Here is a 57,671-nt window from a genome sequence, read left to right on the forward strand (position 1 = left end):
GAGCCGGCGACCAGCTGCCGCCGCTCGCGCTCGCGGCCGGAGGACTCCTCACGGGAACGCTCGTCATGGCGGTCCTCGTCGGCACCGGTGTCCTGCCGTTCGCCGCCCCCGCGATCACGGTGCCGATGTTCGGGGCGGAGGTTCCCGGCATCCTGCCCCTGCTGTGGGTCGGTGGAGTCGCAACCACACTCGGGTACGCGCTGGGCGTGATCGCGGTGCCGCTCATCGGCTCGCGGGTGGCGTCGTTCGTCGGCCTGAGCGAAGTGCTGTTCGCGCTCGGCTTCGCATGGCTCCTCCTGGGCGAGACTCCCGCACCCGTGCAGTTCCTCGGGGGAGCGGTGCTCCTTGCCGGCGTCGTGCTCGTGCGGATGGATGCCACCGACCCGGTCGAACGGCGGACTGAGACCGCGACGATCCCGGTGGTGCCGGCGCCGTAGGCTCCGACCCGTCAGAGCCGTTCGCGCGCGAGGTCCATGAGCGGGCCGACGCGGTAGCCGATCACCTCGCCCATGACGAGCGAGGTCTCGGTGCGTTCGACGCCCTCGATCGCGAGGATGCGCCCGTCGGTGTCGAACAGGTGCTGCGTGTCACGACACGCCACGCGCACGAGGAGATCGACCTGACCGCTCAGGCCGTGCGCCTGCAGCACCTCGGGCACCTGCGCGAGCGCCTCCCTGATCGCGGGGAGCTCCGCCTGGCGGACGGTGACCTGCAGGAACGCTTCGATGGGGAAACCGAGGGCCTGGGCGGAGAGCGTGCGCTCGTACGACAGGAACGCCCCGCTCTTCTCGAGGCGGCTCATGCGCGCCTGCACGGTGTTGCGCGAGAGCCCCAGCTTCTCGGCGAGCGCGACGACGGTGGCGCGGGGATCGTGGGACAGGGCGCGGAGGAGGTCGAGGTCGACCGCGTCGAGCTTGGTCATGGTGCGAAACATTAGCAGGATGCCGCTCCTGCGCGTCGAGCACTTTGCTGACCTTGGGCCGCGGGTGTTGAGCGCCCTGCGTCACCGTGCATCGGCTGTCGCGGAGCCGGCACGAGTACCCCGGGTGCAGCTCGCGGTGATCTGGCGAGCCCCGCGCCTCACCGGGAGTACCGTGGCGGCATGATCGAGCAGCGCGGCCTGTATCTGGAGGAGTTCGTCGTCGGGGAACGGTACGGTCACCGCCCCGGACGCACCGTCACCGACGCCGACAACGTCCTGTTCACAACACTCACGATGAACGCGCAGGCTCTCCACCTGGATGCCGCGTACGCGGCCACCCAGCCCTTCAGCCGCCCCCTCGTGAACTCGATGTGGACGCTGTCCACGCTCGTCGGACTCTCTGTGGCGCAATTGACGCAGGGCACGCTCGTCGCGCAGCTCGGAATCACGGACGTGAGCTTCCCGGCCCCGCTGTTCGTCGGCGACACGCTCACCGCCGAGACCGAGGTCGTCTCGGTGCGGCCCTCGGCCTCGCGGCCCGGTCAGGGTGTCGTCGTGCTCGCCCACACGGGGCGATCGCAGAACGACGAGGTGGTGGCCACCGCGACCCGCACGGTGCTCGTGTGGTCGGCGGACGCGGGGGCGTGAGTGTTCGGTGCGCGTGGCCCGCTCAGGTCGCGACGCCGGCGTAGGCCAGCATCTCCCAGTCCTCGCCATGGAGTCGGAAGACCGTCGCCGAGCAATTCGGCAGACGCTCGCCGACGCGGGGGAACTCGCCGTCGGTGGCGTGCATGATGACCTCGCGGATGAGGGCGCCGTGCGCCACCGCGATGATGTCGACGCCCTCGGGCGTCTCGGCCACGACCTCGGCGAGCGCGGCCAGCGCACGCTCCCGCACGACCGGCCAGGCCTCCGCACCGGGCACCTCGGCCGCGTGCCAGGGCCCGTACGCGGCCGCGAAACCCGCGGCATCCATCCCCTCCGCTTCCCCGTAGGAGCGTTCGCGCAGACCCGGAAGGCGACGGGTGACCACGGTGCCGAGGGCGTCGGCGATCGTGTCGGCGGTCTCGGCGGCGCGTGACAGATCGCTCGAGACGACCACCACGTCGCGCCCCGTGAGATCGGCGGCGAGGGTTGCGGCGACCTCGCGCGCCTGCGCGCGGCCGGTGTCGTTGAGGGGGATGTCGGTCGAGCCCTGGACGCGTCCGCCGGCGTTCCAGTCGGTCTCGCCGTGGCGTACGAGGGTGAGGATCGTCACCGTTCGAGCCTACCCGCGGGTGCTCGGGGCGGTCGCCGCCGGGACTACAGCAGCCCGGGCAGGCGTTCGGCGAAAGCGCTCAGCACATCGGTCACGCCGCCGTCGATCTTCACCGCGGCGCGCTGGTCGGCGCGGGTCGCACCGCGGTTGATGATGACGACGGGCAGGCGACGCCGGCGCGCACGCTCGACCAGGCGGATGCCGCTGTTGACCACGAGCGACGAGCCGGCCACGACGAGCGCCTGGCTGGCGTGCACCAGCTGCTCGGCCTCGCGGAACTTCTCGACGGGGATGTACTCGCCGAAGAACACGACGTCGGGCTTCAGCGTGCCGCCGCACACCGAGCAGGTCGGCACGACGAAGCCCTCGGCCGATGCCGGGGTCACGTCACCGTCGGGACCCAGTTCGACGTTCTCGGGCAGCGAGATCCACGGGTTGTCGGCCTCGACACGGGCCGCGAGGTCACGGCGATCGAACACCTGACCGCAGTGGAGGCAGCCCACCCGCCGCATCGTGCCGTGCAGCTCGACGACGCGGTGGCTGCCGGCCCGCACGTGCAGACCGTCGACGTTCTGCGTGATCACGCCGTTGGAGACGCCGGCGTTCTCGAGCGCGGCGAGAGCGCGGTGGCCGTCGTTGGGCTCGGCGGCGGCGAAGACCTTCCACCCGAGGTGGCTGCCGACCCAGTACCGCCGGCGCGCTTCCGCGCTCGCGAGGAACTGCTGTGCCGTCATCGGCGTCCGCGTCGGCGCCCCCTTACCGCGGTAGTCGGGGATGCCCGAGTCGGTCGACACCCCCGCCCCCGTGAGGACGGCGAGGCGGCGCCCGGCGAGCACTTCGACGGCTCGATCGATGGATGCCATGGTCTCGGCATCCTTCGTCGTATCCGTCATGCCCACCTCCGTCGGAACGAGTCTAGGACGGTGCGCGGACACCGTCGTCCGAGGGTCCTGGCAGAGTGGGACGATGCCCGTCCTCCCGATCGATTCCGCCGACGATCCGCGCCTGGCCGATTACCGCGACCTCACCGACGTATCGCTGCGGCGGGTCTCGGAGCCCGCGGGCGGGCTGTACATCGCGGAATCCTCGAAAGTGCTGGAGCGGGCGCTTCGGGCCGGGCATCACCCGCGATCCGTGCTCGTGCAGGAGAAGTTCCTCGACGACGCGCTCGCGCTCGTGGGGCCGGAGGCCGAGGTGTACGTCGTCCCGGCGGAGGTCGCCGAGCGCGTCACCGGGTACACCGTGCATCGGGGGCTGCTGGCATCCATGCATCGGCCCGTTCTGGACTCCGTCGCCGACGTGGTCGCGGGTGCGCGTCTCGTCGTCGTGCTCGAGGACATCGTCGACCACACGAACATCGGGGCCGCGTTCCGCTCGGCGGCGGCTCTGGGGGCGGATGCCGTGCTCGTCACCCCGCGCTGCGCCGACCCGCTGTACCGGCGCAGCGTCCGGGTGAGCATGGGCACGGTGTTCCAGGTGCCGTGGACGCGGCTGCCGGAATGGTCCGAGGCGAAGCCTCTGCTGCAGGACGCCGGGCTGCACCTCGCCGCGCTCGCGCTCGCCGAGGACGCCGTGGCGCTCGACGCCTTCGCCGCGGCCGGGCATGAGCGAGTCGCTCTGCTCCTCGGTGCCGAGGGCGACGGGCTGAGCCGCGGGGCGCTCGCGGCGGCCGACACGGTCGTGACGATCCCGATGGCCGGGGGAGTGGACTCGCTCAACGTCGCCGCGGCGAGCGCCGTCGCCTTGTGGGAGCTGGGCCGGGCGCTGCGCTGACCTCACACCTGCGTGTGGCGGGTGGCCGCGGGATCCTGACCGGGAGCCAGCGTGACCACCGGCAGCGGCTCGGGGCGTTTCGCGATGACGTGGTCGCCGGACGACTGGTGACGCAGGCGCCGCAGCACCCACGGCACGAGGTACTCGCGAGCCCAGACCAGGTCCTTCTCGCGCGCGGCGCGCCAGGTCGTCCGTGCCAGGGTCTCGGGCTGCATCGGTTGCAGGTCGTTCGGGACGTTCAGCGCCCGCAGCACCATACGGGCGACCTCGTGGTGCCCGAGGGTGTTGTAGTGCAGGCGGTCGTCGTCGAAGAAGCGCATGTCCTGCACCTCTTTGAGCCCCCACTGGTTCGCGACGATGCAGTCGTAGCGGTCGGCGATCGAGCGGATGTTCTCGTTGTAGATCGCGACCTTCCCGCGGATGCCGCGGAACACCGGCGTGAACTCGGTGTCGATGCCGGTGAAGACGACGAGCGTCGCACCGCCGCTGCGCAGCCGCACGACGGCGTCCTCGAACTGCTGCGACACGGCGTCGGGGTCGGAGCCGGGACGGATCACGTCGTTACCACCGGCCGAGAACGTGATGAGGTCGGGCTTCAGCGCGAGAGCCGGCTCGATCTGGTCGGCGACGATCTGGCCGATCAGGCGTCCGCGGATGGCGAGGTTGGCGTAGGCGAAGTCGTCGACCTGGGATGCCAGGACCTCGGCGACGCGATCGGCCCAGCCGCGGTGTCCACCGTCGGGCAGCGGGTCGCCGATCCCCTCGGTGAACGAGTCGCCGAGGGCGACGAAACGGCGCCAGGGGTGCGGGCCGGGGTTGTCGGACGGAGACGGGGTGGCGGGCGAGTGCGGATCGAGTGTCATCGAAACCTCCGCTTCCAGGCTATCCCCGGACCCGGACACGGCAAGGGACTGGGCCGCGCCCTCGCCGTCACGCATGAACGCGATCCACGCGCGACGGAACCCTCCCCAGGCGGCCACCGCACCCCCGCGGGTTCGCCTATCGTTGATGTTCGCGCTCGCGAGGGATGGAGGTTCGATGCTGGAAGAAGAAGCCCGCACTTCGGCCCTCCCCGATACCTCCAACGGCGCCGCGCCCGAGCTCTCCTTCGGCGAGGCGCGCGAGAACCCCGAAGAGCATCACTTCGGAAGCTTCGCCGCCGAGCACCTCTCACCCGCGTTCCCGCAGCGCGCCCCCTGGGGAACCGCGCAGCGTCTGCGCGCCTGGCAGGCCGAGGCGCTCGACCAGTACTTCGGCTCCGACGGGCCGGACGGCATCGGCAAGGGCCCGCGCGACTTCCTCGCCGCTGCCACCCCGGGCGCCGGTAAGACGACGTTCGCGCTCCGCCTGGCATCCGAGCTCATGCGCCGCCGCGTCGTGGAGCGCATCGTCGTCGTGGCCCCCACCGAGCACCTGAAGACCCAGTGGGCCGAGGCCGGCGCGCGGGTCGGCATCCGCCTCGATCCGTATTTCTCCAACCGGCACGCCACGCCCTCGCGGCAGTACCACGGCGTCGCGGTCACGTACGCCCAGGTCGCCGTGAAGGCCGAGTTGCACCAGCGCCTGACGATGGATGCCAGGACCCTTGTGATCCTCGACGAGGTGCACCACGGCGGCGACGCGCTCAGCTGGGGCGACGCGCTGCGCGAGGCGTACGGGCGCGCCACCCGCCGCCTGCTGCTGTCGGGGACACCGTTCCGCAGCGACACCGCGCCCATCCCGTTCGTGGAGTACCACCCGAACGACAAAGGCATCCGCCTCTCGCGCACCGACTACGCCTACGGGTACCGGCGGGCGCTCGACGACGGGGTCGTCCGCCCCGTCTTCTTCCTCGTCTACGCCGGCCAGATGCGCTGGCGCACCAAGGCGGGCGAGGAGATGGAGGCCCAGCTCGGGCAGGACAACACCAAGGACATCACGTCGCAGGCGTGGCGCACCGCGCTCGACCCGAACGGCGACTGGATCCCCGCCGTCCTCCGCTCCGCCGATCGACGCCTCACCGAGGTGCGCGAGACGGTTCCGGATGCCGGTGGCCTCATCATCGCGACCGACCAGACCGCCGCGCGCGCGTACGCCACGATCCTCGAAGACATCAGCGGCGAGAAGGTCACGGTCGTCCTCTCGGACGAGGCCGAGGCGTCCGTCCGCATCGAGACGTTCTCGAAGGGCACGAGCCGCTGGATGGTCGCCGTCCGCATGGTGTCCGAGGGCGTCGACGTCCCGCGCCTCGCCGTGGGCGTCTACGCCACGAGCGCCTCGACGCCGCTGTTCTTCGCCCAGGCCATCGGCCGCTTCGTCCGCGCCCGCCGGCGCGGCGAGACGGCGAGCGTCTTCCTCCCCAACGTCCCGCAGCTCCTCGCGCTCGCCGGGGAGATGGAGGCGCAGCGCGACCACGCCCTCGACCGCGACAGCGACGCGGACGACCAGTGGAACGCCGAAGAAGACCTGATGGATGCCGCCGAGCGCGAGGACAAAGCATCCGACGCCCTCGAGCAGGAGTTCGAGTACCAGGCCCTCGGCTCCCTCGCGCACTTCGACCGTGTCCTGTTCGACGGGCAGGAGTTCGGCCAGCTCGCCGTGCCCGGAACGGTCGAGGAGGAGGAGTTCCTCGGCATCCCGGGGCTGCTCGAACCCGAGCAGGTGCACGAAGTGCTCATGACGCGGGCCTCGCGCCAGTCGCGCCACCGCTCCTTGCGCGAAGCGCGGGAGAAAGCGAGCGGCCAGGAGCCGCCGAGCGTCGACGACGGCGGGCTGCCGCAGCCGCTGCACCGCACCCTGAAGGAGCAGCGGCAGCTGCTCAACAGCCTCGTCGGCCTCTACGCCCGTCAGACCGGCGAGGCGCACGGCCTCGTGCACGCCGAGCTCCGGCGCATCTGCGGCGGCCCCGCCGTCTCGCACGCCACCGTCGCGCAGCTCCAGGCCCGCATCGAGGTGCTGCGCAAGCGCGTGCGCTCCTGACGCCGCCGGGCCGGTTTCGCGACCCCGAAATGCTGGCATCCGCCCCTCGGCATCCGCGTGATTCCGGGCTTCGGAGGCCCGAAATGCTGTCAGTACCGCGTAACGCGCCCGGGGGACCGTCGGCGCCTCATTACGGTGGTGGGCGACGTGAGGAGAACCGTGACGATCGCCGCCACACCCACCGCCCGCGACCGACGCCGTTGGGCGCGCTACCTCGTCGACGAGCGCGCCGAGGCCCGCGTCTACCGCGACCTCGCGAGCCGCCGCACCGGGGAAGAGCGCGACATCCTCCTCGCGCTCGCCGAGGCCGAGGGACGCCATGAGCAGCACTGGATCGACCTGCTCGGCGACACCCCCCACCGCCTGCCCCGCCCGGGCCTGGCCACCACGCTGCTCGCCTGGATGGCCCGCCGCTTCGGCTCGATCTTCGTCCTCGCCCTCGCCCAGAACGCCGAGGCGCGCTCGCCGTACGCCGACGAGCCCTACGCGACCGCGCAGATGGCCGCCGACGAGCAGGTGCACCACGAGGTCGTCCGGGGCCTCGCCGCGCGCGGACGCCGTCGCCTGTCCGGAACGTTCCGGGCCGCCGTGTTCGGCGCGAACGACGGACTCGTGTCGAACCTCGCCCTCGTGATGGGCGTCGGCGCCACGGGCGTCGCACCGAGCTTCGTGCTGTTCAGCGGCATCGCCGGCCTTCTGGCCGGTGCGCTGTCGATGGGCGCGGGCGAGTTCGTCTCCGTGCGATCTCAGCGCGAACTGCTCGAAGCCACGGAGGAGAGCGACTACGCCCACTCCGCCCTCCCGCACCTCGACCTGGATGCCAACGAGCTCGCCCTCGTCTATCGCACCCGGGGGATGGATGCCGACGCCGCCCTGGCCACGGCGCGCGACGTCGTCACCGCGGCCCAGGCCGGTACCGCCCCCGCGGCGGCTGCGCCGGGGGAGTCCGCGCACGACGTCGTCGGCAGCGCGTGGGGCGCCGCGCTGTCGAGCTTCCTGTTCTTCGCCTCCGGCGCGATCATCCCCGTCCTGCCGTGGATCTTCGGCATGAGCGGATTCGGAGCCGTCGCCGTGGCGCTCGGCCTGGTCGGTATCGCCCTGCTCGGCACGGGCGCGATGGTGGGGCTGCTGTCGGGCGCCTCGCCGCTCAAGCGCGGGCTGCGCCAGCTCGCGATCGGTTTCGGCGCCGCCGCCGTGACATACGTCCTGGGCCTGCTGTTCGGGGTGTCCGCGGCCTGACGCCCCGGCATCCCTCGTCTATCGCGGGATGCGCACGGGCCGCGCGCTCGCGGCGCCTGGGCTCAGCCGCGGCTCGCGGTGACGCGCGCCGCCTCCCGCACCGCCGACACGTTCTTGCGTCCCGCGCGCGAGCCGGCGAGCTTCGCGGCGATGTGCTGCGCGACCGTGACCGGCTCGTAGAGCGCGGGCGTCTCGTCGGAGGCGAAGTGGGGGAGGACACCGATCACCGCGTCGGCGTTGCCGTCGTGGAAGAACGCCGCCGACCGGCGCCGTTCGATGGTCCCGTCGATCACGGGCGGCTTGACGCGGTGCAGCGTCGAGAGCCACTTGTCGTTCGTGAGTCGCGCGGCCACGTCGCCGATGTTCACCAGCAACGCGCCCTCGGCGGGCATCACGTCGTTCCACGATCCGTCCAGGCCCAGCACCTGCAGCCCCGCGACGCGGTCGGCCCACAGCACCGTCACCAGCCCGAAGTCGGTGTGCTCGCCCATGCCGGTCAGCTCCGCGCCGAGCTCGATCGACCCGGGCGGCAGCGCGTAGTTGTTCATCCGCAGCACGTCGATCGAGTGATCGGTGAGGGCGTCGAAGTAGTCGTCCGGCACCCGCAGCGCCGCGGCGAAGATGCGCGTGAGCGTCTGCGCGACGCGTCGGGCTTCCTCGAAGTACGTCTCCACGGCGGCACGGAAACCCGGGACGGCGTCGGGCCAGGTGTTCTCGGCGTAGTCGGCGACGGATGCCGCTGTGCCGGGGTACTCGCGCCAGGACGTCCCCACGTTGAACGCCTCGAAGAAGTCGTTCATCCGTGTGATCGGATCGATGCCGAGGCTGTAGCTCAGCGACTCGCTCTTCGGGGGCGTGTACCCGCGGTTCTCCGCCGCGGGCCGCACGTACTGCTTCTTGGCATCCAGGCTCAGCCCGAAGAACGCGTCGAGCGCCTCCTCGAGGTCGGCGGTCACCCGGTCGGGCACCCCGTGTCCGACGATCTGCATGAAGCCCACCGTGCGGCAGGCATGATCGACCGCCGCGACCACGGCCGCGCGGGCCGCTTCGGGTCCGCGACCGACCCAGGCGGAGATGTCGATGGTGGGAACGTGGAACCGGTACATGTGGCATCCATCCTTCCGGGATGCCTCGACGCTAGGCGCGCGATGTCACGTGGGCGTTTCGTCGGTGTCACGGGTTCACAGCCCTCCCACTCCCGCAGAAACGAGAAAGACCCCCGGGATGAACCCGTGGGTCTTTCTCATCTGTGCGCGAGGGGGGACTTGAACCCCCACGCCCTATACGGGCACTAGCACCTCAAGCTAGCGCGTCTACCTATTCCGCCACCCGCGCATTGGGTGTCTGCCGCTTTCGCAACGAAGAACGACATTACCACGACCGGAGCGCACCCCACGAACCAGTGCCGCACCCGGGCGCGTCCCGGGCGTGAGGTGGACGGGGAAGGGGGCGCGGCCCCGGTACCGTAGTGCGCATGTCCGAGCACGACGCCGACCCGCCCGAGGTCGCCCGCGTGGCGGCCGATCTCATCCGCTTCGACACCACGAACTTCGGCGGCGGCCGGTCGCGCGGCGAGCGCGAAGCCGCCGAGTACGCCGGTGCCTACCTCGAGGGACTCGGTCTCGACGTCGACTACTACGAGCCGGTCGCGCGACGCACGAACCTCTCGACGCGTATCCCGGGTCGCAACGGCGACAAGCCCGCGCTGATCCTCCACGGCCACCTCGACGTGGTTCCTGCCGTGGCCGAGGACTGGAGCGTCGACCCGTTCGCCGGCGAGATCCGCGACGGCATCCTGTGGGGCCGCGGCGCGGTCGACATGAAGGACATGGATGCCATGATCCTCACGGCCGTGGCCGACGTGCTGCGGGCGGGGGAGCAGCCCGAGCGCGACATCATCGTGACGTTCTTCGCCGACGAGGAGAACGGCGGGGTCGAAGGATCCGCCCTCGTCGTCCGCGACCGCCCCGAGTGGTTCGCGGGCGCGACGGAGGCGATCAGCGAGGTCGGCGGCTACTCGATCTCGGTCGACGACCGCCGCGCGTACCTCCTGCAGGTGGGCGAGAAGGCGCTGCTGTGGATCAAGCTCGTGGCCCGTGGCCGCGCCGGGCACGGCAGCGCGCTGCACCCCGACAACGCGGTGACCGCTGTCGCTGAAGCGGTCGCCGCGCTCGGGCGCACGCAGTGGCCCATCCGTCTGACCGACACCACGACCCAGCTCCTCGCGGGACTCGCCGCGCTGACGGGCGACGACGCCGGCGACCCCGACCTCCTCGCGCAGCGCGCGGGCGCGGCATCCGGATTCCTGCGCTCGACGCTGCGGACCACGACGAACCCCACGGGCCTCACCGCCGGGTACAAGCACAACGTGATCCCCGACCGTGCCGAGGCGCTCATCGACGTGCGGGTGCTCCCCGGAACCGAGGAAGCTGCGCTCGCCGACATCCGACGCATCGTCGGACCGGGCGTCGAGGTCGAGATCGTGCACCAGGACATCGGCCTCGAGGTGCCGTTCTCGGGCGACCTCGTGGATGCCATGGTCGGTCAGCTCGATCGGCACGATCCGGGCGTCCCGGTCATCCCGTACCTCATGGGCGGCGGCACCGACAACAAGGCCCTGGCCTCCCTCGGAATCTCCGGTTACGGGTTCGCGCCGTTGCGACTCCCGTCCGATCTCGACTTCACCGGGATGTTCCACGGTGTGGATGAGCGCGTCCCCGTCGACGCGCTCGAGTTCGGTCGTCGAGTTCTCGCCGACCTCATCCGGACGTACTGAAGGAATCCATGCAGAACATCTTCGAGGTCATCATCCTCGGGCTCGTCCAGGGCCTGACCGAGTTCCTCCCAATCTCCTCCAGCGCGCACCTGCGCATCGTGGGGGAGTTCCTGCCGTCGCAGACCGACCCGGGGGCGACCTTCACCGCCATCACCCAGATCGGTACCGAGCTAGCCGTGCTGATCTACTTCCGCAAGAAGATCGGCCGCGTCATCTCGCGCTGGTTCCAGTCCCTCACCGGCAAGGTGCCCCGCAACGACCCGGACGCCCGCATGGGCTGGTTGATCATCATCGGCACGGTCCCGATCGCGGTCCTGGGGTTCCTCCTCCAGAGCCTGATCCGCGACAACTTCCGGAGCCTGTGGATCACCGCGATCGTGCTCATCGTGTTCGGCATCCTGCTCGGTCTCGCCGACCACTACGGCAAGCGCCGCCGCGAGCTCGACGACCTCACCTACCCGCACGGTCTCGCGTACGGTTTCGCCCAGGCGCTCGCCCTCGTGCCGGGCGTGTCCCGCTCGGGAGCGACCACGACGCTGGGTCGCGCGCTCGGATACAACCGCACGGCGGTGGCCGAGTACGCCTTCCTGCTCGCCGTCCCGGCCGTGTTCGCGAGCGGGTTCTACGAGCTGTACAAGAGCTTCGACGAGGGCACGGGCCCGTACACCCTCACCGAGACGGGCCTGGCGACGCTGATCGCCTTCGTCGCCGGCTATCTCGTCATCGCCTTCCTCATGCAGTACCTGAAGCGCGGCAGCTTCCTGCCGTTCGTGATCTACCGTGTCGTGCTCGGTATCGTGGTGATCGTGCTGCTCGTGACGGGCGTCGTCCCGGCGGAGTCGGCGATCGTGGCCGGATAGGTCCCGCGACGTCAACGGCGCCGCCCTCCGGGGCGGCGCCGTTTCCGTTCAGCGGCGGGGTGGTTCGTCCCGACCGGGTTTCGTCGGACCGTCTCCGCCGCGGCGGAGATAGCGCTCGAACTCCTGGGCGATGGCATCCCCGGATGCCTCGGGCGAGTCCCACGTGTCGCGGGTCTGCTCGAGCTGGTGGATGTAATCGCGCATCTCGTCGTCGTCGGCCGCCGCGGCGTCGATCGAGGCCTCCCACGCGAGGGCTTCGGCGGCGAGTTCGCCGCGGGGGACGGGGATGCCCGAGACCGTCTCGAGCCGGTCGAGCAGCGCCAGAGTCGCCTTGGGGGAGGGCGTGTGTCCGGCGACGTAGTGCGGGACGCTGGCCCACAGGCTCGCGGTGGGGATGCCGACGCGCTCGGCCGCGTCACCGAGGGCGCTGAGGATGCCGACGGGCCCTTCGTACAGACTCCGCTCGAGACCGAGGGACTGGCGGACGGCGTCGTTGTCGCTACCCGCGAAGACGGAGATCGGCCGCGTGTGCGGAACGTCGGACATCATCGACCCGAGTGCTACGAAACCCGTGACGTCCTCGCGCAGCGCGACGTCGACGAACTCGGCGGCGAAAGCCTGCCACGCGCGGGCGGGTTCGACCCCGACGAGCAGCCAGATCTCGGACTCGTCGCTGCGCTGCACCGGGCGCAGCAACGTCGCCTCGGGCCAGGTGAGCGTGCGGCGGCCCTCGGCATCCACGCCGACCTGCGGGCGCGTGTACTGGTAGTCGAAGTACAGCTCCGGGTCGACGGAGTGCACCACCTCGTAGTCGCCCCCCGCCCGCAGCATCGATGCCGCGGCCGAGGCCGCCTCCCCGGCGTCGTTCCAGCCGTCGAAAGCGGCGACGATGATCCGGCGACCCAGTGCGTCCACGCAACCTCCTCTGCCCCTGCGGGGCTGGATACCCAGGATAGGCGCATGCGCCGGAGCCGGCGCGAGGAGACGGGCGGGGCGCTCGATACGATGGAACGATGACTTCTCCCGCCCTCGCCGCGGTCCTGTGGGACATGGACGGCACCCTGGTCGACACCGAACCGTTCTGGATGGCGGCGGAGACCCCGCTCGTGGAGCGGTTCGGGGGGACGTGGTCGCACGCGCAGGCGCTCGGCATGGTGGGACTCGCGCTCGAGGACTCGGCGCGACTGCTGCAGAACGCCGGCGTCCCGTGGGGCGTCGACGAGATCATCGCCCACCTGACCGACGAGGTGCTGCGCCAGCTCGCCGTCGAGGGCGTGCCGTTTCGTCCCGGCGCCCGCGAGCTGCTCGCCGACCTGCGCGAGACGGGGGTGAAGACCGCTCTCGTGACCATGTCGATGCGACGCATGGCGCTCTCGGTCGCCGACCTCATCGACTTCCCCGCGTTCGACGTCGTCGTTGCGGGCGACGACGTCCCGCGTCCCAAGCCGCACCCCGACCCGTACCTCCAGGCCGCCGAAGCCCTGGGGGTCGCGATCGCCGACACCGTGGCGATCGAGGATTCACCCACCGGCCTGCGCTCGGCGATCGCGAGCGGGGCGGTGAGCCTCGGCATCCCGCTGATGGTCTCGCTGGACGGCGTCGGCGCCCATGCCCTGTGGCCCACGCTCGAGGGTCGCGGCGCCGCCGACCTGGCCGCGCTGCATTCCGCCCACGCCCCCGCCACCACCCCGCAGGAGACCCGATGAGCGAGACCCCGCACCTGAGCGGCCCCTTCCGGGTCGGTGACCGCGTGCAGCTGACCGGCCCCAAGGGGCGGATGCACACCATCACGTTGCGCGAGGACGGCGAGCTCCACACGCACAACGGCGTGCTCAAGCACGATCTGCTCGTCGGCCAGCCCGACGGCAGCGTCGTCACCAACAGCTCGGGCCACGACTACCTCGCGCTGCGGCCGCTCCTTCGCGACTTCGTGATGTCGATGCCCCGCGGGGCGGCCATCGTGTACCCGAAGGATGCCGCGCAGATCCTCTCGCAGGCCGACATCTTCCCGGGCGCGACGGTCGTCGAGGCCGGCGTGGGGTCCGGCGCCCTGTCGCTGTGGCTGCTGCGCGCGATCGGTCCGAGCGGCCGCCTCGTGTCGTTCGAGCGCCGCGAGGAGTTCGCCGACGTCGCCCGCGCGAACGTCGAGACGTTCCTGGGCGCGACCCCGGCCACCTGGGAGGTCGTCGTGGGCGACCTCGTCGAGAGCCTCCCGGATGCCGTGGCCCCGGCGTCCGTCGACCGCGTGGTGCTCGACATGCTCGCGCCGTGGGAGTGCATCGACGCCGCGGCAGACGCCCTCACCCCCGGCGGCGTCGTGCTCTGCTACGTCGCCACCGCGACCCAGCTCAGCCGCGTCGCCGAGTACATCCGCGGCACCGGCCTGTTCACCGACCCGGATGCCTCCGAGACGATGGTGCGCGGGTGGCACGTCGAAGGCCTCGCGGTGCGCCCCGACCACCGCATGGTCGCGCACACCGGCTTCCTCCTCACCGCCCGGCGCCTGGCGCCCGGAGCGGTCCCGCCGGAGGTCAAGCGCCGTGCGTCGAAATCGAGCTACGGCGATGAAGACGTCGAGCTGTGGACGCCGGGGGCCGTCGGAGATCGCCAGATCACCGACAAGAACCTCCGCAAGCGCGTGCGCGAGGCGCAGAAGGCCGCGGACGGCGTGCGCGCTCGAGGCGGCGAGCCCGCGGACGCGACGGAGACACCCGAGACGAACGCCTAAACTGATCCGGTGCGCAGACTCCCCGCAATCGTCGCCGTGACCGCTCTGGCCGGAATCGGCCTCGTCGGATGCTCGGCATCCACCGGTGCCGCGGGTTCCGCCTGCACCGCACCCACCGCCGACCCGCGCGCCGCCGAGGCCGTGAGCGTCTCGGGTGAGGTGGGCACGCAGCCCGACGTCCAGGTGCGCTCGCCCTTCCTGCCGTCCGCGCGCTCGGTCGAGACAGTCGTCGCGGGCGACGGCGAGCGCATCACGCAGCCCGACCAGCTCGTCCTGCTCGACCTCACCGTCTACAACGGCGTCACGGGGGAGCGCATCGTGGGTTCCCGCTACGACGGCAACCTCGCCAATGCGCAGCCGTTGTCGGGGTGGGACCAGACGTTCCCCGACTTCTCGTCCGCGATGCTGTGCGCGACCGAGGGGTCTCGCGTCGTCGTCTCGCTGCCGTACGACAGCGTGGGTCCGCAGGCCGCGCAGGGGCTGCAGATCCCCGAGGGAGGGTCGGCGGTCGTGGTCGCCGACGTCGAGCGCGTCTACCTTCCCGCCGCCGACGGTGCCGACCAGTTCACCGCGGGCTTCGGCCTGCCCACGGTCGTTCGCGCGACGAACGGTCAGCCCGGCGTGACGATCCCCGACGGCGAAGCGCCCACCGAGGTGTCGGTGCAGACGCTCAAGAAGGGCGACGGTCCCGAGCTCACCGCCGACGCCACCGCGCGCGTGCACGTCCTCGGTGTCGCGTGGAACGACCGCGAGCAGTTCGCCACCACGTGGGGTCGGGCGCCGATCGCGGCCTCGCCGTCGCAGATGCCGGAAGAGATCGGCGCGGCTCTCGAAGGCCAGACCGTCGGTTCGCAGGTGCTCGTCGTGGTGCCCGCCGACCAGACGGCCGCCGACCAGCAGGCCTTCCAGGCCCCCGCCGACACGGCTCTGGTGTACGTCTTCGACATCATCGGCGTCGACGACTGAGTCCGGCCCGCGCCTAGGATGGGCGGGTGTCCGCCACCTCGTCCCGACCCGCTCCCGAGGAGCGTCTGGTCAACCTCGTCGTCGCGCTCATGGCGACCGAGCAGGGACTGACGAAGGACACGATCCTGTCCTCCGTGGCCGGCTACCGCGAGCAGTACGAGGCGGGAGCGTCGAAGGACGCGCTCGAGAAGATGTTCGAGCGCGACAAAGAGAATCTGCGCGGGCTGGGCGTTCCGATCGAGACCATCGGCGACCGCGCCGACCCGGACGATCTGCGCGAAGCGCGATACCGGGTGCCCACCGCCGAGTACGCCCTCCCCCAGGACATCTCGTTCAGCCCCGCCGAGGTCGCGCTCCTCAACATCGCCGGCAGCGTGTGGGGAAGCGAATCGCTCTCCGCCGATGCCCGCAGCGGTCTGCGCAAGATCCGGGCGCTCGGCATCCCCGTCGACGAACCGATCATCGGATACGCGCCGCGCATCCGGGCCCGGGACGCCGCGTTCCCCGCGCTGCAGCGCGCGATAGAGGAGTGCCGCGTCGTCACGTTCAGCTACCTGCGCCCGGGTGATGCCCGCTCGCGCGAGCGCCGCATCCGTCCGCTCGCCCTGCTGGAGTACGAGGCGCGGTGGCACGTCTTCGGATTCGACCTGACGATGGATGCCGAGCGCACGTTCCTCCTCTCGCGCATCGTCGGCGACATCGCGGTAGCGCGCGAACGCTTCGACGAGGACCTGCGCATCGGGGCGGGAGAGCGAGCGCTCGCCGGGCTCGAGGCGGTCGCGAGCCGTCAACGCGCGTTGTTGGAGGTGCACCCCGGCACCGAGGCGGCGCTGCGGCTGTCTCGGCGCGCGGAACCTGCCGCGCAGGGGATCGTCGTGCCCTACGTCGACCTGCACGTCTTCGCCGACGAACTGGCCTCGTACGGTCCCGAGGTCCGTGTCGTCGCCCCCGACGACCTCCGCGACCAGGTGATCCGGAGGCTTCGGGCGACGCTCGCTCTGCACGGGGGTGCGGCGTGACCTCGGATCGCGCCCTGCCCGCCCTCGATCGGGCGGCGCTTCTGCTCCAGCTCGTGCCGTACATCGTCGGCAAGGGCGAGGTGTCGATCGCCGAAGCGGCCGCCGACTTCGACGTCACCGCCGACCAGATGCGCGCGATGGTCGAGCGGCTGACCGTCATCGGGTTGCCGGGGGAGGGCGGCTACTGGCAGCTGCCGAACGAGCTCTTCGACATCGACTGGGATCTTCTGGATCGCGACGACGTCATCTCCATCACCAACACCGTGGGGCTGGAACGATCACCGCGCCTGACCGCGCGTGAGGCGGCGGCGCTGCTGGCCGGGCTGCAGCTGACGCGGACGCTTCCCGGCGTGGGAGACAGCGCCCTCGTCTCCGGCCTGCTGGCGAAGCTCGCGCGCGGCGCATCATCGACGCCGCCGCCGGTCATCGTGGCCCCGGGTCCCGTCGACGGCGTGCGCGACGTCGTCGACCGCGCCCTGCGCCGTCGCGTGGCGGTGTCGTTCACCTACCGGGCACCGGGTGGGGATCCCACCACCCGGACCGTCGATCCCATCAAGGTGCATATCGCGAGCGGGCAGTGGTATCTGCAGGGCTGGTGCCACACCCGTCAGGCCGTGCGCACGTTCCACCTGGAACGGGTGAGCGATCCCGTCCTCACCGGTGTCCCGGCGGTCCACGGGGCGGATCCCGTCCCCGAGCTGTTCGCCCCGGGTGACGACGAGGTGGTCGCGCGGTTCCGGTTCCCGCGGGCGGTGGCGCCGCTGCTGTCGGACTACCTCGAGCGCGCGACGATCGAGGGCGAGGACGATGTGGCCGTGGCATCCCTCCGGCTGGCCGACGAGCAGAGCCTCAAACGCCTCGCTGCCCGTCGCGGCGGGGAGGTCGAGCTGCTCGAACCCACGGGGGCGCGGACCGCTGCTGCCGCCTGGGCGGCCGCCGGCCTGGCACAGTACGGTCCGGATGCCTCGCCCGCGGGGTGAACGTGGAGCGTTCCACGGCCGGCTCGGAGGCGCAGGAGCTACACTGGTCATCACGCCCGAACGAGACTGAGGAGTCCTCATGCTAGGCAATCTGAACGGATGGCACCTGCTGATCGTTCTCGCGGTCATTCTGCTGCTGTTCGGTGCCACGAAGCTCCCCGCCCTCGCCAAGAGCGTGGGCCAGTCGGCGCGCGTCTTCCGGACCGAGATGAAGGAGATGAAGCGCGACGACGAGGTGTCGGCATCCTCTCCCGAGACGCCCCGCGCGACCGATGCGGGCACCGCTTCGTCGGTGACTCCCGAGAATCGTGCGTCGAACGACACCACCCCGTAGCGCGTGACCACGGCAGGACCGCCGCGGATCGAGGTGCCGGAGGGGCCGCGGCGCGACAAGCGCATGTCGATCGGCGCTCACCTCGTCGAACTCCGGAAGCGTCTCATGATCGCGGCCGCGGCCCTCGTGGTCGGCATGGTCGTGGCGTTCATCATCACCGACCCGGTCATCGACTGGATCACCGAGCCGATCCGTGTCATCAGCGAGCGCCGCGGTGACGACTTCTCGGCACTGAACTTCACGAACGTCACATCGGCCTTCGACCTGCGGATGCGCATCGCCTTCTCGATCGGCATCTTCCTTTCCGCGCCGATTTGGCTATGGCAGATCTGGGCGTTCATCATGCCGGGTCTCACGCGCAAAGAGATCCGGTACACCGTCGGTTTCGTGGGGGCGGCCGTCCCGCTGTTCTTCGTCGGGTGCTGGGTGGGAATGCTGATCGTTCCGCACGTCATCGAGCTGATGTGGGGGTTCACCCCCGAGGGCGGCGTGAACTTCTACAACGCCCCCGACTACTACGACTTCGTCTTCAAGTTGATGATCGTGATCGGCGTCGCGTTCGTCCTTCCGGTCTTCCTCGTCGCCCTGAATGTCGCCGGTGTGATGAGCGGCAAGGCGATCCTCAAGGGCTGGCGCGTCGCGATCATCGTCGCCACGGTGTTCGCGGCGCTCGCGACGCCCGCGGCCGACGTCATCAGCATGCTGATGCTGGCCGGCATCCTGATCGTCCTCTTCTTCGCCGCCGCCGGCATATCGATGCTGTTCGATCGCCGCAAGTCCCGTCGTGCTGCCGCAGCGGGGCTGCCAGGATCGACCGCGTGAGTGGACTGAGCCCCGCCGACCGTTTCGCCCGGGCATCCGCCCGCGCACATCACCCCGTCACCGCCGACTTCGCTGAATCGCAGCGGTTCGACCTCGACCCGTTCCAGATCGCCGGATGCCAGGCGCTCGAGGACGGGCGGAGCGTGCTGGTCGCCGCGCCGACCGGGGCCGGCAAGACCATCGTGGGAGAGTTCGCGATCCACCTCGCGATGCTCGAGCCGGGCGACAAGGCGTTCTACACGACGCCGATCAAGGCGCTGTCGAACCAGAAGTTCCACGAGCTGCAAGAGGTGTACGGCGACGACGAGGTGGGCCTGCTCACCGGCGACACGAACATCAACGCCTCCGCACGCATCGTCGTCATGACGACCGAGGTGCTGCGCAACATGCTGTATGCGGACTCTCCGGCGCTGCGCGGCCTCCGATTCGTCGTCATGGACGAGGTGCACTATCTCGCCGACCGATTCCGGGGCGCCGTGTGGGAGGAGGTCATCATCCACCTCCCGCGCTCGGTGCGGCTCGTGTCGCTGTCTGCGACGGTGTCCAACGCCGAGGAGTTCGGCGACTGGCTCGACACCGTCCGCGGTGACACCGAGGTCATCGTGTCCGAGACGCGGCCGGTGCCTCTGGAACAGCACGTCCTCGTGCGCGGCGACCTGCTCCCGCTCTTCGACGACCGTGCCGGCGTTGCGACCGCGCAGGTCAACCAGGAGCTGCTCCGCATCCGCGGTGGCCAGTCCGCGACCTTCGAGAACAACCGGCGCGCGCAGGAGTACCGCTCGGCACGCCACGCCGGAGGGCGACGGCAGCCCCGGAACGGACCGCGGCCCGTGCGGGCGGCGCACGCCCCGCGGATGGAGCGCATCGAGCGTCCGCAGGTGGTGGACCTGCTGCGCCGGAACCACCTCCTGCCGGCGATCTTCTTCATCTTCAGCCGCGCCGGGTGCGACGCGGCCGTGCAGCAGCTGCGCCGCGCCGATGTGCGTCTCACCTCGCCGGAGGAGCGTTCCGAGATCCGCCGCGTCGTCGACGAGCTGACCTTCGCCCTGAAGGACGAGGATCTCGCGGTCCTGCGGTTCTGGGAATGGCGCGAGAACCTCGAACGCGGTATCGCGGCCCACCACGCCGGTCTCCTCCCGGCGTTCAAAGAGGTCGTCGAAGAGCTGTTCCGTCGAAAGCTCGTGAAGGTCGTGTTCGCGACCGAGACGCTCGCCCTCGGCATCAACATGCCCGCCCGGACCGTGGTGCTCGAAAAGCTCGAGAAGTTCAACGGCGAGGCGCGCGTCGCCATCACGTCGGGGGAGTACACGCAGCTCACCGGCCGTGCCGGCCGTCGGGGGATCGACGTCGAAGGACACGCCGTCGTGCAGTGGACCGAGGGCATCGACCCGCAATCGGTCGCCGCGCTCGCCTCGCGCCGCACGTATCCGCTCAACTCGAGCTTCCGCCCGACCTACAACATGGCGGTCAACCTCATCGATCGTTTCGGTCGCGCCCGGGCTCGCGAGATCCTCGAGTCGTCGTTCGCGCAGTTCCAGGCCGACCGTTCGGTCGTCGGTCTGGCGCGTCAGGTCAAAGAGGCCGAGGAGTCCCTCGCCGGCTACGAGACGGCCATGACGTGTGACCGCGGCGACTTCCGCGAGTACTCGACGATCCGCCGCGAGCTCTCCGACCTCGAGAAGATCAATCGCCGCGACGCCACCGCGCCGCGACGCCTCCGCGATGAGCGACAGCAGCAGATCCAGTCGTTGCGGCGTCGGATGCAGCGGCATCCCTGTCACTCCTGCCCGGACCGCGAGGCGCACGCCCGCTGGGCCGAACGGTACTGGAAGCTCAAGCGCACCACCGACAAGACCCGGCAGCAGATCGACCAGCGCACCGGGACCGTCGCGCGCGTCTTCGACCGCGTCGTCGACGTGCTCGCGGCCCTCGAGTACGTCGAGGTCGACGAGGCCGGGGTGACGACGCTCGCGCCGGCGGGACGAACGATGCGTCGCATCTACGGCGAGCGCGACCTCCTCGTCGCGGAGTCGCTGCGGCAGGGGCTGTGGAAGGACCTCGACCCCGCGTCGCTCGCGGCACTGGCCTGCTGCCTCGTCTACGAGCCGCGCCGCGACGAGGCGGGCCCAGGGGAGCGGGGCCTGCCGCGCGGAGCATTCCGCGCCGCCTTGGATGCCACGCAGTCGCTGTGGCAGGAGTTGGACGACCTCGAACGCGACCATCGGCTGCCCGGGTCGGAATCTCCCGCCTCCGGCCTCGCTCCGGCGATGCACGGGTGGGCCCGCGGGCTGCCGCTGGACAGCGTGCTGACGCTCGCCGACATGGCAGCCGGTGACTTCGTGCGGTGGGCGAAGCAGACCATCGACCTGCTCGATCAGATCTCGCTCGTGGCGGAGCCGAAGCTCGCCAAGACCGCTCGGACCGCGTTGGATGCGGTGCGGCGCGGCATCGTCGCGTACACCTCGGCCTGAGCGTTCCCCAAGGTTCGGCCGCTTACGCTGGTCGGGTGCCCCTCGCCGATCCGCCGCGACCGATCGTCTCCCTGGCGATCGCCGCGCCGTTGTCGACGGCCGCGGGTCTGCTCCTGGTGCTCGCCTACCCCGCGCCGGCGGTGTGGCCTCTGGCATTCCCCGCGGTGGCGATGGCGCTCGTGGCTCTCGCCGGTCGGCGCGTGTGGTCGGCGGTACTCGTCGGCTTCCTCTTCGGGGCCGCCTTCTTCTCGGTGAACCTGCTGTTCACCGCGCGCTACCTGGGTCCGATCCCGTGGATAGCGCTCTCCGCTCTGGAAGCGCTGCTGACGGCCGCCTTCGCCGTGCCGATCGCGCTGGCCTATCGATGGATGCCACGCATCGCGCCCGGGCGGATCGGTCGGCTCCTCGTCCTTCCCGCGCTGGTCGCGGGGCTCTGGACGCTGCGCGAGCAGATCGTCGGCTCCTGGCCGTACGGCGGGTTCCCGTGGGGGCGCATCGGCGTCTCCCAGGTCAACGGGCCGTTCGCCGAGGTGGCGTCGTGGGTGGGCATGTCCGGGCTGTCGTTCCTCGTCGTCCTGTTCTGCGCGATGGTGATCGAGATCGCTCGGCGTAGGCGCCTGCGTCGGCCGCTCGCGGCGGTTCCGGCGCTGCTGGTGCTCGTGGCACTCCTCGTGCTGCCGCAATTCCCCACCACTGACGCGGGGTTGATGCGCGTCGGCGCTGTGCAGGGCAACGGGCCGGCGGGGTACTTCGACGAGCGCGCGCGCAACGCCGTGTTGAACGCCCAGTTGGCGGCATCCGCCCCGCTCTTCGGAGAGGACATGGACGTGCTGTTGTGGCCGGAGGGGGGCGTCGATTCCGACCCGACCAGCAACCGCAGCACCGCCGCCGTGCTGGAGGAGCTGGCGCGCCGCGTCGATGCGCCGCTGCTGGTCTCGGCCGTGACGGAACGCGGGCCGAGGTTGTACAACTCCGCTCTGTTGTGGACCGCCGACGGCGGGCCGCTGCAGACCTACGACAAGCGCAACCCGGTGCCTTTCGGCGAATACGTGCCGGACCGCGCCTTCTGGGAGCCGTTCGCGCCCGACCTCATCGGGCTCATCGGCCGCGAGTACACGCCGGGGACGGCGAGTCCGGTGTTCGACGTGAACGGGGTCGCGGTCGGACTCGCGATCTGCTTCGACGTCATCTACGACGACGTCGTCTGGGACGGTGCCGCGCAGGGCGCCGAGGTGTTCATGTTCCAGACGAACAACGCCGATTTCCGCGGGACGGACGAGAACCTGCAGCAGCTGGCCTTTGCGCGCATGCGCGCCATCGAGACGGGCCGGTCGGTGGTGAATCTCTCCACGGTGGGGACCAGCCAGGTGATCGCTCACGACGGGGCGACGCTCGACCAACTCCCCGTCGACGTCGCCGGACACATGCTCACCGACGTCCCGCTGCGCACCGGGCTGACCCCCGCCGTCGTGATCGGGCCGGCGTTGAAAATCATCCTGGGGTGGGGGAGTCTCGCCGGCCTCGTGGCCGCGGGTGGCATCCTCCTGGTGCGCGTGCTCACGACAAAGACGCCGGTCCCCGAGGGAACCGGCGCCTGAATCCGTGATCCGGGTTACGCGCTGATCTTCTGGTCTCCGCCGCGGCGAGCCCGCAGGAACGCGAGGCGCTCCTCGAGGAGCTCCTCGAGCTCGGGGATCGTCCGACGCTCCAGAAGCATGTCCCAGTGCGTGCGGGGCGCCTTGTCGTCACTGTGGTCGACGGTGGCGGTGCCGTCGCCGATGCGCAGCAGCGCCTCGGCTCCGCACGTGCGGCACTCCCATGCCGGGGGAACCTCGGCGTCGGCGGCGAAGGTCAGCACCGTCTCGCGCCCGCAGGTGCTGCAGGCGTAGGTGTGCTGGGCCCGGTCGTGGAACACGACCCCGTCTTCGCTCTGAAGGCTCTGTGCGCCGAGTCGGATGCCTCGAAGACTGCGATCTGCCATTGTGTGGTCCTCTCGTCGGTCCCCATGTATAACGGCCGCACCTGTGCGCTTTATTCGAACGGAGGACCTCGTGGCGAGATTCACAGTGGATGCTCAGGACATCGAGCGTTCAACGTCCGTTCACGACGCAGAGGGCGACGTCGGCGTGGTCGGTGACGAGTCCGTCCACACCGAGATCGAGCAGTCGATCCATGTCGGCGGGGTCGTTCACCGTCCAGACGTGGACCTCGACTCCGGCCGCGTGGGCCCCACGGATCAGACCACGCGTCACCACCGGGAGGGGTCCCTGTCGCTCGGGGACCTGGAGCGCGTCGAGGTCGGCGAGGAGGCGGCGGACCGTGCCCTGGAGCCCGAGCGCCTGTGCGGCGACGAGACGCGCGACCGTCGCCGACCCGGGCGAGGTGGCGGGGCGCAGGGCAGCGCCCGCCGCGCGGGCGGCGTTCAGCGCCGTCCGGCGACGGTCGTCGGAGAAGCTCGTGACAAGGACGCGTGCGGCGTGCGGGGCGATGAGCCGCCCGACCGGTTCCGCTGCGGCTTCCGATTTCACGTCGAGATTGAACCGGAGGTCGGGGAAGGCCTCGAGGGCCTGGGGGAGCGTGATCAGGCCCCCGCGCTCGGCCATGAGCTCCTCGAGTTCGGGAAGGCGGACGTCCGCGACCGCGCGGGGGTCGCCGGTGACGCGTGAGAGGTCGTCGTCGTGGAAGAGGATGACGACGCCGTCGGCGGTGAGATGGCAATCGGACTCGACGTACGAGATGCCGGCCGCGTGCGCCGCGGCGACGGCGGCGAAGGAGTTCTCGACGACGCCGAGAGCGGCGTCCTCCCGGGTCACGAGGCCGCGATGGGCGAGCACACGGGGCGACGCGGGGGAGAGGTACGGGTGGCGGGCGGGGAGCGACGAGTGCATCAGGGGGCCTCCGCGGCCGAACGTAGCACGGGCGCGAGACGCGCAGGCGACGGCGCGGACCGGGGCTGCCGCGCCGCGGCTCGGTAGGGTGGGAAGGTCGCCCCGGACATCGTCTGGCGGGTGGCATCCGATCTCGAATCGTCAGGAGTTCCCGTGTCTCAGACCCTCCCGTCCGGCTCCCTGAGCGGCAAGACCGCGCTCGTCACCGGATCGTCGCGCGGCATCGGTGCCGACACGGTCCGCTACTTCGCCGAGGCCGGCGCGAACGTGGTCATCAACTTCCGCAACAAGGCTCCGCGCGCCGAGAAGCTCGCCGCGCAGCTGCGGGAGCTCGGGGTGGAGGCGCTCGTGGTGGGCGCCGACCTCACCGACCCGGCATCCGTTCAGGCTATGTTCGACGAGGTCGAGCGCACCTTCGGCGGCCTCGATGTGCTGGTGCTCAACGCCTCTGGCGGGATGGAATCGGGCATGGCCGAGGACTACGCGCTGAAGCTGAACCGCGACGCGCAGGTCAACGTCCTGGAGTCGGCGCTACCGATCCTTCGCGAGGGCTCGCGCGTCGTGTTCGTCACGAGCCACCAGGCGCACTTCATCCGCACGACCCCGACGATGCCCGAGTACGAGCCCGTCGCCCTCTCCAAGCGCGCCGGCGAGGACGCGCTGCGGGAGCGCATCCCCGCTCTCGAGGAGCGCGGCATCGGCTTCACGGTGGTCTCGGGCGACATGATCGAGGGCACCATCACCGCGACGCTGCTCGAGCGCGCCAACCCCGGCGCGATCGCGGCGCGCCGCGAGGACGCCGGCAAGCTCTACAACGTCGCCGAGTTCGCTGCGGAGGTCGCCCGCGCGGCCCTCGACCCGGTCCCCGCCGATAACACGCGTCTCGTCGGCGACACGGACTCGTTCGGGGGCGAGTGATCGTGCGCGCCCACGACATCGAGACCCTCGTGTCGGTCGGGCGCCCCGCGCTCGCGTCCGACGCCGCCTTCGCCGTCTACGCCACGTCGCGCCCCGACATCGCCGCCGACCGCGCGGTGGGTCAGCTGTGGCGCGTCGATCTGCCCGACGGCACTCCGCGCCGCATCACGCGCGGCGTCGCCGACCGTGCGCCTCGGCTCTCTCCTGACGACGCCACGATCGCGTTCCTGCGCGCCGACGCCCGCGGCCGTGCGCAGATCTTCGTCGTTCCGTCCGTCGGGGGTGAACCCGTTCAGGTCACCGACCAGGCCGGGGGAGTGACCGACCTGTCCTGGTCGCCCGACGGGTCGCTACTGCCCGGATCGTCGAGCCCGGTCGCTACGGCACGGTGGAGGGACGGGATGCCGCCGCCGAACCGCCCCGCCGGATCACCGGCATCCGCTGGCACGCGAACGGCCACGGCTACCTCGACCGCCCGGCGCATCTGTTCGTCGTGGACGCGCCGGCGCCGGACGCCGAGCCGTTCTACGAGCCCGCGCCCGACGTCGTGACCCCGGAGAAGCGGGTCGTTCCGAGCGCGCCGCGTCGGCTCACGGAGGGCGCGACGAGCTGGTCGGGGGTGGTCTGGAGCGCTGACGGCCGCGAGCTGCTGAGCGTCCCCGACGTCGTCGAGGATCGCGCACGCGACCTGCGCTCGCGCGTCGTCGCGGTCTCCGTCGACGGCACGGGGGAGCGCGAGGTGCTCGGCGTCTCGGCGAACCTGTCCATCGACGAGGTCGCGGTGGCCCCGGACGGAGCCGTGTTCCTGCGCGGCAACGACGTCGGCCCCTCCGGCATCGACTTCGTCGCGCCCGGAACGGCCCTGTGGCTCCTCGGGGCCGACGGGCCGCGGGTGCTCACCGACCCCGAGACCATCGACCTCGGCGAGGTCGGCTCGCACCTGTCGTTCGCGGGCGACGACGTGCTCGTGCAGGACCGCACGCGCGGTCGGATGCGACTGCTCCGCGTCGCGCGCGGGGGAGAGGTCGGCGAGGTGCTCGGCGGCGACATCGAGGTCACCGGACACGCGGCCGCGGGCGATCGGATCGTCGCGGCGGTCGCCCTGCCGGCGTCGTACGGGGAGCTGTTCCTCGTCGAGAACGACACCCGGCGCGCGCTGACCGACCACGGGCACGCGGCCCGCGAGCGCGGCGTCGCCGTGCCCGAGGAGCGAGAGATCGCCGGGCGCGACGGGTACCCCGTGCACGGTTGGGTCGCCGTCCCCGAGGGCGAGGGGCCGTTCCCGGTCATCCTGCAGATCCACGGCGGACCGTACGCCTCGTACGGAATCCACCTGTTCGACGAGACGCAGGTTCTCGTCGACGCGGGCTATGCCGTCGTCTACAGCAACCCGCGGGGGAGCGCCGGATACGGCCGGGCCCACGGCCGCTCGATCCGCCAGGCGATGGGGACGCTCGACTACTTCGACGTCCTGGACTTCTTCGACGGCGTGGTGGGATCCGACTCCCGCCTCGATGCCGAGCGCGTCGGGGTGATGGGCGGCTCCTACGGCGGGTACATGACCGCGTGGATCATCGCGCACGACCACCGGTTCGCCGGGGCGATCGTGGAACGTGGCTTCCTCGATCCCGTCGCGTTCCCCGGGTCGAGTGACATCGGGTCGTTCTTCGGGCAGGAGTACGTGGGCACTGATCCGGCGCGGATCGCCGCGCAGAGCCCGATGGCGGTCGTCGACCGGGTGCTCACGCCCACGCTCGTGCTGCACTCCGAACTCGACTTCCGGTGCCCGCTCGAGCAGGCGACGCGCTACTACGCCGCGCTGAAGCAGAACGGCGTGGACGCGGAGATGCTCGTCTTCCCCGGCGAGGACCATGAGCTCACCCGCGGCGGCCGCCCGCGTCACCGCGTGCAGCGGTTCGACGCGGTGCTCGAGTGGTGGAGAACACACCTGCCCGTTGCGTGAACGGGACAAGGGGCGCGGATGCCTGGCATCCGCGCCCCTTCTCGTTCGGCGTCAGGCGGTCTTGCCGAACCGGATGGCGCGGACGATCTGGAACACGCCGAGGACGACGAGCGAGGCCCCGATCAGGATGAACAGGGTCACGGCGCCGAGCAGCGGCGAGAACAGCAGCACGACGCCTGCGAGGATGCTGATGATCGCGAAGAAGATCGTCCAGCCGCGCGACGTCTCGTGACTCAGGGTCGTGAGCGAGACGACGCCCTCGATGATCCACAGGATGCCGACGAGCGTGCCGATGAAGACACCGAACCACACGGCGGTCGCGGCGAGGTTCGCGAACGAGAAGATTCCCGCGACGATGAAGAGCAGACCGAGCAGGATGTAGCCGATGCGGGCCCAGCCCGAACGGAAGAAGATGCCGATTCCGATGTTGACCAGGCCGGCGATGATCACGTAGACCGCGATGATGCCGACGGCGACCTGGGCGGTGCGTCCCGGCCACAGCAGGATCAACAGACCCACGATCAGCGAGATCGCGCCGCTGACGGCCAGGGCCGTGCGCACGGCCGTGAGTGCCGGCGTGCCGGAGGAGGTGGAAGTGGACATGGCGAGCCTTTCCTGGGTGAATGCTGAGAGCTTCGTTTTCACGATAGACCCTGCGCCCGGTGTCGTGGGGGAGCGGACTCAGCCCAGGAGCAGGGCGATTGCGAACAGCACCGGAAGACACCCGACGGTGGAGATGAACACCACGTCGCGCGACAGGATCTCGCCGACGCCGTAGCGTTGCGCGAAGTTGAAGACGTTCTGCGCGGTCGGCAGGGCGGCCAGCGTCACCACGATGAAGATCTGGTCCGCGGGCAGAGCGAACGCCACGGCGACGCCCCACGCGATCGCCGGCATCACGACGAGCTTCAGCACGGACGCCAGGACGACATCGATGCGCCGTCCCGGTTGCGTGAGCACCCGCTGGCCGTACAGCGACATCCCGTACGACATCAACAGGATCGGCACGCACGCCGCCGCGAAGAACGCCACCGGGTCGATCACGATCGGGGGCAGGGGGATGCCGAGCACCGCCACCAGCACACCGAGCGCCGACCCGATGAGCATGGGGTTCTTGGCCGTCTGCGTGAGGATGCGGCGAGGGGAGCGGGAGCCCGAGGTCACGGCATCCAGGATCCCCAGGGCGATCGGCATGAGGACGAGGAGCTGGAACAGGATGACCGGAGCCGAATATGCCGCGTCGCCCAGCATGTAGAGCGAGATCGGGATGCCGATGTTGTTGCTGTTCACCTGTCCCGCCGACAGCGACCCGATGACCGTCTCGGCCGTACGGCGGCGCAGAACGAACTTCGACACCAACGCGTACCCGAGGATGATGATCGCCGCGGTGATCATCGACACTGGCAGCAGCGCTGAGAACAGCGTCTTGACGTCGGCGCGGGCCAGCACCACGAACAGCAGGAACGGCGACAGCACGAAGAAGGTCAGGCGGCTGAGCACCGGGCGCGCGTGCGGGCCGAGCAGATCGATGCGGGCGATGACATAGCCGACGACGACCGCGAGGGCGATGACGGCGAAGCCCGTCAGGATGCCGCTCACTGCGCGGCTCCCGGGCAGACCCGCGCGCCGCGGGGGCGACGTCGCGATTCCATTGAAGCGAGCCTAGCCCGGTCACGGGACGCGGCGTGAGGTTGCGGGTGCGTGGTCCGACGCCGGCAGCGTGAAGCCCGCGCGGCGTCCTACGTCGGTGGCCGCTCCGGTGTGCCCAAGATGCGAGCCACTGCCACCCGCGCCGCACATGCACGTTCGGCGGTGGTGGTGGCGGCGTGCTGGACGAGGCCATCGGGGGAGAGGTGCCAGGACTGTGCGATCGCATAGACCATGATCAGGACGTCCGCTGGGCGCAACGACGTGGGGGTGAGGTCCGGGCGGACGGTGGCGACTTTCGCCGCGTAGACCCGGAGCGGCTCGGCTGTACTCTCGGGTCGCTCGAGCTGAGCCCACATGCTGATCCGCAGGGCACGGGGGTCGCGGTCGTGGTACTCGACGAGCTCGGCCGCCCATTCGGGCAGATCGTCGCCGCGCGGGGGGACCGCCTCCGCCATAGCGGCCACCATGTGTGCGAAGCACGTGTCGAAGAGAGTGCTCTTGCTCCCGAAGTGGGCATAGATCATGCGCACGTTGGAAGCGGCAGCTGTCGCGATGCGGTCGACGCGCGCGCCGGCGAAACCGACACGGGCGAATTCGTCACAGGCCGCGGTCAGCAGGCGCGCTTTTGTCGTGGTTGCGTCAGGACCCACATTCGACCTCCTCGCTCGTGCACCTGTCCTAGAGTATAAGTAAATATTTACTTCCAAAGGATGCTATGGAACCGAGAATCGCGAAAGCCTTGGCGATCACGCCCGCATCGTCGGCGTGGGAGCGCACCGTCGATATCACAACGACCGGCGCGCGATCGGGTCGGAAGCGTCGCATCGAGATCTGGTTCTATCGAGCCGACGGGGACATCTATCTGACGACGACGCCGGCGCGGCGCGACTGGTACGCGAATATCGTCGCCAACCCTCGCTTCACCTTTCATCTGAAGCACGGTGTCCGCGCGGACCTCGCCGCCGTCGGACAAGCCGTCACGGATGAATGGACGCGACGGCGCGTGTTTCGCAGCGTCATCGACGACCTCAATCAGCCGAGCAATCCTGCCGGACTGCCTCAACCGGTCGCGACGCTGGACGCATGGATGGCCGGAAGTCCGCTCGTTCACGTCACGTTCCCAGAGGAGACGGTCGCGTAACGGTTCCGGCGCATGCGCCTGCCGGGTCTCCGATTGCATAACCGATAATGCACATTATGTCAGTTTCACGGGAGCGGGGCCTTCCCGCGACGCGGGTGCTCGGCCACCGCTACGGTGAGCAGATGAGTTCCCCCCGACTCCCCCGTGACCGCCGCCGTAAGGCCTCGATCGTGCTGTCCTCCGTTGCGCTGACGATGCTGACACTCATCCTGCTGTGGACCTTCGGGTTGAACGCGACGGTGTCGGGGGCGTCGAGCATGGCGGTGATCCTGCCGGCCGTCGTCTTCTGGGGCTCGTCGGTGGTCTTCGGAATCGTCGGCTTCATCGCGCTCTGTCTCGGAGCGACCACCTCGCGGCCAACGCTCCCCTGCCTGCTGGCTGTCGGGGTGCTTGTCGAGATCGTCGTGGGGCTCCTGCTCATCTCAGGCCTCTGAGGCGTCACGGGCCCGAGCCGTGTCGTGAAGCTCGCCTCAGTCGTCATCCCCGTCGTCGTCATCGTCATCGTCGTCATCGTCGTCGTCATCGTAGGGAGCGACGGGCTGCGGCGCCGGCGGGGCGACCGGCTGCGGGGCGGCAGGTGCTGCCGTCGGCGCCGGCGCAGGATCGACGGGGGCGGTCTGCTCCACGGGGGATCCGGCTCCCTCGCCAATGTCCGGGCCGGTCGGCGTCGGGGTGGGCGACGGCGTGCCCAGCGACGGGTCACTCGTCAGCACGCCTCCCGACAACTCCCGATCGGTGACGGTGCGCGGCTCGAAGGCCGAGGCAACGGCGGCCGTCGCACCGACGGCTCCCACCGCGGCGACGACGATCAGCGCGCTGGCGACCCACGTGCGACGTGTCATGACGATCTCTCCTTCATCCGGCGATGACTCCATCGTGCCGACGAGCGATAAGCGCGTCGGAAGGCGTGCATGAGAGGGCTCTTAGACAGCCCGGACTCGCCGTCGCCTCCCGGCATACTGAGAACCATGCCGCCCTCCCCCGTGTCCGACGCGCGGGGTGGATGGACGGTGCGCACCCGCATCGTGATCGTCATCACGGTCGTCGCCGCGGTCGCCATGCTCTCGGTCGGCGCCGCCGTCTACATCGTCGAGCGTTCACGCATCCTCGCCGCGGTCGACGTCCGTCTGGAAGCCGCACTGGAATCGGCGCGTGCGCTCGTCGCCGCGGGCAGCGGCGACCTGCCCTGGGCTTCCTCCACGGCCGCCCTGGAGGCCACCGTCATCCGGGTAAGCCCGGACGACAACACCGGTGCCCTCGGGGTGATCGACGGTGCCGCCGCGTTCATCCCCGGCGTGCCCCTCGACGTCGACCTCCAGTCCGCCCCCGGGTTCGTGCCGCACGTGAGCGCAGCCGTCGCGGACTCCCCCGTCATCGGCACGTATGCCGAGGAGGGCGTCGCGTGGCGGTATCTCGCCGCCCCCATCACCGTCCAGGGCTCCCCCGACCCCACGCGGGTGCTCTTCGTCACCGCGTACGACCTCGAGGGCGAGCTCGCCGAGATCGACGACCCCGCGCGCGTGTACCTGATCGCGGCCGCCGTCGCCCTCGCGCTGATCGCGGCGAGCGCCGGCATCGTCGCCGCGCGGCTGCTGCGTCCGTTGCGTCAGATGCGGGAGACGGCCGCGCGTGTGTCCGCGCGTTCCCTGGCGGAGCGCCTCCCCGTCCACGGCACCGACGACGTCTCGGCGCTCGCGGCGACGATGAACGACATGCTCGACCGGCTCAACGACGCCCTCGGCTCCCAGCGCCGCCTGCTGAGCGACGTCGGGCACGAGCTGAAGACCCCGGTCACGATCGTGAGTGGGCACCTCGACGTGATGGATGCCGACGACCCGGACGACGTGCGTGCCACGCGTGCGCTCGCGCTCGACGAACTCGGTCGGATGGGCCAGCTCGTGCAGGACCTCGCGCAGGAAGCGGCGTTGCGTGGTCCGAGTCCGCTCCGTCCGGAGGAGACGGATGCCGGCGAACTCGTCCGGCAGGTGGCCGTGAAGGCGCGCGGCATCGACGGAGCCCTCGTTCGCCTCGGCCCGGTCGCCGACGTCCGCGCGGTGATCGATCCCGCCCGCATCACCCAAGCTCTGCTGCAGCTGACGCAGAACGGCGTCACCCACGGCGGGGGCGATCTGATCATCGGCAGCCGACGACGCTCCGGCATGCTCGAGTTTGTCGTCCGCGACCACGGACGCGGCGTCGCCCCCGACCAGCGCGAACGCGTCTTCGCCCGGTTCCACCGCGGTGACGGCACCGACGCGCGCGGCACCGGAGGCAGCGGCCTGGGGCTGAGCATCGTGTCGGCGATCGCGCAGGGGCACGGCGGTTCCGCGCGGGTGCAGGACCCGACCGCGGGTCCCGGGGCGGAATTCGTCCTCGCCGTCCCCCTGTCCGACGACGCGCTCGCGCCGGACGTCGTACGCGCCCGCGGGGCGACGATCATCGTCCCGCCCCGACCCGCTCCCCCGGCCACCGCCCCCGCGGCCCGCACTGACAAGGACTGATGTGGCATCCATTCTGATCGCTGACGACGAGACGCGGATCTCCGCCTTCATCGACAAGGGACTCCGCGCTGCCGGCTTCGCGACGCGGGTGACCGGGAGCGGGAGCGAGGCGCTCGACCTCGCGCTCTCGGGCGAGTTCGATTTGGTCGTGCTCGACGTCAACCTGCCCGGGATGACCGGCTTCCAGGTGCTCGAGCACCTGCGTGGCTCCGGCTCCGACGTGCCCGTCATCATGTTGACGGCGCGCATCGAGCTCGAAGACACCGTGGCGGGCTTGGAGGGCGGGGCCGACGATTATCTCGGCAAGCCCTTCCGCTTCGACGAACTCGTCGCCCGCATTCGTCTGCGGATCCGGCGCGAGCCGACGGCGGCTGCGCCCCAACTCCGGCACGGCGATATCGAGCTCGACGTGCGGCAACGCACCGCCTCGGTCGCCGGTCGCGACGTCGTGCTGTCGGCGCGGGAGTTCGCTCTCGCCGAAGAACTGATCCGTCATGCCGGACAGGTGCTCAGCCGCGAACAGCTGCTGAGCCGCGTCTGGGGCTTCGACTTCGATCCGGGATCCAACGTCGCCGACGTCTACATCGGTTACCTGCGCCAGAAGCTCGGCTCCGACCGGATCGAGACCGTCCGCGGGGTGGGCTACCGGCTCGTCTGAGCGGCCTCCCGCGCCAACCAGCGTGTCGCCAGCGAGCGCCACGCCGGTCGGAAGAGGTACAGGGCGCCGAGGCGCAGGCGAGTGGATGCCTCGTACGCGGCCATCCGCGCCGGGTCGACGCCCGCGCGGGCCGCGACCTCATCGACGGTGTGGCGCGCGTGTGAGGCGCGGGGTGTCGACAGCCTCCCCTGCGCGTGGCGCCAGGACACGTGTGCGCGCAGATTGGCCAGGTCGAGAGCTGGTTCCGCCCGCGAGGCGGTGTCGAGGTCGATGAGGCCGCCCTCTCGGCCGTCCCACAGCACCTGCTTGTCGTGCAGATCGCGGTGGGCGGTCACCGAGGCCTGTCCCGGCGCATCATCCAGCCGGGTCGCGGCATGATCGAACGCCGTCGCGATCCGCGCGTCGACTCCTGCGCGCAGCGCGAGATCACGCCACCGCACCAGGACCGCGATCTCCTCCGCATGAGTGTGGCGCGCGGCATCGGCCGCCGGTGCGGCGGCGAGCACCTCGGTCCACCCCCGCGCCCAGGCGGACCATGCGCGCGCGACGGTGGCATCGCCCACGGCTGCGTCGGCGCCGAGGTCGTGCAGCGTTCGTCCCGGCACGCGGGAGAGGTGGACGCAGCCTTCGGGATCGCGCACCGTGACATCCGGCGTGCGGAAGGCGGCGCGGAACACCTCGGCGCGGGCGTGCGAGTCGACGACGGATGCCACGGTGTCGCCGCGCACGACCTTGAGGTAGCCCGAACCGTCGTGCGCGTGCACGACCACCCGCCGCCCGCGTCGCCATGACACGACAGTGCCCTCCGACACCGCTCGGGCCAAGCCGGGGAGATGGCGGTCATGGTCGGCGGGGGCGATTTCCGCGTGACCGTCGCGCCAGCGACCGGCCCGAATCCGTCCGTCGCGACGGCTGACGACCTCGAGGTCGCACCCGGTCGAGGACGGCCAGGCGCGGTGGACCGTCCAGGCGCCCGTGGCGTCGTCGATGTGGGCGGGGGGAAGGATCACGAGAGCGCCTCCTCCGCCTGGCGCAGTCGGGACTCGACCAGAGTCGGCCAGTCCTGCTCGCCGTGCCGGAACGGCTCGATGACCCGCTCGAGAGCGCACAGCGGCATCCACGACCGCCACTCCCCCTCGCTCACGGTGCCGCCGTTCGTGCGGTAGGCGCCGAAGAGTGCCTCGGTCAGCGGTGAACCTCCGGTGCGCAAGAGCTCCTCGACCGCAAAGCTGGCGAGATCCCGGGCCGGGTCGCCGGTGCCCATGCGATCGAGATCGATGAGGCGGACCTCGTCGCGCCCGTCGACGAGCACTTGGTCGGCGCTGAAGTCGCCGTGCACGAGGGCAGGACGGCCCGCGATCGGCCGGCGGAGGGAGAGCGCGTGAGCGCGGTCGGCGAGTGCGGGCAGCACGGTGCGCACCGCCCGCACGGCAGCGGCAGCGCGCCCGTCCGCAGTGTCCTCGACCGGGGCGCCCGAGGAGTGGGCGTGGACCCGGGCGAGGGCCGCGCCGGCGGCTGCGGCGTGGGGCGCGGAGGGGTGAGACTCGAGGTCGCCGCTCCCCCACGCGGCCGCCGCCCACGTGTGGTCGCCGCAGAGCCGCCGGGCCTCGACGGTCGGTATGCCGGCGCTCCGCAGACGGTGGGCGTGCCGCAGCGCCGCGTCGGCACGGCCCGGGGCCGTCTTGACGTACTCGCCTCGGGTGCGGAGCACGAGGCGACGCCCCGGGTTGTGGCGCACGACCGATGCGTCGCGCAGCGCGGGTTCGGCGCGCTCGGCCCGCGTGAGCGCCGCGACCAGGACGCGATCGCTGCGCGCGGGCCCCACGGCGGAGTGGGCGATGCCGGGGAGGGCCGAGACCGCGCGGCTCCGGCGTCGAGCGGACTCCGCTTTGTCGCCGTCCTGCCAGACCCCCGCCCAGAACGACCCGTGCGTCGTGTCGAACGAGGCGAGCAGGCTGGTTCCCGGCTTGTAACGCACGTGGCGAATCCGGGCGGGAGCGCCGACGAGGGCGCCGAGGGCTGTCGGATCCAGCAAGAGAGCGAGCCCTCTGAGCTCCCGGTCGCGGCCGGCCAGCTCGTGCACGGCAGCATTCACGCGCCCACCCCCGCGGGCAGAGCGACCGTGCTGTCGTCGGCCGCGCGCTGCACCCACGCGTGCAGGCGCGAGTCGGTGGCGGCGAGCAGTTCGTGGGGCGCGCCGTCCTCGACGATGCGTCCGTTCTCGAGCCACACGACGCGGTCGGCGGAGAGGGCCTGCGTCACGTCGTGGGTGATCGAGACAGTCGTGCGGCCGCGCGTCAGCTCGCTGAGCGACGCGCCCACCTGCGCGCGCGACTGCGGGTCCAGTCCCGTCGTGGCTTCGTCGAGAACAACGACGGGGCTGTCGCGGAGCATCGCGCGGGCGATGGCGAGGCGCTGGCGTTGCCCACCCGAGAGCGTGTCGCCGCGCGCACCGAGAACGGTGTCATACCCCTCGGGCAGCGCCGAGATGAAGTCGTGAGCGTCGGCGCGACGCGCGGCCTCCTCGACCTCGGCATCCGTGGCATCCAGTCGACCGAAGCGAATGTTCTCACGCACGGTCGTGGCGAAGAGCACCGACTCCTGCAGGAGCAGCGATACCGAAGCACGCACGCTCGTGAGGGCCGCGCGGGAGATGTCGATCCCGTCCAGCCGCACCCGTCCGGAGCGCGGGTCCGCCGACCGCACGAGGAGCCCCGCGAGAGTGGACTTCCCCGCTCCGGAGGGCCCCAGAAGGCACACGTTCTGACCGGCGGGGATGTGGAGCGTCAGGTTCTCGAACACCGCGCGGCCGCGGCCGTCTTCGACCGAGACGCCCTCGAACGAGACGTCGCCGCGCAGCCGCGGGAGGTGCGCGGCGGACGGGTCGTCGGCGATCTCGACGGGTTCGTCCAGCAGATCCGCGACGCGCTCGCCGGAGGCGGTGGCGCGGGCGATGCGGCCGGTGTACTTCGCGAGGTCCTTCAGCGGACGCATGGCCAGCTTCAGGTACGCCACGAACACGACGAGATCGCCGGGAGTCATCGTGCCCGAGAGCACCTGCCATCCCCCGCCCAGGAGCACCGTCGCGGTGGCGAGGCCGACGAGGAGGTCGGTGCGGCGTTCCAGTCCCGCGGCGAGGCGCCGTGCCCGGACTCCCTGGGTCAATGCGCGGTCGTTCCCGGCCGCGAAGGCTCCACCCAGGCGGTCTTCGAGGCCGTAGGCCTGAACGACGCGAATCGCGCCGAGCGCCTCGGACGCGGTGTCGGCGAGAGCCCCTTCGCCCTGGCGGGTGGTCCGGGATGCCGCGGTGATGCGCGTGGAACTGGTCCGCGACATCAGGGCATACAGGAGCGCGGCGACCACCACGACGGCCGTGAGGAGCAGGTCCATGAACGACATGACCACGACGAGGACGACGAGCGTGAGGATGTTCCCCACCAGCGGGAGTCCCGCGGTCACCGCGACCTCCTGCAGACGCCCGATGTCGCCCACGAGCCGCTGCACCACGTCGCCCGACGACGCGGTCGAGTGGTACCGGGCCGAGAGCGACTGCACGTGGGCGAACACCCGGGATCGCAGCTCGGTGGCGACGCGTGATCCCACCAGGGCGAACGCGACGGTGCTCGCATACGCCGAGACCGCGCGCAGAGCGATCAGGCCCAGCAGCAGAGTGGCGCAGGCGACCAGAAGACCGAACGACGCCTGCGGGATGCCGGCCGCGGCCCCCGCGGTGGCGCCCAGGCTCACCGAGACGGAGTCGACGACGAACTTCAGCGGCCACGGCTCGAGCACACGGAAGACGACGTCGGCGAGCAGAGCCACCATGCCGAGGACGATGAGCGAGGCCTTGCCGCGCAGGTGCGGCCGCACGATCGCAAGGCTGCGCCGCAGAGCGCGCGGCGAGGGGCGCTCGGCCCGCGTCCGTCCGCGCCTCACGAGGTCACCCGCTCGTGAATGCCGGCGAGGATGCGATCGAGTACGCCGTCCCAACCGAGTTTGGCCAAGGCGTAGCGGCGCGCGTCATCGGCCATGCGGCCGCACAGCCCGGCGTCGTCGATCAGGAGCTGCAGGGCGTCCGCCAGGGCGGGCACGTCACCGGGCTGCACGAGGAGACCCGTGCGCCCGTGCCGGACGAGCTCCGGCACCTGGCCCACGTCGCTCGCGACCACGGGAACGCCCGCGGCGAGGTACTCGCACACCTTCAGCGGAGAGAAGTAGTCGTCGGCCGCGCGATACGGCGCGACACCGACGTCGAGAAGCGTCAGCACGGTCGGCATGTGCGCGGGGGCCACGGCACCGGTGAACCCCGCGTCGATGCCGAGCGCGTCGGCTCGCTCGTGCAGCGCCGCGCGCTCGGGGCCGTCGCCGACGACGAGCAGGCGCGCGCGCCGCCCCCGACGCGCGAGGTCGGCCATGGCATCCACGAGCACGTCGACGCCGTGCCACGGCTTGAGGGTGCCCACGAAACCGACGACGGGTGTCGCGTCGGCCCGGCGGCGCGCAAGGGCAGGCCGGATGCGGTCGGTGTTCACTCCGTTGCGGGCCACGAGCGGGTCACGCGCACCGTGCTCCCTCGCCCAGGCTGCGACGGGTCGGGAGACGCACGCGACGACATCGGCGGTGCTCAACGCGCGGTGCGCGGTCGCGACCGCCCGCTGCTCATCGATCAGCTCGCGGTGGAGTCGCTGTTCGTCGATCAGCGGGGCGTTCACCTCGAGCACGGCGGGCACGCCGCGGGCGGCGGCGACCTGCGCCGCCGCATCCGAGAAGAGCGAGAACCGCTCGTAGACCAGGTCACACCCGTCGTCGATGGCCGCGGCGGCGAGCGCCGCGGCTGCCGCGCGGATGCTGCGCTCGCGGTCGGCCGTGTTTGTTCCCCGAACGCGATGCTCGACCACACGGAGGTCGGCCAAGTCGGCGGGCACGTCATCTCCCCGCCGGGTGGCGTAGACCGTCACCTCGGCGCCCCGGGCACGGAAGGACCGCACGATCTCCTGCACGTGCACGCTCGCGCCCTTCGTGCCGAACACGGGCACACCGGGGTCGGCCACGATGTACGCGACGCGCATCACGCCACCTCCCGATACTGGGCGGCCGCGGCCGCCGCCGTCAGTTCCGCCAGCTGCTGCGCCTGACGTCGGCAGTCGAAGCGCTGCTCGATGAGCGCTCTCGCCTGTCGTGTGGTCTCGCGCACCGGGTAGTCGGCGCGGGTCACGCGGCGGAGCCCGTCGACGAGCGAGTCCACGTCGCCCGGCTCGCAGAGGATGCCGGTTCGACCGTCGACGATGATCTCCGGGATTCCCGTGACCGCGGTCGACACGCACGGGATGCCGGTGGCCATGGCCTCCAGCAGGACGGTGGGCAGCCCGTCGGCGTTGCCGTCGGACCCGACGAGGCACGGGGCGACGAAGACGTCGGCCTCGCGCAGATGTGTCGCCACGTCGCCCTGAGGGAGCGGACCGAGGAAGCGGATCGCGGCGCTCGCCGCTGAGGCCTCCGCGCGTGACCGGAGCGGCGCGGAGAGTTCGCCGTCGCCGACGATGTCGAGCGTGACGTCGATCCCGTCGCCGCACAGGCGCTCCACGGCGTCGATGAGCAGGGCGAAGCCCTTCTTCTCCACGAGTCGGCCGACCGCGAGCAGACGCAGGGTCCCGCCGCGCGCCGGGCGCGGCACGAACGGGAACCGGTCGAGATCGAGGCCGTTGTACACGCGCGCGACGGCGGCGGTCGCGCGGTAGGTCCGCTGGAGGTGGTGCAGGTTGAAGTCGCTCACGGTCACGGCGAACGCGGCATCCGACAGCTTCTGCTCCAGATCCACGGGGTCGACCGAGGAATGGAAGATGTCTTTCGCGTGCGCCGTGAAGGAGTACGGGATACCGGCGAGCAGCGCCGCCAGCCGGGCCACGGTCGTCGCGGTGGAGGCGAAGTGGGCGTGCAGGTGCGTGATCCCGCGCCGGTGCACCTGCCGGGCCACCTCGATCGCCTGCAGGGCGTCGTCGGCGTCGGCCGAGAGAAGCTCGGGGAGATGGCGGGCGACCGCCGCCGAGAGCTCGGGCTCGCGGGCCGCACCGCGCAGGCCCTCCCAGGCCGACGAGAGGCGACGAGGCACGGGAACGGCCCGCACGGGAGCCTGGACGCGGGCCAGTTCGGCGTGGAAGCGGGTGTCGTCGTTGGGGCGGAGCGCGAAGATCTCGAGGCGCTCGCCGCGGGCCTCGCGGGCGAGGATCTCGGTCACGACGAACGTCTCGGAAAAGCGCGGGTACATCTTGAGGACGTATCCGATGAGGGGGGTGGATTCAGACGGCATGAGCGACGACCTCCTGCGTCGATCGGGTGAGAAGCTGTGCGGCGAGCGGCGCGACGGCCGCGAGTCCGTCGAGATCGACTCCGCTGCGGTCGGTGCGGGTGCGGCGGGCTCTGTCGAAGAAGTCCGAGACGACCGCGCCGTCGAGGACCGACGCCTCGACGCTTTCGATCGCGCCGATGCGCTGCAGGGCCCGGGCGCGGATGCGCTGTTCGTCACGCCGGCCGCAGCGTGGCACCACGAGCGTCGGCGTCGAGGTGCTCATGACCTCGCACACGGTGTTGTAGCCGCCCATCGTCACGACGGCGGCGGCCTGGCGGAGAAGACCGAGCATGTCGGGGACGCTCTCGACGACCTCGGTCGCCGGCCCCGCGGCGCCGCGGACACGAGCGCGATCCGACGGCGACATCTGCGGCCCCGTCACGATCAGGTGCGTGTGCCCGTCGGGGACGGAGGCCGCAGCCGCGGCAAGGGCGATGTCGACGCCGTCGGAGCCGCCGCCCACCGTGGTCAGCACGAACGGGCCGCTCACTGACGGAGCGGCATCCGAGGGGCGGCCGTGGGACAGATAGCCGGTGTGGCGGATGAGCGGCGCGAGTCCGGGCGGCGTCTCGCCGCTCTCGCGCAGGTCGTGCACCGTGGGGTCGCCGTACACCCACACCGCGTCGAAGTACTCGCGGATGGCGCGGGCGCCGCCGAGCGCCCGGAACTCGGCCCGCGCCACGGACGGCTCGTCGAGCACGTCGCGCAGGCCCAGGGCCGTGACGCACGACGGCCGGGTCGCCCGCAGTTCGCGCAGAGCGGTCAGCAGCTCTCCGTGGACGCCGAAGGGATGGCGGTCGACCACGAACAGGTCGGGCCCGAAGGCACGCAAGACGCCGGCGACGGCCCCGGCGCGCATGCCGGTGACCCGGTCGATCCCCGCGGACAGGTGGCGAGAGCGGTAGCCGCCCTCCCCGACCGTGACGCTGGGGAGAACGACCCAGTCCCATCCCGGCGGGGCCGCGAAGGAGGTCGCCGACGCCTGCCCGGTGATGAGCACACCGGTGACCTCCTCGCCGGTCAGCGCGGGAAGGCTGCGCGTGAGAGCGTGCGCGAGAGCGAGATTGCGCCGCACGTGTCCGAGTCCGACGGAGTCGTGCGACGAGAGGGCGATGCGTATGACCACGGCACTCTCCAGTCGATGTGACGCGGGATGCCCCGCGAGTGCGGGGAACTCCCGCACACCTCATGCTGGAGATCGGGTGTAAAGCTCGACTAAGCCGATGACGAGACGGTTCTTAGATTTGCGACGGCGTCCCGTCGTCGCCCTGCGCCCGACGGATCACATCGGGGCGAGCTCGCCGATCAGCGCCTCCACACGTCCGCGGATGTCGTCGCGGATACGACGCACGGACTCGGTGCCCTGGCCGGCCGGGTCGTCGAGCTGCCAATCCTCGTAGCGCTTGCCGGGGAAGATCGGGCAGGCGTCGCCACAGCCCATCGTGATGACCACGTCGGATTCGCGAACGGCATCCACCGTCAGGATCTTCGGGGTGTTGCCGGCGATGTCGACGCCCTCCTCGGCCATGACCTCGATCGCCACGGGGTTGATCTGATCCTTGGGTTCCGACCCGGCCGACAGCACGTCGATGCGGTCGCCTGCGAGGTGCTGCAGGTAGCCGGCGGCCATCTGGGAGCGGCCGGCGTTGTGGACGCAGACGAACAGGACGGTGGGACGGGACATGGATTCCTCTTTCGGGCTTCAAGCGGCGCGCACGTGCGGGAGCAGGGCGTCGATGCGGTGGGAGATCTCGTCGAAAGCGGCCTCGAAGGCCCGGGGTGTTCCGAGACGGACGGGGTCGGGGATCGACCAGTGCAGATCCGTGGATGCCAGCGACTCGCGCGCCCGATCGCACACGGTGATGCGCAGGTCGTCGGTGCGTGCCACCTCGTCGAGCGTCTTCGGTACGGCGGCGGACAGGTCGAGCCCGTGGGCCGCAGCGACCGCGATAGCCCCCGGGGCGACACCGTCGGCGGGAAGCGTGCCGGCGGACGCGGCCGCGACCGACGTGCGGGAACGCCACAGGTGCTCGGCGAGTTGCGACCGGGCGGAGTTCGCGGTGCACACGAACACGACGCGGTGGGCGGAGACCTCGGCATCCCGCGCTTCCGCGGGAAGTGCCTCGGGGATGAGCCGAACGTACCCGCGGCGTCCGTCGCCTTCCGAGCGTCGACGCTCGATGAGCCCCGCGGTCTCGAGCACCTTGAGGTGATGGGACAGGAGATTGGATGCCACGCCCATACGCTCCCCCAGGTCCTGCGGCGACAGATCGCCGAGGGTGAGGAGAGCGACGACACGCAGGCGCGCCGGATCGGCCAGCGCGGCGTAGCGCGCGACACGGAGTTCGAGCGAGAGGGACGACATCAGCTCAATGATCGTTGAGGTAGTCGAGTCTCGTCAAGCGTACTTCCGGGGATTCGACCGCAGGTCACCCTACGTGAGGCGCCAGCTCGGTCCAGCCGCCGCCGAACTTCGCGGCCCGTCCGTCACCCGACGACGTGCCGGTCAGACGTCGCCGCACCCAGGGTGCGACGTGCTCGCGGTAGTACGCGGTGCCCTTCAGGCGCTGGATCTCGGGGATCTCCGGCAGGTGCCACCACTCCCCTGGCGCGGACTGACCCACGGACTCCAGGACGCGCGCGGCGACACGGTGATGACCTCGCGCGTTCATGTGCAGGCGGTCGACGGACCAGAACTCCGGCCCCGCGAGCTCGCGGTCGAACCAGTTGTACGCGGTGATGACGTCGGGGCGGTGCTGCAGTCGTTCCTCGACGGCGTGCGACAGCTTGTCGCCCCGGCCCTGGACGACCTGCCCGAGCGGCAGCCCCGCCGACGGGTTCGCCCCCGAGAGCACGATGAGCTGCACACCCTCTTCGTCGCAGCGGCGCACGACGTGGTCGAACACCGCCACGATCCGCTCGATGCCGGTGCGCGGACGCAGCATGTCGTTGCCGCCGCCGTTGAATGAGAGGTGGGTCGGCTTGAGGGCCAGCGCCGGCTCCAGCTGCTCGTCGACGATGGGCTGCACGAGCTTGCCGCGAATCGCGAGGTTGGCGTACTGGATAGGCTCGCCGATGGCATCCGCCCATCCCTGAGCAGCGAGATCGGCCCAGCCCCGGACGGTCCCGTCGGGCAGTTCGTCGCCGACGCCCTCGGTGAATGAGTCGCCGATCGCGACGTAGAGCACGGATGCCATCCCGCCAGCCTACGCGCGGCAGGTTTTCTCGCGTCAGCTCTCGGCCAGCGCGCGACCGCGCTCCTCGCGGAGGAACAGCGCTGCGACGACCGCGACGGCGAAGAACGCCGCGAACACGATGAACAGCAACGGAGCCCCGCCCCAACCGAGAAGCGGCGGAACGCTGAGCGGCGCCACGATCGAGGCGATACGTCCGACGCCGGCGGCCCAGCCCGAGCCCGTGGCCCGCAGCGTCGTGGGGTACGTCTCGGGCGTCGCCGCGTACAGCGCGCCCCAGGCGCCGAGATTGAAGAACGACAGGGCCATTCCCGCCGCGATCACGGCGACCTCACCGGATGCCGTGCCGAAGAACACCGCGGCCACGGCGGACCCTGCGAGGAAGGTGGCGAGCGTCGCGCGGCGACCCCACGCCTCGATGAGCCACGCCGCCACGGCGTAGCCGGGCAGCTGGGCGAGCGTGATGATGAGCGTGAAGCCGAAGGAGCGCACGAGGTCGTACCCCTGCGACACGAGGATCGTCGGGATCCAGATGAACGCTCCGTAGTACGAGAAGTTCACGCAGAACCACAGCAGCCACAGCGCCGCGGTGCGCTGACGCAGCGGCCTCGCCCACAGCGCGCGCACGCGCGCCCGCGGCGCCCGGTGATCCCCGCCGAGCTCGGTCGGTGCGGGAGTGAAGGACACGCGTCCCGCCGCGGCCTCGAAGTCGCGGACGATCGCGGAGGCCTCGGCATCCCTCCCCCGGCTCGCCAACCACCGCGGCGACTCGGGGAGCCCCCAGCGCACGATGAGGGCGTAGACGGCGGGGATCGCGCCCAGCGCGAAGGCCCAGCGCCATCCGTCGGCGGAGGCCGGAACGACGAGGTAGCCGATGACGGCGGCGGCGGTCCAGCCCACCGCCCAGAACGCCTCGAGGAACACGATGACGCGTCCGCGCATGCGCGCCGGAGCGAACTCGCTCACGTACGTCGATGCGACCGGCAGTTCGGCTCCGAGTCCGAGACCGACGACGAACCGCAGGACGAGCAGGGCCGCCAGCCCGCCGACGAGCGCGCTCGCCCCCGTCGCCAGGCCGTACACCAGGAGCGTGAGGGCGAAGACATGGCGGCGGCCGAACCGGTCGGCGAGCAGTCCGCCGAGGCTCGCGCCGATCGCCATGCCCGCGAACCCGGCCGACGCGATCCACGAGGCCTCCGCGGGGGCGAGCTGCCACTGCGCGGCCAGGGCCGCGATGACGAAGGAGATGAGCCCGACGTCCATGGCATCCAGGGCCCACCCGAGACCCGAGCCGCCGAGCACCCGCGCGTGGCGGCGTGTGAACGGGAGGGCGTCGAGGCGGTCGGCGATGCGCGCGACGTCGGTCGAGGTGGTCACCGGATGCCGGCGGTCTCGGTCTCGGCGAGCATCTCGTGCACGAGCGGGAGCACGCGCGTGCCGTAGAGCTCGATGCTCGACAGGAGCCGGTCGTGCGAGATCGAGCCGCTGGCGAACTTCAGCTGGAAGCGCGAGTTGCCCAGAGCCCGGACGGTCGCCGCGATCTTCCGGGCGACGGTCTCGGGCGAACCGATGTACATCGACCCCTCCGGGCCGACGTCGTGCTGGAAACGCAGGCGGTTGTACTCGGGCCATCCGCGCTCGCGACCGATCGTGTTGTTCAACTCGGCGACGCCCTCGTAGGCCTCTTCCCACGCCTGCTGGTCCGTCTCGGCGATGTGTCCGGGCGAGTGCACCGAGATGGGCATCTGCGGCTTCCCCAGCTCGTCGAGCGACCGGCGGTACAGGTCGGCGAAGGGACGGAAGCGGGCCGAGGAGCCGCCGATGATCGCCAGCACCAGGCCGTAGCCGTAGCGCGCCGCGCGCACGACCGACTCGGGAGAGCCGCCGACCCCGACCCACGCCCTCAGGCCGTTCTCGGTCTTGGGGTAGACGTCGGCGTCCTGGAGACCCGCGCGGGTACGGCCCGCCCAGGTCACGGGCTTCTCGTCCAGGAGCAGCGAGAACAGCTCCAGCTTCTCCTCGAACAGCTGTTCGTAGTCACGGAGGTCGTAACCGAAGAGCGGGAACGACTCGATGAACGAGCCGCGCCCGAGGATCACCTCGGCGCGGCCGTTCGAGACGGCGTCCAGGGTCGCGAACCGCTCGTACACGCGCACCGGGTCATCAGACGACAGCACGGTGACGGCGGTGCCGAGGTGGATGTTCGTCGTGCGCGCGGCGGCGGCCGCGAGCACGATCTCCGGGCTCGTGACCGCGAAGTCTTTGCGATGGTGCTCCCCGACGCCGAAGAACGACAGGCCGACCTGGTCGGCGAGTACGGCCTGGTCGACGACGTTGCGGATGGTCTGCGCGTCGGACTGCAGGCTCCCGTCGGGGCCGCGGGAAATGTCTCCGAAGGTGTCGAGACCGAGCTCGAGCGGGCGATCGTTCATGGCGTCTCCTTGCCGAATCAGAAGCATTCGGATGAATGAACTTTATGCCCCCCGGCGGTATTCCCGGGAATCGGGGCGCCCCCTGCCGCAGACACCCCGATCCGGATCACGCGGATGCCAGAGCCCGGCGCAGCGTGTCGAGACCGACGCCGCCGATGTCGAGGGCCTTCGTGTGGAACGCCTTCATCGAGAAATCGGCGCCCGCGCGCTCGCGAGCTTCCTCGCGCACCTGCTCCCAGATGCGCTGGCCCACCTTGTAGGACGGCGCCTGCCCCGGCCAGCCCAGGTAGCGGTTGACCTCGAAGCGGACGAACTCCTCGGGCATGTTGACGTTGCGCAGCATGAACTGCAGCGCGTAGTCGTGGTCCCACACGCCCTCGCCGTCGAGCCGCGGCTTACCGAGGTGCACGCCGATGTCGAGCACGACGCGCGCCGCACGCATGCGTTGGCCGTCGAGCATGCCCAGGCGGTCGGCGGGGTCGTCGAGGTAGCCGAGCTGCTCCATGAGGCGCTCGGCGTACAGCGCCCAGCCCTCGGCGTGACCGCTGGTACCGGCGAGGAGGCGTCGCCACGAGTTGAGCTCTCCGCGGTTGTACACCGCCTGCGCGATCTGCAGGTGGTGGCCCGGAACGCCCTCGTGGTACACCGTGGTCAGTTCGCGCCAGGTGTCGAAGCTCTCGACGCCCTCGGGTACCGACCACCACATGCGGCCCGGTCGCGAGAAGTCATCGGTCGGGCCGGTGTAGTAGATGCCGCCCTCTTTCGTGGGCGCGATCATGCACTCCAGGCGCCGGATCGGGTCGGCGATGTCGAAGTGGGTACGCCCCAGCTCCTCCACCGCGCGGTCGCTGGTGCGCTGCATCCACTCCTGGAGGGCTGCGGTGCCATGGAGCTTGCGCGATTCGTCCTTCTCGAGGAAGGCGACGGCCTCTTCGACCGTGGCGCCCGTGAGGATCTCGTTCGCGATCGACTCCTGCTCGGCGACCATGCGCGCGAGCTCCTCCACGCCCCACTCGTAGGTCTCGTCGAGGTCGATCGTCGCGCCGAGGAACTGCCGCGAGTGCAGCGCATAGAGCTCGCGGCCGACCCCGTCGATCTCGCCGGCGACGGGCGCCAGCTCGGACGAGAGGAAGGATGCCAGCGAGTCGTAGGCGACGCGTGCGGCACCGGCGTTCTGGTCGAGGTCGCGCGCGAGCGACGCGGGCAGCTGCCCCTCGTCCGGGGCGGCCTCGCCGACGAACTCCGCGAAGAAGCCCGTGTCGGCGGTGTAGCGCCCGATCTGCGTCGCGACCTCGACGACCTGGCGGCGTGCGGGCACGACACCGCGAGCGATGCCCTCGCGCAGCGTCGCGATATAGCCGTCGATCGCGCCGGGGAGGGCCTTGAGCCGCGTGGAGATCGTCGACCAGTCCTCGACCGTCGCGGTCGGCATGAGATCGAACGCCTGGCGCAGGTCCTGCGCCGGGGAGGCGATGACGTTGACGTCGCGCAGGTGAGTCTGTGCCGCGTGCAGCTCGAGGTGCAGGTCGAGTTCGCGGCCGAGGTCCATCTTCGTGACCTCGTCGATGGCATCCACGGGGGTGGCGTTGTCGAGCGCCGCCTTCGTCGCGCGTGCCTGGTCGGCGAGTTCGTTCGCGCCTTCGGGGCTGTAGTCGCCGAACCGGTCGTTGAACTCGGTGCGTCCGATGTAGGTCGCGAGCGTCGGGACCCGCTCGGCCAGGGTGTCCACCCACGCGTCGGCGATCGTGTCGATCGGCGTGGGGGTGCGTTGTGCATCAGTCATGAGTCGAGCCTAGGGAAGGCGCGGGGGGCCTGACCACCCGACAGCGCTCAGTGGCCCGCTTCGTCCCAATCGCCGCCGCGGCCGATCTGCACGTCGAGCGGCACCGACAGGTCGGCGGCGTCCGCCATGCGGGCGCGCACGATCGTCTCGACGGCATCCCACTCCCCCGGAGCCACTTCGACGACGAGCTCGTCGTGGATCTGCAGCAGCACGCGCGAGCGCAGACCCGTGGATGCCAGTTCTTCGCGGATGCGAAACAGTGCGATCTTCATGATGTCGGCGGCACTGCCCTGGATCGGGGCGTTCAGCGCCGCGCGCTCGGCGTTCTCGCGCAGCACGCGGTTCATGCTGGTGAGGTCGGGGAACGGTCGGCGGCGTCCGAAGATCGTCTCGGTGTACCCGTCCTGACGGGCCTGCTCGACCGAGCCGCGCAGGTAGTCGCGCACCGCACCGAAACGCGCGAAGTACTCGAGCATGAGCTGCTTCGCCTCGGACTGCTCGATGCGCAGCTGCTTTGACAGCCCGAACGCCGACAGGCCGTAGACCAGGCCGTACGACATGGCCTTGACCTTGGTACGCATCGCCGGGGTCACCTCGCTCGGATCGACGCCGAACACGCGCGCGCCGACGAAGCGGTGGAGGTCCTCGCCGGAGTTGAACGCCTCGACGAGTCCGGGGTCGCCCGACAGGTGCGCCATGATGCGCATCTCGATCTGCGAGTAGTCGGCGGTCAGCAGCGTCTCGTAGCCCTCGCCGACCTCGAACGCGGCGCGGATGCGACGGCTCTCCTCGGTGCGGATCGGGATGTTCTGCAGGTTCGGGTCGGTGCTCGACAGGCGCCCGGTCTGGCTGCCCGTCTGCACGTAGGTCGTGTGGATCCGGCCGTCGGCGCCGATGGCCGCGTCGAGGGCGTCGATGATCTGCTTGAGCTTCGTCGCCTCGCGGTGACGCAGCAGCAGGTCGAGGAACGGGTGGTGCGCGCTCTCCTGCAGGTCGGCGAGGGCCGCGGCATCCGTCGTGTACCCGCTCTTGGTCTTGCGGGTCTTCGGCAGCTGCAGCTCGTCGAACAGCACTTCCTGCAGCTGCTTCGGCGAGCCGAGGTTCACCTCGTGCCCGATCGAGGCGTAGGCCTGCTGCGCGAGGTCGTCGGCGCGCGCCGCGAGCTCACCGGAGAAGCGCGAGAGCTTCTCGTGCGACACGGCGACGCCCGCGAGCTCCATGTCGGCCAGGGCGCCGAGGGTGGGAAGCTCGATGTCGTCGAGCACACCGGCGACGCTCTCGGGCAGATCGCCGCGTTGGGCGTCGGAGACCCGGCGCACGTACCACGACAGCTGACCGGGGGTGGCTCCCTCCGTCTCGGGGACGAGCTGTGTCGGATCGGCCTCGGGCAATTTCTCGCCGAGGTAGCGATCGACGAGGTCGGCGAGGGTCTTGTCCGGGAAGCTGGGCCGCACGAGCCACCCCGCGAGGATCACGTCATCGGCGATCCCCCCGACCTCGACGCCCTCGCGCGCCAGGGCCTTCAGCTGCGGCTTCGCCCCGGCGAAGGCCTTCGGGGCATCGGATGCCAGCCACCCGCCGAGGGCGTGGCGCACGGCGTCCGTCCACTCGGCCTCGGCCGCGGCGGTGTCGGTTGCGAGGCCGATACGGGTCGGCGCGCCGCCGATCAGGGCGATGGTGACCCCGACCGTGCCGGCGGCCGCCGCCGCCCAGGCCGCGAGGCCTTCGGCGTCGAGGACAGCCGCGGAGGGGGCCTGCGCCGTCGGAAGCGCGGGTTCGGCGGCGCCGGACGGGTCGGCGCCGAACGCGTCGAACACGCGCGGGAGAAGCGTGCGGAACTCGAGACGCGCGAAGATGTCGCGCACCGCTTGCGCGTCGATGGGCTGCACCGCCAGGTCGGCGGGCGACTTCTCGAGCTCGACGTCGCGCAGGAGGCGGTTCAGGGTGCGGTTGCGCTTCACGTCGTCGAGGTGCTCGCGCAGATTGTTGCCCGCGACACCCGTGATCTTGTCGGCGTTCTCGAGCAGCGCCTCGAGCGAGCCCCACTGCGTGAGCCACTTCACCGCGGTCTTCTCACCGACCTTCGGCACGCCGGGAAGGTTGTCGCTCGTCTCGCCGACCAGGGCGGCGATCTCGGGGTACTGCGCCGGCGGCAGGCCGTACTTCTCGATGACCGCGTCGGTGTCGTACCGCTTGAGCTGCGATACGCCCTGCACGTTCGGGTACAGCAGCGTGATGTCGTCGTTGACGAGCTGAATGGTGTCGCGGTCACCCGAGCACACGAGGACCGAGAAGCCGTCGGCGGAGGCCTCGGTGGCGAGCGTCGCGAGGATGTCGTCGGCCTCGACCTCCTCCTTCGTCAACACCTCGACGTTCAGCGCCCTCAGGCAGTCCTGCAGCAGCGGGATCTGCCCCTTGAACTCGGCCGGGGACTCGCTGCGGTTGGCCTTGTACTCGCTGTACTCCTTCGTGCGGAACGACTGCCGTGAGGTGTCGAACGCCACCGCCAGATGGGTCGGCTTCTCGGCCTTCACGAGGTTGACGAACATCGACAGGAACCCGTAGATGCCGTTGGTGTGCTGGCCGTCCTTCGTGGAGAAGTTGTCGACGGGCAGGGCGTAGAACGCCCGGTAGGCCAGCGAGTGGCCGTCGACGACGAGGAGAGTAGGCTTTTCGGCATCCGTCACTCGTCCAGCGTAACGAGTGCCACCGACACTCCCCCGGCCCCGGCCCGCGAAGGCGACGATGACCTCGACGACACCCGACACCACGTCCGGCGGCACCTCGGGGCTGGACTGGGCGAAAGAGCGCGGAATGGGCGCCCTCGCCGAGAAGATGGGCATCGAGTGGGTCGAGTTCTCCGTCGAGCGCAGCGTCGCCACCATGCCGGTCGAGGGCAACACCCAGCCGGTCGGCCTCCTGCACGGTGGCGCGTACGTCGTCCTCGGTGAATCCCTAGGATCGATGGCCGCCAACCTCTACGCCGGTCCCGGTCGGCTCGCCGTCGGCATCGACATCAACGCCACGCACACGCGCTCGGCGACCTCGGGTGTCGTCACCGGCGTCTGCACGCCGATCCACCTGGGCCGCTCGCTCACCGTCCACGAGATCGCGGTGACCGACGAGCAGGGGCGCCGCTGCTCGACGATCCGCATCACGAACATGATCAAGGACGCCCCGACCTCCTGAGGTCGGAAACGGAAAAGGGATGCCACCGAAGTGGCATCCCTTTCTCGAAAGACCGAGTGTCAGCCCTTCTTCGGGGCGAGCTGCTCGATGATGGCCTTCGCCACGTCCTGCATGGTGAGACGGCGATCCATGGACGCCTTCTGGATCCAACGGAACGCCTCGGGCTCGGAAAGGCCCATCTTCTCGTTCAGCAGGCCCTTGGCGCGGTCGACGAGCTTGCGGGTCTCGAAGCGCTCGACCATGTCGGCGACCTCGGCCTCGAGCGTGATGATCTGCTCGTAGCGGGCCAGGGCGATCTCGATCGCCGGAAGCAGGTCGTTCGGTGTGAAGGGCTTGACGACGTACGCCAGGGCGCCGGCCTCGCTCGCGCGTTCCACCAGCTCCTTCTGGCTGAAGGCCGTCAGCAGCACGACGGGGGCGATGTGGTTCTTGCTGAGCTTCTCGGCCGCGCTGATGCCGTCGAGCTGCGGCATCTTGACGTCCATGATGACAAGGTCGGGACGCAGTTCCGTGGCCAGCTGGACGGCGGTCTCGCCGTCACCGGCCTCGCCGACGACGTCGAAGCCGTTGTCGCGGAGGATCTCGACGATGTCGAGGCGGATGAGCGACTCGTCTTCCGCCACGACGACACGACGGGGGGCGGTGGGCGCGCTCACCGGCGCGGCTTCGTGATCTGTCACAGTTCCATCCTAAGACTGCGGTCATGAGGATCACCCGTGCGGTGACCTCGGGATGCGGTGCTGTCGAGCACCACGCATTGTGCCGGTGGTGGGACTCGAACCCACACGCCCTTGCGGACAGAGCATTTTGAGTGCCCCGCGTCTGCCATTCCGCCACACCGGCCGGTGTCTGCGTCCCCAACCTACCCGGCCGGGAACGACGACGCGCGCCGGGCGAACCGGCGCGCGTCGCCCGTGATCAGTTGTCCTGGTAGCCGGGAGCCGCGCCGTGCACGGCGTCGCCCACGCGGTGGACGCGCAGGTCGTTCGTCGAGCCGGCGATTCCGGGAGGCGAGCCCGAGATGACCACGACCTTATCGCCGATCTTCGCGAGGTCGTTCGCGAGCAGGTAGTCGTCGACCTGGAGGAACATCTTGTCGGTGTGCGACACGTGCTCGACCAACGTCGACCGCACACCCCACGTCAGTGACAGGCGGCGGCGGATGCCGGGCTCCGGGGTGAACGCGATCATGGGGATCGTGGAGCGCAGGCGCGACATGCGGCGCGCCGAGTCGCCCGACTCGGTGAACACGCACAGGTACTTCGCGTCGACGAACTCCGCGACCTCGACGGCGGCGAGCGTGATCGCCCCGCCCTGGGTGCGCGGCTTGTTCGTGAGGGGCGCAATGCGCTCGAGACCGTGCTCCTCCGTGGATGCCACGATGCGGGCCATCGTCTCGACCACGACGACCGGGTAGTCGCCGACGCTCGTCTCGCCCGACAGCATGACCGCGTCGGCGCCGTCGAGGACGGCGTTGGCGACGTCGCTGGTCTCGGCGCGGGTGGGCACCGGGTTGTTGATCATCGACTCGAGCATCTGCGTCGCGACGATGACGGGCTTCGCCATGCGGCGTGAGAGCTCCACGGCGCGCTTCTGCACGATCGGAACGGCCTCGAGCGGCAGCTCGACGCCCAGATCGCCGCGGGCGACCATGATGCCGTCGAACGCGTCGATGATCTCCTCGAGGTTGTCGACGGCCTGCGGCTTCTCGATCTTGGCGATGACCGGCACGTACCGGCCCTCTTCGCCCATGATCTCGTGCACGCGCTCGACGTCCTTGGCATCCCGCACGAACGACAGCGCGATCAGGTCGGCTCCGGCACGCAGGCCCCAGCGCAGGTCGGCCTCGTCCTTGTCGCTCAGGGCGGGGACGTTCACGGCCACGCCGGGGAGGTTGATGCCCTTGTTGTTCGACACCGGTCCGCCGACGACCACGCGCGTGGTCACGACGGTGCCGTCGGTCTCGACGACCTCGACGCGCACCTTGCCGTCGTCGATGAGGAGGAAGTCGCCGGGGCGCACGTCCTGGGGCAGGCCCTTGAACGTCGTTCCGACGATCTCCTTCGTGCCGAGGATGTCCTCGACGGTGATCTTGAAGATGTCGCCGGGAGCGAGGAGGTGAGGTCCGTTCTCGAACTTGCCGAGACGGATCTTCGGACCCTGCAGATCGACGAGGGCGGCCACGGGGCGGCCCGCGTCCTCCGCCGCCTTGCGCACGTTGGCGAAGTTGGCGTCGTGCACGGAATAGTCTCCGTGGCTCAGGTTCAGTCGGGCGACGTCCACCCCGGCGTCGATGATGGCGCGAACCATCTCATACGACGACGTGGCGGGGCCGAGGGTTGCGACGATCTTGGCGCGTCTCATCCGTTTTCAAGCTCCGTGAGGATATTCGGGAAGTGGCCGATCGGCCCTTGCCAGCTTAGGCGGGGAGGAGCCCGATGGCGACATCGGTCGGGCGCACGGGGGCGGGCAGCACCGTCTCCCCCATGAGGAACGTGTCGACCTCGGCGGCCGCGGCACGGCCCTCCGCGATCGCCCACACGATGAGCGACTGTCCGCGTCCGGCGTCACCGGCCACGAACACGCCGGGGGCGGTCGTGGCGTAGGTGGCGTCGCGCTCGACGTTGCCGCGCGAGGTGAACTGCGCACCCAGCTGCTGCTCGAGGTGATCGCGCTCGGGACCCGTGAAGCCCATGGCGATGAGCACGAGGTCGGCGGGGATCTCGCGCTCGGTGCCGCTCTTGGGCACGCGGCGTCCGTCGACGTACTCGGTCTCGGCGACGCGCAGCGCGCGTACCTCGCCCGCGTCGTTGCCGAGGAACTCCACCGTGGATGCCAGGAACGTGCGCTCCCCGCCCTCTTCGTGCGCGGAGGCCATCTCGAACAGGTTCGGCGTCATCGGCCACGGCTGGTCCATCGGACGCTCCGACGGCGGCTGCTTGCCGATCGCGAGGTTCGTGACGCTGAGCGCTCCCTGGCGGTGGGCGGTGCCGATGCAGTCCGCACCGGTGTCGCCGCCGCCGATGACGACGACGTGCTTGCCGTGCGCCGTGATCTGCTGCGGGATCTGGTCGCCCGCGACGGCCTTGTTGCCCTCGATGAGGTACTCCATCGCGAAGTGCACGCCGTCGAGGTCGCGGCCCGGGATCGCCAGGTCGCGCGGAACGGTCGAACCCGTGGCGACCACGACCGCGTCGTACCGGGCGCGCAGGTCGCTCCACGAGATGTCGGTGCCGATCTCGACGCCGGCGCGGAAGCGCGTGCCCTCGGCCTGCATCTGCCGCAGCCGCAGCTCGAGGTGGCGCTTCTCCATCTTGAAGTCCGGGATGCCGTAGCGCAGGAGCCCGCCGATGCGGTCGTCGCGCTCGTACACCGCGACCGTGTGACCGGCTCGGGTGAGCTGCTGGGCGGCGGCGAGGCCGGCGGGCCCCGACCCGACGACCGCGACGGTCTTGCCCGTGAGACGCTCGGGCGGCTCGGGCTCGACCCACCCGTTCGAGAACGCCTCGTCGATGATCGAGACCTCGACCTGCTTGATCGTCACCGCGGGCTGGTTGATACCCAGCACGCACGAGCTCTCGCAGGGCGCGGGGCACAGGCGACCGGTGAACTCCGGGAAGTTGTTCGTCGCGTGCAGGCGCTCGATCGCCGCGCGGCCCTCGCCGCGCCACGTGAGGTCGTTCCACTCGGGGATGAGATTCCCGAGCGGGCAGCCCTTATGGCAGAACGGGATACCGCAGTCCATGCACCGGCCGGCCTGGCGGCGGACGACGGCCGGGTCACCCGGCTCGTAGACCTCCTTCCAGTCCATGATCCGCACGGGAACGGGACGACGCGGCGGGAGCTCCCGCTGCGTGGTCTTGAGAAAGCCCTTCGGGTCAGCCACCCGTCACCTCCAGAATGCGCGTCCAGACGACGTCGCCGTCGGGGTCCAGCCCCTCGGCGACCGCCTCCTGGCGGGTCTGCAGCACCGCGGCGTAGTCGCGCGGCAGCACCCGGACGAAGTTCTCCACCTCGGCGTCGAAGTCGTCGAGCAGACGGCGCGCCAGTGTGGAGTCGGTCTCGGCGACGTGCTTCTCGAGCAGGTCGCGCAGGATCTCGGCATCCCCCGATCCGAGGGGACCCAGTTCGAGCTCACCGGATGCCACGGCCTCCCGGTTCACCAGGTCGGTGTCGAGCTTGTAGACGTAGGCCTGTCCGCCGGACATGCCTGCGCCGAGGTTGCGTCCCGTGGCACCGAGGATCACGGCGAGTCCACCGGTCATGTACTCGAGCGCGTGGTCGCCCACGCCCTCGACGACCGCGGTCGCGCCGGAGTTGCGGACCAGGAAACGCTCGCCCACGACGCCGTTCAGGAACATCTGCCCCTGGGTGGCGCCGTAGCCGATGACGTTTCCGGCGATGACGTTCTCGGACGCCGCGAACGAGGAACCGCGGGGCGGCCGCACGACGATCTTGCCGCCGGAGAGTCCCTTGCCGACATAGTCGTTCGAGTCGCCCTCCAGACGCAGCGTGATGCCGGACGGCATGAACGCGCCGAAGGACTGTCCGGCTGAACCGGTGAGCCGCACGTCGATCGCGCCGTCGGGCAGGCCGTGCTCGCCGTGCGCCTTGGTGACGTGGTGACCCAGCATCGTCCCGACCGCGCGGGCCGTGTTGCGCACGGGCAGCTCGATCGTGATCCGGCCGCCGTGGGCGACGACGTCCTGCGCGCGTTCGATGAGCTGCACGTCGAAGTGCTCGTCGAGCTCGTGATCCTGGTTGCGGCCGTGCTTACGCGGCTCGTCGTCGGCGAATCGCGGACCTTCGAGGATCGGCGCGAGGTTGAGTCCGCGCGCCTTCCAGTGCTCCACGGCGCCGTTGACGTCGAGGAGCTCGGAGCGGCCCACGATCTCATCGATCGAGCGGTAGCCGAGCGCGGCGAGGTACTCGCGCACCTCCTGGGCGATGAACTCCATGAAGTTCACGACGTACTCGGCCTTGCCGGTGAAGCGCTGGCGAAGGACCGGGTTCTGCGTCGCGACACCCACGGGACACGTGTCGAGGTGGCACACGCGCATCATGATGCAGCCCGAGACCACCAGCGGAGCCGTGGCGAAGCCGAACTCCTCGGCACCGAGCAGCGCACCGATGATGACGTCGCGCCCGGTCTTCATCTGACCGTCGACCTGCACGACGACGCGGTCGCGCATGCCGTTCAGCATGAGCGTCTGCTGCGTCTCGGCCAGGCCGAGTTCCCACGGCGTCCCGGCGTGCTTGAGCGAGTTCATCGGGCTCGCGCCCGTGCCGCCGTCCTGTCCGGAGACGAGGATGACGTCGCTCAGCGCCTTGGCGACACCGGCCGCGACCGCACCGATGCCCGACTGGCTGACGAGCTTGGTGTGGATACGGGCCGACGGGTTCGCACGCTTCAGGTCGAAGATGAGCTGCTTGAGGTCTTCGATCGAATAGATGTCGTGGTGCGGCGGCGGCGAGATGAGCCCGACGCCCGCGGTCGCGTGACGCGTCCGCGCCACCCACGGGTACACCTTGGTCGGCGGCAGCTGACCGCCCTCGCCGGGCTTCGCGCCCTGCGCGAGCTTGATCTGGATGTCGTCCGCCTCGGTGAGGTACAGGCTCGTCACACCGAAGCGACCGGATGCCACCTGCTTGATGGCGCTGCGACGCTCGGGGTCGAGCAGACGGTCGACGTCTTCGCCGCCCTCGCCGGTGTTGGACTTGCCACCGATGCGGTTCATCGCGACCGCGAGGACCTCGTGCGCCTCCTGCGAGATGGAGCCGTAGCTCATTGCACCCGTCTGGAACCGCTTCACGATCGCCGAGACCGGCTCGACCTCGTCGATGGCCACGGGCGGGCGCTGGCCGGTGCGCAGCGAGAACAGACCACGCAGCGTCTTCAGCTCGTGCGCCTGGTCGTCGATAAGCTTCGTGTACTCGCGGAAGATGTCGTACCGGCGCTCACGCGTGGCGTGCTGCAGGCGGAACACCGTGTCGGGGTTGAACAGGTGCGGTGCCCCGTCGCGACGCCACTGGTACTCGCCTCCGGTCCACAGGCGCTCGTGCGCCCGGGCCGCGGCGTCCTCGGGGTACGCGTACTCGTGCCGGGCCGCGTTCTCGGCCGCGATGACGTCGAGTCCGACGCCGCCGAGCTTCGACTCGGTGCCGGTGAAGTAGGCCTCGACGAATTCCCGCGAGAGCCCGACCGCCTCGAACACCTGCGCGCCGGCGTAGGACGACACCGTCGAGATGCCCATCTTGGACATGATCTTGAGCACGCCCTTGCCGAGGCCGTAGATCAGGTTCTTGACGGCCTTCTCGGGAGTCACGCCCGTGATGAAACCGGCCCGTACGAGGTACTCGACGGTCTCCATCGCCAGGTACGGGTTGACCGCCGACGCGCCGTAGCCGATCAGGGTCGCCACGTGGTGCACTTCACGCACGTCGCCGGCTTCCACCACGAGACCGACCTTCATGCGCGTTTCCTTGCGGATGAGGTGGTGGTGGACCGCGGCGAGCATGAGCAGCGACGGGATGGGCGCGAGGTCCTTGTTCGAGTCGCGGTCGCTGAGCACGATGAACTCGGCGCCGTCCTCGATGGCGGCGTCGACCTCGGAGCACATCTGCGTGATGCGCTTCTGCATGCCCTTGTGTCCGGCCTCGACCCGGTAGAGACCGCGGATCGTCACGGATGAGCGACCCGGCAGTGCCGTGTCGATGTGCTGGATCTTGGCGAGCTCGTCGTTGTCGATCACGGGGAAATCGAGCGTCACGGTACGCGTGTGCTCGGGGCCCCAGTCGAGCAGGTTGCGCTCGGGGCCGAGACCCAACGACAGCGACGTCACGACCTCTTCGCGGATCGAGTCCAGCGGCGGGTTCGTGACCTGTGCGAACTGCTGCGAGAAGTAGTCGAACAGCAGGCGGGGGCGGTCGCTGAGCACGGCGACCGGTGCGTCGCTGCCCATCGCGCCGAGGGGCTCGGCACCGTTTTGACCCATCGGGGTGAGGAGCAGACGCACCTCTTCCTCGGTGTAGCCGAACGTGCGCTGGCGGCGCGTGATCGACGCGATCGGGTGCACGATGTGCTCGCGCTCGGGCAGTTCCGACAGGCGCACGCGACCGGCATCCAGCCACTGCTGCCACGGCTCGAGCGACGCGAGCTGCTTCTTGATCTCGTCGTCCTCGACGATGCGGCCCTGGGCCGTGTCGACGAGGAACATGCGCCCGGGCTGCAGGCGTCCGCGGCGCTTGATGCGCTCGGGCGCGAAGTCGAGCACACCGGTCTCGGAACCGATGACGATGAGGCCGTCGGTGGTCTCGGTCCACCGCCCGGGGCGGAGGCCATTGCGGTCGAGCGTCGCGCCGACGAGCGTGCCGTCGGTGAAGATCAGCGCCGCGGGGCCGTCCCAGGGCTCCATCTGCATGGAGTGGTAGTCGTAGAACGCCCGCAGGTCGGGGTCGATCGTGGCCTGCTTCTCGTAGGCCTCGGGCACCATCATCATGATCGCGTGCGGGAGGCTGCGACCGGTGAGGGTCAGGAGTTCGAGGACCTCGTCGAAGGATGCCGAGTCGCTGGCGCCCTCGGTGCAGATGGGCAGAAGCGGACGCACGTCGCCGATCAGCTCGGACTCGAGCTGCGACTGGCGCGCACGCATCCAGTTGCGGTTGCCCTTGACGGTGTTGATCTCACCGTTGTGCGCGAGCATGCGCAGCGGCTGCGCGAGCGGCCACGACGGGAACGTGTTCGTGGAGTACCGCGAGTGCACGACGGCGAGCTCGGAGGCGAAGCGCTCGTCCTGCAGGTCGGGGTAGAACGGTTCGAGCTGCAGCGTCGTGACCATGCCCTTGTAGCCGAGGGTGCGGCTGGAGAGCGACACGAAGTACGCGTCGAGTTCGTGGCGGGCG

General features: G+C 70.5%; 51 protein-coding genes, 2 tRNA genes and 1 pseudogene (1 of these 54 running past the window's edge). 23 read left to right on the forward strand and 31 right to left on the reverse strand.

Annotated features, from left to right (window positions below):
* The coding region (locus D8Y23_RS05200; protein WP_164878147.1) for an EamA family transporter at window positions 1–437 on the forward strand (437 nt) is incomplete at its 5' end.
* A gap of 11 nt (window positions 438–448) precedes the next feature.
* Here the strand turns inward: D8Y23_RS05200 and D8Y23_RS05205 are convergent.
* Window positions 449–922, reverse strand: coding sequence for an Lrp/AsnC family transcriptional regulator (locus D8Y23_RS05205; RefSeq protein WP_128217111.1), 474 nt, complete (start codon window positions 920–922; stop codon window positions 449–451).
* A gap of 180 nt (window positions 923–1,102) precedes the next feature.
* Between D8Y23_RS05205 and D8Y23_RS05210 the strand changes: the two genes are divergently transcribed.
* Window positions 1,103–1,570 (forward strand): MaoC family dehydratase, encoded by a 468-nt coding sequence (locus D8Y23_RS05210; protein WP_128217112.1) that lies wholly within the window; start codon window positions 1,103–1,105, stop codon window positions 1,568–1,570.
* A 22-nt stretch (window positions 1,571–1,592) separates the two neighbouring features.
* Here the strand turns inward: D8Y23_RS05210 and D8Y23_RS05215 are convergent, their stop codons facing one another.
* Both D8Y23_RS05215 and D8Y23_RS05220 read right to left on the reverse strand, forming a co-directional pair.
* Window positions 1,593–2,180 carry a histidine phosphatase family protein gene (locus D8Y23_RS05215; RefSeq protein WP_128217113.1) on the reverse strand — a complete coding sequence of 196 codons (588 nt, stop codon included), beginning with the start codon at window positions 2,178–2,180 and terminating at the stop codon, window positions 1,593–1,595.
* Between the two features lie 44 nt (window positions 2,181–2,224).
* On the reverse strand, window positions 2,225–3,073 hold the full coding sequence (locus tag D8Y23_RS05220) for a Sir2 family NAD-dependent protein deacetylase (RefSeq protein ID WP_128217114.1): 849 nt from the start codon (window positions 3,071–3,073) through the stop codon (window positions 2,225–2,227).
* A 73-nt stretch (window positions 3,074–3,146) separates the two neighbouring features.
* On the opposite strand from D8Y23_RS05220, the gene D8Y23_RS05225 reads away from it, so the two are divergent.
* Complete coding sequence (locus D8Y23_RS05225) at window positions 3,147–3,953, forward strand: TrmH family RNA methyltransferase (protein ID WP_128217115.1); 807 nt, start codon at window positions 3,147–3,149, stop codon at window positions 3,951–3,953.
* A gap of 2 nt (window positions 3,954–3,955) precedes the next feature.
* Here the strand turns inward: D8Y23_RS05225 and D8Y23_RS05230 are convergent, their stop codons facing one another.
* Complete coding sequence (locus D8Y23_RS05230) at window positions 3,956–4,816, reverse strand: SGNH/GDSL hydrolase family protein (protein WP_128217116.1); 861 nt, start codon at window positions 4,814–4,816, stop codon at window positions 3,956–3,958.
* Window positions 4,817–4,991: 175 nt separating this feature from the next.
* On the opposite strand from D8Y23_RS05230, the gene D8Y23_RS05235 reads away from it, so the two are divergent.
* Together D8Y23_RS05235 and D8Y23_RS05240 are read left to right on the forward strand one after the other, a co-directional pair.
* Window positions 4,992–6,911, forward strand: a complete 1,920-nt coding sequence (locus D8Y23_RS05235) for a DEAD/DEAH box helicase (RefSeq protein WP_128217117.1) — start codon at window positions 4,992–4,994, stop codon at window positions 6,909–6,911.
* A 159-nt stretch (window positions 6,912–7,070) separates the two neighbouring features.
* Window positions 7,071–8,150, forward strand: coding sequence for a VIT1/CCC1 transporter family protein (locus D8Y23_RS05240; RefSeq protein ID WP_128217118.1), 1,080 nt, complete (start codon window positions 7,071–7,073; stop codon window positions 8,148–8,150).
* A gap of 62 nt (window positions 8,151–8,212) precedes the next feature.
* Here D8Y23_RS05240 and D8Y23_RS05245 read toward each other — a convergent pair whose 3' ends face one another.
* Window positions 8,213–9,256 carry an isopenicillin N synthase family dioxygenase gene (locus D8Y23_RS05245; RefSeq protein ID WP_128217119.1) on the reverse strand — a complete coding sequence of 348 codons (1,044 nt, stop codon included), beginning with the start codon at window positions 9,254–9,256 and terminating at the stop codon, window positions 8,213–8,215.
* 144 nt (window positions 9,257–9,400) lie between these two features.
* A tRNA-Leu gene (locus D8Y23_RS05250) sits at window positions 9,401–9,485 on the reverse strand.
* Window positions 9,486–9,624: 139 nt separating this feature from the next.
* Here D8Y23_RS05250 and D8Y23_RS05255 point away from each other — a divergent pair.
* Together D8Y23_RS05255 and D8Y23_RS05260 are read left to right on the forward strand one after the other, a co-directional pair.
* Complete coding sequence (locus D8Y23_RS05255; RefSeq protein WP_128217120.1) at window positions 9,625–10,926, forward strand: M20/M25/M40 family metallo-hydrolase; 1,302 nt, start codon at window positions 9,625–9,627, stop codon at window positions 10,924–10,926.
* Between the two features lie 8 nt (window positions 10,927–10,934).
* Complete coding sequence (locus tag D8Y23_RS05260) at window positions 10,935–11,786, forward strand: undecaprenyl-diphosphate phosphatase (RefSeq protein ID WP_128217121.1); 852 nt, start codon at window positions 10,935–10,937, stop codon at window positions 11,784–11,786.
* Between the two features lie 48 nt (window positions 11,787–11,834).
* On the opposite strand, the gene D8Y23_RS05265 is transcribed toward D8Y23_RS05260, so the two are convergent.
* Window positions 11,835–12,701 (reverse strand): PAC2 family protein, encoded by an 867-nt coding sequence (locus D8Y23_RS05265; RefSeq protein WP_128217122.1) that lies wholly within the window; start codon window positions 12,699–12,701, stop codon window positions 11,835–11,837.
* A 98-nt stretch (window positions 12,702–12,799) separates the two neighbouring features.
* Here D8Y23_RS05265 and D8Y23_RS05270 point away from each other — a divergent pair, with 98 nt between their 5' ends.
* The 9 genes from D8Y23_RS05270 (at window position 12,800) to lnt (ending at window position 22,704) form a co-directional block, all read left to right on the forward strand.
* Window positions 12,800–13,492, forward strand: coding sequence for an HAD family hydrolase (locus D8Y23_RS05270; protein ID WP_128217123.1), 693 nt, complete (start codon window positions 12,800–12,802; stop codon window positions 13,490–13,492).
* The gene (locus D8Y23_RS05275; protein ID WP_128217124.1) at window positions 13,489–14,514 is read left to right on the forward strand and encodes a tRNA (adenine-N1)-methyltransferase; all 1,026 of its coding nucleotides are present in this window, start codon (window positions 13,489–13,491) and stop codon (window positions 14,512–14,514) included. The genes D8Y23_RS05270 and D8Y23_RS05275 overlap by 4 nt, the downstream gene beginning before the upstream one ends.
* Before the next feature lie 9 nt (window positions 14,515–14,523).
* A complete protein-coding gene (locus D8Y23_RS05280) occupies window positions 14,524–15,480 on the forward strand; it encodes an FKBP-type peptidyl-prolyl cis-trans isomerase (protein WP_128217125.1) in 957 nt (318 codons plus the stop codon).
* Between the two features lie 26 nt (window positions 15,481–15,506).
* Entirely contained in the window at window positions 15,507–16,499 is a 993-nt protein-coding gene (locus D8Y23_RS05285) for a helix-turn-helix transcriptional regulator (RefSeq protein WP_128217126.1), read from the forward strand.
* On the forward strand, window positions 16,496–17,479 hold the full coding sequence (locus tag D8Y23_RS05290) for a helix-turn-helix transcriptional regulator (RefSeq protein WP_128217127.1): 984 nt from the start codon (window positions 16,496–16,498) through the stop codon (window positions 17,477–17,479). Before D8Y23_RS05285 ends, D8Y23_RS05290 begins: the two co-directional genes overlap by 4 nt.
* A gap of 79 nt (window positions 17,480–17,558) precedes the next feature.
* Window positions 17,559–17,813 (forward strand): Sec-independent protein translocase subunit TatA, encoded by a 255-nt coding sequence (gene tatA / locus D8Y23_RS05295; protein ID WP_128217128.1) that lies wholly within the window; start codon window positions 17,559–17,561, stop codon window positions 17,811–17,813.
* A 63-nt stretch (window positions 17,814–17,876) separates the two neighbouring features.
* Window positions 17,877–18,635 (forward strand): twin-arginine translocase subunit TatC, encoded by a 759-nt coding sequence (tatC, locus tag D8Y23_RS05300; RefSeq protein ID WP_128217162.1) that lies wholly within the window; start codon window positions 17,877–17,879, stop codon window positions 18,633–18,635.
* Window positions 18,632–21,106, forward strand: coding sequence for a DEAD/DEAH box helicase (locus D8Y23_RS05305; RefSeq protein ID WP_128217129.1), 2,475 nt, complete (start codon window positions 18,632–18,634; stop codon window positions 21,104–21,106). Before tatC ends, D8Y23_RS05305 begins: the two co-directional genes overlap by 4 nt.
* Window positions 21,107–21,141: 35 nt before the next feature.
* Window positions 21,142–22,704 (forward strand): apolipoprotein N-acyltransferase, encoded by a 1,563-nt coding sequence (gene lnt / locus D8Y23_RS05310; RefSeq protein ID WP_128217130.1) that lies wholly within the window; start codon window positions 21,142–21,144, stop codon window positions 22,702–22,704.
* Between the two features lie 14 nt (window positions 22,705–22,718).
* Here lnt and D8Y23_RS05315 read toward each other — a convergent pair whose 3' ends face one another.
* The gene (locus tag D8Y23_RS05315; RefSeq protein ID WP_076490554.1) at window positions 22,719–23,087 is read right to left on the reverse strand and encodes an RNA polymerase-binding protein RbpA; all 369 of its coding nucleotides are present in this window, start codon (window positions 23,085–23,087) and stop codon (window positions 22,719–22,721) included.
* Between the two features lie 109 nt (window positions 23,088–23,196).
* Window positions 23,197–23,994, reverse strand: a complete 798-nt coding sequence (locus D8Y23_RS05320) for a glycerophosphodiester phosphodiesterase family protein (RefSeq protein WP_128217131.1) — start codon at window positions 23,992–23,994, stop codon at window positions 23,197–23,199.
* Window positions 23,995–24,147: 153 nt separating this feature from the next.
* Here D8Y23_RS05320 and D8Y23_RS05325 point away from each other — a divergent pair, with 153 nt between their 5' ends.
* Window positions 24,148–24,912, forward strand: coding sequence for an SDR family oxidoreductase (locus D8Y23_RS05325; RefSeq protein WP_128217132.1), 765 nt, complete (start codon window positions 24,148–24,150; stop codon window positions 24,910–24,912).
* A gap of 2 nt (window positions 24,913–24,914) precedes the next feature.
* Window positions 24,915–26,875 (forward strand): annotated as a pseudogene (locus tag D8Y23_RS05330) (S9 family peptidase).
* A gap of 51 nt (window positions 26,876–26,926) precedes the next feature.
* Here the strand turns inward: D8Y23_RS05330 and D8Y23_RS05335 are convergent.
* The 3 genes from D8Y23_RS05335 to D8Y23_RS05345 all read right to left on the reverse strand — a co-directional run bounded on the left by D8Y23_RS05335 (window position 26,927) and on the right by D8Y23_RS05345 (window position 29,175).
* Window positions 26,927–27,478 (reverse strand): HdeD family acid-resistance protein, encoded by a 552-nt coding sequence (locus D8Y23_RS05335; RefSeq protein ID WP_128217133.1) that lies wholly within the window; start codon window positions 27,476–27,478, stop codon window positions 26,927–26,929.
* Window positions 27,479–27,556: 78 nt separating this feature from the next.
* Window positions 27,557–28,474 carry an AEC family transporter gene (locus D8Y23_RS05340; protein WP_128217134.1) on the reverse strand — a complete coding sequence of 306 codons (918 nt, stop codon included), beginning with the start codon at window positions 28,472–28,474 and terminating at the stop codon, window positions 27,557–27,559.
* Between the two features lie 140 nt (window positions 28,475–28,614).
* Window positions 28,615–29,175, reverse strand: a complete 561-nt coding sequence (locus D8Y23_RS05345; protein ID WP_164878148.1) for a TetR/AcrR family transcriptional regulator — start codon at window positions 29,173–29,175, stop codon at window positions 28,615–28,617.
* A 65-nt stretch (window positions 29,176–29,240) separates the two neighbouring features.
* Between D8Y23_RS05345 and D8Y23_RS05350 the strand changes: the two genes are divergently transcribed.
* Window positions 29,241–29,666 carry a nitroreductase/quinone reductase family protein gene (locus D8Y23_RS05350; RefSeq protein ID WP_128217136.1) on the forward strand — a complete coding sequence of 142 codons (426 nt, stop codon included), beginning with the start codon at window positions 29,241–29,243 and terminating at the stop codon, window positions 29,664–29,666.
* 122 nt (window positions 29,667–29,788) lie between these two features.
* Window positions 29,789–30,100 carry a hypothetical protein gene (locus tag D8Y23_RS05355; RefSeq protein ID WP_128217137.1) on the forward strand — a complete coding sequence of 104 codons (312 nt, stop codon included), beginning with the start codon at window positions 29,789–29,791 and terminating at the stop codon, window positions 30,098–30,100.
* Between the two features lie 36 nt (window positions 30,101–30,136).
* On the opposite strand, the gene D8Y23_RS05360 is transcribed toward D8Y23_RS05355, so the two are convergent.
* Window positions 30,137–30,508: a hypothetical protein gene (locus D8Y23_RS05360; protein ID WP_128217138.1), complete on the reverse strand. Its 372-nt coding sequence runs from the start codon at window positions 30,506–30,508 to the stop codon at window positions 30,137–30,139.
* Window positions 30,509–30,634: 126 nt separating this feature from the next.
* On the opposite strand from D8Y23_RS05360, the gene D8Y23_RS05365 reads away from it, so the two are divergent.
* On the forward strand, window positions 30,635–32,167 hold the full coding sequence (locus tag D8Y23_RS05365; protein ID WP_164878149.1) for a sensor histidine kinase: 1,533 nt from the start codon (window positions 30,635–30,637) through the stop codon (window positions 32,165–32,167).
* 1 nt (window position 32,168) lies between these two features.
* Window positions 32,169–32,825 (forward strand): response regulator transcription factor, encoded by a 657-nt coding sequence (locus tag D8Y23_RS05370; protein WP_128217140.1) that lies wholly within the window; start codon window positions 32,169–32,171, stop codon window positions 32,823–32,825.
* Here D8Y23_RS05370 and D8Y23_RS05375 read toward each other — a convergent pair.
* The 13 genes from D8Y23_RS05375 to polA form a co-directional block, all read right to left on the reverse strand.
* The gene (locus D8Y23_RS05375; RefSeq protein WP_128217141.1) at window positions 32,810–33,835 is read right to left on the reverse strand and encodes a hypothetical protein; all 1,026 of its coding nucleotides are present in this window, start codon (window positions 33,833–33,835) and stop codon (window positions 32,810–32,812) included. The two genes, D8Y23_RS05370 and D8Y23_RS05375, sit on opposite strands and share 16 nt — an antisense overlap.
* Complete coding sequence (locus tag D8Y23_RS05380) at window positions 33,832–34,920, reverse strand: phosphotransferase family protein (RefSeq protein ID WP_128217142.1); 1,089 nt, start codon at window positions 34,918–34,920, stop codon at window positions 33,832–33,834. The genes D8Y23_RS05375 and D8Y23_RS05380 overlap by 4 nt, the downstream gene beginning before the upstream one ends.
* Window positions 34,917–36,761, reverse strand: coding sequence for an ABC transporter ATP-binding protein (locus D8Y23_RS05385; protein ID WP_240663795.1), 1,845 nt, complete (start codon window positions 36,759–36,761; stop codon window positions 34,917–34,919). Before D8Y23_RS05385 ends, D8Y23_RS05380 begins: the two co-directional genes overlap by 4 nt.
* Window positions 36,758–37,894, reverse strand: a complete 1,137-nt coding sequence (locus D8Y23_RS05390; protein WP_128217143.1) for a glycosyltransferase family 4 protein — start codon at window positions 37,892–37,894, stop codon at window positions 36,758–36,760. The genes D8Y23_RS05385 and D8Y23_RS05390 overlap by 4 nt, the downstream gene beginning before the upstream one ends.
* Entirely contained in the window at window positions 37,894–39,132 is a 1,239-nt protein-coding gene (locus D8Y23_RS05395; RefSeq protein ID WP_128217144.1) for a glycosyltransferase, read from the reverse strand. The genes D8Y23_RS05390 and D8Y23_RS05395 overlap by 1 nt, the downstream gene beginning before the upstream one ends.
* The gene (locus D8Y23_RS05400) at window positions 39,122–40,297 is read right to left on the reverse strand and encodes a glycosyltransferase family protein (RefSeq protein ID WP_128217145.1); all 1,176 of its coding nucleotides are present in this window, start codon (window positions 40,295–40,297) and stop codon (window positions 39,122–39,124) included. The genes D8Y23_RS05395 and D8Y23_RS05400 overlap by 11 nt, the downstream gene beginning before the upstream one ends.
* Before the next feature lie 156 nt (window positions 40,298–40,453).
* Window positions 40,454–40,855, reverse strand: coding sequence for an arsenate reductase ArsC (locus D8Y23_RS05405; RefSeq protein WP_128217146.1), 402 nt, complete (start codon window positions 40,853–40,855; stop codon window positions 40,454–40,456).
* 18 nt (window positions 40,856–40,873) lie between these two features.
* Window positions 40,874–41,536, reverse strand: a complete 663-nt coding sequence (locus tag D8Y23_RS05410; protein ID WP_128217147.1) for a metalloregulator ArsR/SmtB family transcription factor — start codon at window positions 41,534–41,536, stop codon at window positions 40,874–40,876.
* Between the two features lie 64 nt (window positions 41,537–41,600).
* Window positions 41,601–42,368: an SGNH/GDSL hydrolase family protein gene (locus D8Y23_RS05415; protein WP_205796866.1), complete on the reverse strand. Its 768-nt coding sequence runs from the start codon at window positions 42,366–42,368 to the stop codon at window positions 41,601–41,603.
* 33 nt (window positions 42,369–42,401) lie between these two features.
* Entirely contained in the window at window positions 42,402–43,742 is a 1,341-nt protein-coding gene (locus D8Y23_RS05420; protein WP_128217148.1) for an MFS transporter, read from the reverse strand.
* Window positions 43,739–44,797, reverse strand: a complete 1,059-nt coding sequence (locus D8Y23_RS05425; protein ID WP_128217149.1) for an LLM class flavin-dependent oxidoreductase — start codon at window positions 44,795–44,797, stop codon at window positions 43,739–43,741. Before D8Y23_RS05425 ends, D8Y23_RS05420 begins: the two co-directional genes overlap by 4 nt.
* Window positions 44,798–44,903: 106 nt before the next feature.
* Entirely contained in the window at window positions 44,904–46,580 is a 1,677-nt protein-coding gene (locus tag D8Y23_RS05430; RefSeq protein ID WP_128217150.1) for a DUF885 domain-containing protein, read from the reverse strand.
* 47 nt (window positions 46,581–46,627) lie between these two features.
* A complete protein-coding gene (gene polA / locus D8Y23_RS05435) occupies window positions 46,628–49,267 on the reverse strand; it encodes a DNA polymerase I (RefSeq protein ID WP_128217151.1) in 2,640 nt (879 codons plus the stop codon).
* 58 nt (window positions 49,268–49,325) lie between these two features.
* Between polA and D8Y23_RS05440 the strand changes: the two genes are divergently transcribed.
* On the forward strand, window positions 49,326–49,769 hold the full coding sequence (locus D8Y23_RS05440) for a hotdog fold thioesterase (RefSeq protein ID WP_128217152.1): 444 nt from the start codon (window positions 49,326–49,328) through the stop codon (window positions 49,767–49,769).
* A gap of 59 nt (window positions 49,770–49,828) precedes the next feature.
* Here D8Y23_RS05440 and D8Y23_RS05445 read toward each other — a convergent pair whose 3' ends face one another.
* The 5 genes from D8Y23_RS05445 to gltB form a co-directional block, all read right to left on the reverse strand.
* Window positions 49,829–50,449, reverse strand: a complete 621-nt coding sequence (locus D8Y23_RS05445) for an ANTAR domain-containing response regulator (RefSeq protein ID WP_022877510.1) — start codon at window positions 50,447–50,449, stop codon at window positions 49,829–49,831.
* An 80-nt stretch (window positions 50,450–50,529) separates the two neighbouring features.
* A tRNA-Leu gene (locus D8Y23_RS05450) sits at window positions 50,530–50,612 on the reverse strand.
* 75 nt (window positions 50,613–50,687) lie between these two features.
* The gene (gene pyk / locus D8Y23_RS05455; protein ID WP_128217153.1) at window positions 50,688–52,133 is read right to left on the reverse strand and encodes a pyruvate kinase; all 1,446 of its coding nucleotides are present in this window, start codon (window positions 52,131–52,133) and stop codon (window positions 50,688–50,690) included.
* Window positions 52,134–52,188: 55 nt separating this feature from the next.
* Window positions 52,189–53,655 carry a glutamate synthase subunit beta gene (locus tag D8Y23_RS05460; RefSeq protein ID WP_128217154.1) on the reverse strand — a complete coding sequence of 489 codons (1,467 nt, stop codon included), beginning with the start codon at window positions 53,653–53,655 and terminating at the stop codon, window positions 52,189–52,191.
* Window positions 53,648–57,671: the 3' portion of a glutamate synthase large subunit gene (gene gltB / locus D8Y23_RS05465; RefSeq protein WP_128217155.1), read on the reverse strand. Its footprint extends 554 nt past the window's final position; 4,024 of the gene's 4,578 nt are visible here — the last part of the coding sequence; its start codon lies beyond the right edge, outside the window; the stop codon is at window positions 53,648–53,650. Before gltB ends, D8Y23_RS05460 begins: the two co-directional genes overlap by 8 nt.

The sequence above is a fragment of the Microbacterium enclense genome, assembly GCF_004022425.1.
Lineage (GTDB): Bacteria > Actinomycetota > Actinomycetes > Actinomycetales > Microbacteriaceae > Microbacterium > Microbacterium enclense_A.

Coding starts and splice junctions, on each gene's coding strand:
- D8Y23_RS05205 (WP_128217111.1), bottom strand. CDS start 922: ATGACCAAGCTCGACGCGGTCGACCTCGACCTCCTCCGCGCCCTGTCC.
- D8Y23_RS05210 (WP_128217112.1), top strand. CDS start 1,103: ATGATCGAGCAGCGCGGCCTGTATCTGGAGGAGTTCGTCGTCGGGGAA.
- D8Y23_RS05220 (WP_128217114.1), bottom strand. CDS start 3,073: ATGACGGATACGACGAAGGATGCCGAGACCATGGCATCCATCGATCGA.
- D8Y23_RS05225 (WP_128217115.1), top strand. CDS start 3,147: ATGCCCGTCCTCCCGATCGATTCCGCCGACGATCCGCGCCTGGCCGAT.
- D8Y23_RS05230 (WP_128217116.1), bottom strand. CDS start 4,816: ATGACACTCGATCCGCACTCGCCCGCCACCCCGTCTCCGTCCGACAAC.
- D8Y23_RS05235 (WP_128217117.1), top strand. CDS start 4,992: ATGCTGGAAGAAGAAGCCCGCACTTCGGCCCTCCCCGATACCTCCAAC.
- D8Y23_RS05245 (WP_128217119.1), bottom strand. CDS start 9,256: ATGTACCGGTTCCACGTTCCCACCATCGACATCTCCGCCTGGGTCGGT.
- D8Y23_RS05255 (WP_128217120.1), top strand. CDS start 9,625: ATGTCCGAGCACGACGCCGACCCGCCCGAGGTCGCCCGCGTGGCGGCC.
- D8Y23_RS05260 (WP_128217121.1), top strand. CDS start 10,935: ATGCAGAACATCTTCGAGGTCATCATCCTCGGGCTCGTCCAGGGCCTG.
- D8Y23_RS05270 (WP_128217123.1), top strand. CDS start 12,800: ATGACTTCTCCCGCCCTCGCCGCGGTCCTGTGGGACATGGACGGCACC.
- D8Y23_RS05275 (WP_128217124.1), top strand. CDS start 13,489: ATGAGCGAGACCCCGCACCTGAGCGGCCCCTTCCGGGTCGGTGACCGC.
- tatA (WP_128217128.1), top strand. CDS start 17,559: ATGCTAGGCAATCTGAACGGATGGCACCTGCTGATCGTTCTCGCGGTC.
- tatC (WP_128217162.1), top strand. CDS start 17,877: ATGTCGATCGGCGCTCACCTCGTCGAACTCCGGAAGCGTCTCATGATC.
- D8Y23_RS05315 (WP_076490554.1), bottom strand. CDS start 23,087: ATGGCAGATCGCAGTCTTCGAGGCATCCGACTCGGCGCACAGAGCCTT.
- D8Y23_RS05320 (WP_128217131.1), bottom strand. CDS start 23,994: ATGCACTCGTCGCTCCCCGCCCGCCACCCGTACCTCTCCCCCGCGTCG.
- D8Y23_RS05335 (WP_128217133.1), bottom strand. CDS start 27,478: ATGTCCACTTCCACCTCCTCCGGCACGCCGGCACTCACGGCCGTGCGC.
- D8Y23_RS05350 (WP_128217136.1), top strand. CDS start 29,241: ATGGAACCGAGAATCGCGAAAGCCTTGGCGATCACGCCCGCATCGTCG.
- D8Y23_RS05355 (WP_128217137.1), top strand. CDS start 29,789: ATGAGTTCCCCCCGACTCCCCCGTGACCGCCGCCGTAAGGCCTCGATC.
- D8Y23_RS05360 (WP_128217138.1), bottom strand. CDS start 30,508: ATGACACGTCGCACGTGGGTCGCCAGCGCGCTGATCGTCGTCGCCGCG.
- D8Y23_RS05365 (WP_164878149.1), top strand. CDS start 30,635: ATGCCGCCCTCCCCCGTGTCCGACGCGCGGGGTGGATGGACGGTGCGC.
- D8Y23_RS05390 (WP_128217143.1), bottom strand. CDS start 37,894: ATGCGCGTCGCGTACATCGTGGCCGACCCCGGTGTGCCCGTGTTCGGC.
- D8Y23_RS05395 (WP_128217144.1), bottom strand. CDS start 39,132: ATGCCGTCTGAATCCACCCCCCTCATCGGATACGTCCTCAAGATGTAC.
- D8Y23_RS05405 (WP_128217146.1), bottom strand. CDS start 40,855: ATGTCCCGTCCCACCGTCCTGTTCGTCTGCGTCCACAACGCCGGCCGC.
- D8Y23_RS05410 (WP_128217147.1), bottom strand. CDS start 41,536: ATGTCGTCCCTCTCGCTCGAACTCCGTGTCGCGCGCTACGCCGCGCTG.
- D8Y23_RS05415 (WP_205796866.1), bottom strand. CDS start 42,368: ATGGCATCCGTGCTCTACGTCGCGATCGGCGACTCATTCACCGAGGGC.
- D8Y23_RS05425 (WP_128217149.1), bottom strand. CDS start 44,797: ATGAACGATCGCCCGCTCGAGCTCGGTCTCGACACCTTCGGAGACATT.
- D8Y23_RS05430 (WP_128217150.1), bottom strand. CDS start 46,580: ATGACTGATGCACAACGCACCCCCACGCCGATCGACACGATCGCCGAC.
- D8Y23_RS05440 (WP_128217152.1), top strand. CDS start 49,326: ATGACCTCGACGACACCCGACACCACGTCCGGCGGCACCTCGGGGCTG.
- pyk (WP_128217153.1), bottom strand. CDS start 52,133: ATGAGACGCGCCAAGATCGTCGCAACCCTCGGCCCCGCCACGTCGTCG.